General features: G+C 62.2%; 40 protein-coding genes, 2 pseudogenes and 2 riboswitches. Of the genes and pseudogenes, 14 read left to right on the forward strand and 28 right to left on the reverse strand.

Features of this window, described 5'->3' with window-relative positions:
• Window positions 1-178: 178 nt before the first annotated feature.
• The gene (locus VF436_RS20245; RefSeq protein WP_330905862.1) at window positions 179-1,249 is read left to right on the forward strand and encodes a glycosyltransferase family 32 protein; all 1,071 of its coding nucleotides are present in this window, start codon (window positions 179-181) and stop codon (window positions 1,247-1,249) included.
• A gap of 424 nt (window positions 1,250-1,673) precedes the next feature.
• On the opposite strand, the gene VF436_RS20250 is transcribed toward VF436_RS20245, so the two are convergent.
• Both VF436_RS20250 and VF436_RS20255 read right to left on the reverse strand, forming a co-directional pair.
• Entirely contained in the window at window positions 1,674-3,335 is a 1,662-nt protein-coding gene (locus VF436_RS20250; protein ID WP_330905863.1) for a methyl-accepting chemotaxis protein, read from the reverse strand.
• 505 nt (window positions 3,336-3,840) lie between these two features.
• A complete protein-coding gene (locus VF436_RS20255; RefSeq protein WP_330905864.1) occupies window positions 3,841-5,046 on the reverse strand; it encodes an MFS transporter in 1,206 nt (401 codons plus the stop codon).
• A gap of 146 nt (window positions 5,047-5,192) precedes the next feature.
• On the opposite strand from VF436_RS20255, the gene VF436_RS20260 reads away from it, so the two are divergent.
• From VF436_RS20260 to VF436_RS20285, 7 genes and pseudogenes are all read left to right on the forward strand, one after another.
• Window positions 5,193-6,104, forward strand: a complete 912-nt coding sequence (locus tag VF436_RS20260) for a LysR family transcriptional regulator (protein ID WP_330905900.1) — start codon at window positions 5,193-5,195, stop codon at window positions 6,102-6,104.
• A gap of 210 nt (window positions 6,105-6,314) precedes the next feature.
• Complete coding sequence (locus VF436_RS20265) at window positions 6,315-7,670, forward strand: Fic family protein (protein ID WP_330905865.1); 1,356 nt, start codon at window positions 6,315-6,317, stop codon at window positions 7,668-7,670.
• Between the two features lie 219 nt (window positions 7,671-7,889).
• Window positions 7,890-8,606, forward strand: a complete 717-nt coding sequence (locus tag VF436_RS20270; protein ID WP_330905866.1) for a TetR/AcrR family transcriptional regulator — start codon at window positions 7,890-7,892, stop codon at window positions 8,604-8,606.
• A complete protein-coding gene (locus tag VF436_RS20275; protein WP_330905867.1) occupies window positions 8,593-9,486 on the forward strand; it encodes an SDR family oxidoreductase in 894 nt (297 codons plus the stop codon). Before VF436_RS20270 ends, VF436_RS20275 begins: the two co-directional genes overlap by 14 nt.
• Before the next feature lie 189 nt (window positions 9,487-9,675).
• Window positions 9,676-9,894, forward strand: a pseudogene (locus VF436_RS21770) (winged helix-turn-helix transcriptional regulator); the annotation flags it as partial.
• A 70-nt stretch (window positions 9,895-9,964) separates the two neighbouring features.
• Window positions 9,965-10,249, forward strand: coding sequence for a LysR substrate-binding domain-containing protein (locus VF436_RS20280; RefSeq protein WP_330905868.1), 285 nt, complete (start codon window positions 9,965-9,967; stop codon window positions 10,247-10,249).
• Between the two features lie 183 nt (window positions 10,250-10,432).
• Window positions 10,433-11,260, forward strand: coding sequence for an Ivy family c-type lysozyme inhibitor (locus VF436_RS20285; RefSeq protein ID WP_330905869.1), 828 nt, complete (start codon window positions 10,433-10,435; stop codon window positions 11,258-11,260).
• A gap of 2 nt (window positions 11,261-11,262) precedes the next feature.
• Here VF436_RS20285 and VF436_RS20290 read toward each other — a convergent pair whose 3' ends face one another.
• From VF436_RS20290 to VF436_RS20300, 3 genes are all read right to left on the reverse strand, one after another.
• On the reverse strand, window positions 11,263-11,622 hold the full coding sequence (locus tag VF436_RS20290) for a hypothetical protein (protein ID WP_330905870.1): 360 nt from the start codon (window positions 11,620-11,622) through the stop codon (window positions 11,263-11,265).
• A 220-nt stretch (window positions 11,623-11,842) separates the two neighbouring features.
• The gene (locus VF436_RS20295) at window positions 11,843-12,922 is read right to left on the reverse strand and encodes a PA0069 family radical SAM protein (RefSeq protein ID WP_330905871.1); all 1,080 of its coding nucleotides are present in this window, start codon (window positions 12,920-12,922) and stop codon (window positions 11,843-11,845) included.
• A gap of 145 nt (window positions 12,923-13,067) precedes the next feature.
• The gene (locus VF436_RS20300) at window positions 13,068-14,234 is read right to left on the reverse strand and encodes an NADH:flavin oxidoreductase/NADH oxidase (RefSeq protein ID WP_414649888.1); all 1,167 of its coding nucleotides are present in this window, start codon (window positions 14,232-14,234) and stop codon (window positions 13,068-13,070) included.
• Window positions 14,235-14,432: 198 nt separating this feature from the next.
• Here VF436_RS20300 and VF436_RS20305 point away from each other — a divergent pair, with 198 nt between their 5' ends.
• Complete coding sequence (locus VF436_RS20305) at window positions 14,433-15,047, forward strand: LysE family translocator (RefSeq protein ID WP_330905873.1); 615 nt, start codon at window positions 14,433-14,435, stop codon at window positions 15,045-15,047.
• A 2-nt stretch (window positions 15,048-15,049) separates the two neighbouring features.
• Here VF436_RS20305 and VF436_RS20310 read toward each other — a convergent pair whose 3' ends face one another.
• The 4 genes from VF436_RS20310 to VF436_RS20325 all read right to left on the reverse strand — a co-directional run bounded on the left by VF436_RS20310 (window position 15,050) and on the right by VF436_RS20325 (window position 18,434).
• Window positions 15,050-15,571, reverse strand: a complete 522-nt coding sequence (locus VF436_RS20310; RefSeq protein ID WP_330905874.1) for a DUF4232 domain-containing protein — start codon at window positions 15,569-15,571, stop codon at window positions 15,050-15,052.
• A gap of 102 nt (window positions 15,572-15,673) precedes the next feature.
• Complete coding sequence (locus VF436_RS20315; protein WP_330905875.1) at window positions 15,674-17,161, reverse strand: hypothetical protein; 1,488 nt, start codon at window positions 17,159-17,161, stop codon at window positions 15,674-15,676.
• Window positions 17,158-18,048 (reverse strand): ABC transporter ATP-binding protein, encoded by an 891-nt coding sequence (locus VF436_RS20320; RefSeq protein WP_330905876.1) that lies wholly within the window; start codon window positions 18,046-18,048, stop codon window positions 17,158-17,160. The genes VF436_RS20315 and VF436_RS20320 overlap by 4 nt, the downstream gene beginning before the upstream one ends.
• Window positions 18,048-18,434 carry a GntR family transcriptional regulator gene (locus VF436_RS20325; protein ID WP_330905877.1) on the reverse strand — a complete coding sequence of 129 codons (387 nt, stop codon included), beginning with the start codon at window positions 18,432-18,434 and terminating at the stop codon, window positions 18,048-18,050. The genes VF436_RS20320 and VF436_RS20325 overlap by 1 nt, the downstream gene beginning before the upstream one ends.
• A 206-nt stretch (window positions 18,435-18,640) precedes the next feature.
• Here VF436_RS20325 and VF436_RS20330 point away from each other — a divergent pair.
• Window positions 18,641-18,997 (forward strand): annotated as a pseudogene (locus VF436_RS20330) (helix-turn-helix transcriptional regulator); the annotation flags it as partial.
• Window positions 18,990-19,223, forward strand: coding sequence for a nucleotidyl transferase AbiEii/AbiGii toxin family protein (locus VF436_RS20335; protein WP_330905878.1), 234 nt, complete (start codon window positions 18,990-18,992; stop codon window positions 19,221-19,223). The pseudogene VF436_RS20330 and the gene VF436_RS20335, both read left to right, overlap by 8 nt.
• 87 nt (window positions 19,224-19,310) lie before the next feature.
• On the opposite strand, the gene metE is transcribed toward VF436_RS20335, so the two are convergent.
• Both metE and btuB read right to left on the reverse strand, forming a co-directional pair.
• Window positions 19,311-21,602: a 5-methyltetrahydropteroyltriglutamate--homocysteine S-methyltransferase gene (gene metE, locus VF436_RS20340; protein WP_330905879.1), complete on the reverse strand. Its 2,292-nt coding sequence runs from the start codon at window positions 21,600-21,602 to the stop codon at window positions 19,311-19,313.
• Between the two features lie 214 nt (window positions 21,603-21,816).
• Window positions 21,817-22,054, reverse strand: a riboswitch (cobalamin riboswitch).
• A 108-nt stretch (window positions 22,055-22,162) separates the two neighbouring features.
• Window positions 22,163-24,073: a TonB-dependent vitamin B12 receptor gene (gene btuB, locus VF436_RS20345; protein WP_330905880.1), complete on the reverse strand. Its 1,911-nt coding sequence runs from the start codon at window positions 24,071-24,073 to the stop codon at window positions 22,163-22,165.
• A 136-nt stretch (window positions 24,074-24,209) separates the two neighbouring features.
• Window positions 24,210-24,437: riboswitch (cobalamin riboswitch) on the reverse strand.
• A 125-nt stretch (window positions 24,438-24,562) separates the two neighbouring features.
• Between btuB and VF436_RS20350 the strand changes: the two genes are divergently transcribed.
• Entirely contained in the window at window positions 24,563-26,437 is a 1,875-nt protein-coding gene (locus tag VF436_RS20350) for a M61 family peptidase (RefSeq protein ID WP_330905881.1), read from the forward strand.
• Window positions 26,438-26,585: 148 nt separating this feature from the next.
• On the opposite strand, the gene rffA is transcribed toward VF436_RS20350, so the two are convergent.
• The 3 genes from rffA to VF436_RS20365 all read right to left on the reverse strand — a co-directional run bounded on the left by rffA (window position 26,586) and on the right by VF436_RS20365 (window position 30,168).
• On the reverse strand, window positions 26,586-27,734 hold the full coding sequence (gene rffA / locus VF436_RS20355) for a dTDP-4-amino-4,6-dideoxygalactose transaminase (protein WP_330905882.1): 1,149 nt from the start codon (window positions 27,732-27,734) through the stop codon (window positions 26,586-26,588).
• Window positions 27,735-27,916: 182 nt separating this feature from the next.
• The gene (locus VF436_RS20360; protein ID WP_330905883.1) at window positions 27,917-29,011 is read right to left on the reverse strand and encodes an acyltransferase; all 1,095 of its coding nucleotides are present in this window, start codon (window positions 29,009-29,011) and stop codon (window positions 27,917-27,919) included.
• A 194-nt stretch (window positions 29,012-29,205) separates the two neighbouring features.
• Window positions 29,206-30,168 (reverse strand): AraC family transcriptional regulator, encoded by a 963-nt coding sequence (locus VF436_RS20365; protein WP_330905884.1) that lies wholly within the window; start codon window positions 30,166-30,168, stop codon window positions 29,206-29,208.
• A gap of 109 nt (window positions 30,169-30,277) precedes the next feature.
• Here VF436_RS20365 and VF436_RS20370 point away from each other — a divergent pair, with 109 nt between their 5' ends.
• On the forward strand, window positions 30,278-31,495 hold the full coding sequence (locus VF436_RS20370; protein WP_330905885.1) for an MFS transporter: 1,218 nt from the start codon (window positions 30,278-30,280) through the stop codon (window positions 31,493-31,495).
• 119 nt (window positions 31,496-31,614) lie between these two features.
• On the opposite strand, the gene VF436_RS20375 is transcribed toward VF436_RS20370, so the two are convergent.
• The 14 genes from VF436_RS20375 to VF436_RS20440 form a co-directional block, all read right to left on the reverse strand.
• Window positions 31,615-34,038: a response regulator gene (locus VF436_RS20375; RefSeq protein ID WP_330905886.1), complete on the reverse strand. Its 2,424-nt coding sequence runs from the start codon at window positions 34,036-34,038 to the stop codon at window positions 31,615-31,617.
• On the reverse strand, window positions 34,035-34,499 hold the full coding sequence (locus VF436_RS20380) for a response regulator (RefSeq protein ID WP_330905887.1): 465 nt from the start codon (window positions 34,497-34,499) through the stop codon (window positions 34,035-34,037). The genes VF436_RS20375 and VF436_RS20380 overlap by 4 nt, the downstream gene beginning before the upstream one ends.
• Window positions 34,496-36,739: an ATP-binding protein gene (locus VF436_RS20385; protein ID WP_330905888.1), complete on the reverse strand. Its 2,244-nt coding sequence runs from the start codon at window positions 36,737-36,739 to the stop codon at window positions 34,496-34,498. Before VF436_RS20385 ends, VF436_RS20380 begins: the two co-directional genes overlap by 4 nt.
• Window positions 36,736-37,326 (reverse strand): biliverdin-producing heme oxygenase, encoded by a 591-nt coding sequence (locus VF436_RS20390; RefSeq protein ID WP_330905889.1) that lies wholly within the window; start codon window positions 37,324-37,326, stop codon window positions 36,736-36,738. The genes VF436_RS20385 and VF436_RS20390 overlap by 4 nt, the downstream gene beginning before the upstream one ends.
• A 167-nt stretch (window positions 37,327-37,493) precedes the next feature.
• Complete coding sequence (locus VF436_RS20395) at window positions 37,494-38,684, reverse strand: aminotransferase class V-fold PLP-dependent enzyme (protein ID WP_330905890.1); 1,191 nt, start codon at window positions 38,682-38,684, stop codon at window positions 37,494-37,496.
• A gap of 158 nt (window positions 38,685-38,842) precedes the next feature.
• Complete coding sequence (locus VF436_RS20400) at window positions 38,843-39,760, reverse strand: serine aminopeptidase domain-containing protein (RefSeq protein ID WP_330905891.1); 918 nt, start codon at window positions 39,758-39,760, stop codon at window positions 38,843-38,845.
• Between the two features lie 124 nt (window positions 39,761-39,884).
• Window positions 39,885-42,200 (reverse strand): S53 family peptidase, encoded by a 2,316-nt coding sequence (locus VF436_RS20405; protein ID WP_330905892.1) that lies wholly within the window; start codon window positions 42,198-42,200, stop codon window positions 39,885-39,887.
• A gap of 480 nt (window positions 42,201-42,680) precedes the next feature.
• Entirely contained in the window at window positions 42,681-44,744 is a 2,064-nt protein-coding gene (locus tag VF436_RS20410) for a S9 family peptidase (protein WP_330905893.1), read from the reverse strand.
• A gap of 135 nt (window positions 44,745-44,879) precedes the next feature.
• The gene (locus VF436_RS20415; RefSeq protein ID WP_330905894.1) at window positions 44,880-45,815 is read right to left on the reverse strand and encodes a patatin-like phospholipase family protein; all 936 of its coding nucleotides are present in this window, start codon (window positions 45,813-45,815) and stop codon (window positions 44,880-44,882) included.
• A 199-nt stretch (window positions 45,816-46,014) separates the two neighbouring features.
• Window positions 46,015-46,710, reverse strand: coding sequence for a 2OG-Fe(II) oxygenase (locus tag VF436_RS20420; RefSeq protein WP_330905901.1), 696 nt, complete (start codon window positions 46,708-46,710; stop codon window positions 46,015-46,017).
• 11 nt (window positions 46,711-46,721) lie between these two features.
• Complete coding sequence (locus VF436_RS20425; RefSeq protein WP_330905895.1) at window positions 46,722-47,738, reverse strand: class 1 fructose-bisphosphatase; 1,017 nt, start codon at window positions 47,736-47,738, stop codon at window positions 46,722-46,724.
• 113 nt (window positions 47,739-47,851) lie between these two features.
• Window positions 47,852-49,432 (reverse strand): DHA2 family efflux MFS transporter permease subunit, encoded by a 1,581-nt coding sequence (locus VF436_RS20430; protein WP_330905896.1) that lies wholly within the window; start codon window positions 49,430-49,432, stop codon window positions 47,852-47,854.
• On the reverse strand, window positions 49,429-50,550 hold the full coding sequence (locus VF436_RS20435; protein WP_330905897.1) for an HlyD family secretion protein: 1,122 nt from the start codon (window positions 50,548-50,550) through the stop codon (window positions 49,429-49,431). The genes VF436_RS20430 and VF436_RS20435 overlap by 4 nt, the downstream gene beginning before the upstream one ends.
• A 5-nt stretch (window positions 50,551-50,555) precedes the next feature.
• Window positions 50,556-52,046 (reverse strand): TolC family protein, encoded by a 1,491-nt coding sequence (locus tag VF436_RS20440; RefSeq protein WP_330905898.1) that lies wholly within the window; start codon window positions 52,044-52,046, stop codon window positions 50,556-50,558.
• Window positions 52,047-52,131: 85 nt separating this feature from the next.
• Here VF436_RS20440 and VF436_RS20445 point away from each other — a divergent pair.
• A partial coding sequence (locus tag VF436_RS20445; protein WP_330905899.1) for an AraC family ligand binding domain-containing protein occupies window positions 52,132-52,425 on the forward strand: 294 nt, incomplete at its 3' end.

Genomic DNA, 52,425 nt, shown 5'->3' on the forward strand with positions numbered 1-52,425 from the left:
CACCCGTGGTAACGATCGGGTCTGGAGACCTATCTAACGCCCGCGACTTCTGGGTGGGGCACCAACGGCACTCAACAACCCTTTCCATACCCAAGGCTTAAGCGCGCGGCCTGCCCATGAAGTCCAGGTACCGATAGACGGCATTGTTCAGAGCTCGCAAGGCCCGAAGATCCGGACGTTGCAAAAGCCACGGCCAGTTCTCGCCAGTTATGACGTCCATGCCAACGTATGGAGGGAAACGGGAGGCGACACCGCATATTGGCGAGGCGCTGATAACAAGTGGCATAGTGGAACCATAGAGCAAGCGCGCAACGCACAAAAGCTGGTCAAGCCCACCTATCAAGCGGTAACACAGGCGCCATTACCCAGTCTACCGGCTGCAAGCGCCTTGAAGCCTATACCCAAGACCATCCATCAAATTTGGTTGGGCGGCGATATTCCAGAAAGCTACCGAAATGCGATCATTTCCAACGTTAAACGCACCAAGGGCTATCAACATATCTTGCATGTAGATGTCGATGATCCGGCCACTTTCAAGGAAATCAGCAAATCGCTTGGTAAGCACGGGATTAAGGTTAGAAAGCTCCAGGACGAGCCATTCTTTCAGAATTTTCGAGCTTCCGAACATGGGCGGATGTACGATTTTTTCAGAAAGACCAACCCCAAGACGCAAAACTACGCTGCAGCATCCGATGTGCTCCGATATCGTCTGCTTGAAGAGTACGGCGGCATTTATCTGGACGCTGATGACAAGATCATGGGTATCAAGGTTCGCGGTACATTACAGGCTGCCAACGGTGACGTCTTGCTCAACGATGCTGTTCATATGCCCGTGGGCGAACACACATATGGATTCAATACCAGCGTGATCGCCAGTCAGCCGCGCAATCCATTTTTCAAAAAGCTCCTGGACGAGTCGCTGATCCGATTCAAGCAACGCAAGCCTGGGCTACAGCAGCGGCCGCGTGATCAACCCAATCAGCTATCGCAGGCGGGTGAGCGCTACGCGAGTGATATTTTCTATGTGACCGGACCGACTGTCTTCAACGATATGCTTGAACGTTATTCACCAAATCTGGCGTACATGGGTAGACATCCCGATAAATATTTTCCGAGCAATGGCATACGTATCTACGACCGTGATTACAGGTTTCAATATAATGATGCAAGAACGTACTATCTTCCCTTCAGCGGCGGCGACTTTCAAATACGAGTCGGGAGCGAACATTCCTGGGCACATTCACGCTAAAACGCGCTCCAACCGCTCGCCGGCCTCACGACTTCATGCCTTGCATCGCTGATTGACTGCTTCTGGAAATCTCGCCCCCCATGAAGCAAGCAGCAACGCCGCAATGCATTTTTGTGTGCGCTTGCCTGTCTTGGCCTGCTGAAGCCATACGCCCTCACGGCCCGTCTCGTGGGAACTTCTAAAACCCTTCCTATGCCTCGTCTCGGCCTAGGTGCGAACGCAGGTGACTTGGCTTTGAGGGCGCAACAGGCGATAGATGCCGGTTCTTAGTTTCTCTCGGGGGATCCGCCGAGATACGACTTCGATGCAAGATTTTTCGAGATTCGCTGAAGCCGCGCCACATAGGCTTCCCCTCTGCTTGGCAGAGGGGAAGTAAGGGTAAGGCCGCTTTGCGCTAAACAATGCGGCCTTTGCTCTTATTGCTTCACAACGCCGCAGATGCAACCTCATAACCCGCACGGCGAGCGACCTCACTTGCAACAGTTTGTGCGGCCACGCGCGTCCCCACCTTGGCGGCCGGTGCGCTATCGATCGTGAAATAGGCCACCTGCTGACGCAACAGATCGGCTTGGTCCATCATCGATTTGGCTGCCGCAGCCGCCTCTTCCACCAGGGCTGCATTCTCCTGCGTGACTTGGTCGATCTGCGAGATGGCAATGTTGACCTGATCCACGCCAGCCGATTGCTCCTGGCTGGCCGCTGCAATCTCGGCGACGATATCCGTAACCCGCTTGACATCGCCAGTTATGGCACGCAACGACTCGGCCGATTGCGCCACCAGCATCTCGCCTACCTCCACACGCTCGGCACTCTCGCCGATCAATTGCTTGATATCGCGCGATGCCGAAGCACTGGATTGCGCGAGGCGGCGCACTTCCGCGGCCACTACTCCAAAGCCACGGCCATGCTCGCCGGCGCGCGCGGCTTCCACCGCGGCATTCAAGGCAAGCAGATTGGTCTGAAAGGCGATCTCATCGATCATGCTGATGATTTCGGCAATCTTGCGGCTGGATTCACCGATATTGGACATCGCCTGCATCACTTCCTCGGCCACCGCGCTACCGCGCTCGGACTGTGCACGCGCCGCACGCGTCAACTGGTCAGCGGCCCTCGCGTTTTCGGCATTCTGCTTGACCGTGGCAGTCATTTCTTCCATGGAAGCTGCGGTTTCTTCCAGACTGGAGGCTTGCTCCTGCGTGCGCTGGGACAGATCGTCATTACCCTGCGCCAGTTGCTGCGAAGTGAGCGTAACCATGGCGGCGCCACTCTGGACGTCAGCGACAATCGCCGATAAGCGATGACGCATACGCTCGATCATGTCCAGCAGACTACCTTCGGGGAACGACTCATCCGCGTGGCTGCACAGATCACCTTCGGCAATGCGCGTGGCGATGCGTACGGCGTGCCCCGGCTCACCGCCGATGGTTGCCTTGATGCTTCGCATCGACACCCAGATCAGCATGATCACCACGAAAGCCACACCCGCAGCACGCAGCAAGCTCTTTAAAAGCGCTGCATGGAATGCCGCATTGATGTGGTCGAAATATTCACCCGAGGCGAAGTGCATGTCCCAGGGTTTGTACCATTCCGAATAACTGATCTTGGGTTTGCTTTCACCCGTCTTGGGAATGCTTTGTACGTAGCGCGTCATTCCATGGCCCTGATCCAGGTCGGTGGTGACCATGGCCGCGTAGTGATGAAAGCCGCTGGGATCGGCCTCGTCGTGCAGATTGGCGCCAATGTCCTTGCGCAAGGGATGCATGAGCAGCACGGCCTTGGAGTCGAAGGCGAAGATGTAGCCGCCGCCGTCGTCCCAGCGCATCGTCTGGATGTCATGCAGGGCAGCCTTGCGCGCATCGGCGTCGCTCATCTCACCGTTGAGCGCCCGCTGGCGATAGCCGTCTGCGATGGCGATGGCGCTCTGCACCTGGTCGTGCAAGCCATCGGCGAGCGAATCCATCTGCACTTCGCGGCTTTCGATCTCACCCATTGTCGTGAGTGCACCCAGGCCTAGTGCGGCGGTCAACATCACCAGCCACACTCGCGTGTTGAGCGTCGTACGTCCGAACCACTGGAAAATTTTCATCAGCTTCCTCCCCCTATTGAATGAAGCCGACCCGTTTTTTCCACCCCTTAAGGGGGCAGTTTGTTGTTTTCAGGGCCGTCGCCTTGTTCTTCTTAACGACCAGTTCTCGTATTTCTTTACGATACTTTCGTTATAGGAAAGCTGAATTTCCTGTCTAGGCAATAATTTGTCAGGCAAACTTGATCGGCAGCTCACACGCACGCCCTTGCGGCGCCGTGCTTGGTCGTGGAGGTCCTGACGCGATGTCGCGGAGCTGCCTCTGAGGGCTTAAATAGCCCATGGTGTTTCGCGGTGATTCGGCCGGAGAACGATATCGGGCGCGGGATCAGGCAAGCCCAGACTAGGGTCGCGGCTGGGGCTTGTTTGACGGAACCTGCGAATAACGCGTCACCACATGCTCACTGGTAAGGGTCATCCGTGACCTGATCCCTCCATAGTCAAAGCCGGTGCTTCGAGAGCGATGACTTGCTCGCTCGTCGCCAAAGGATAAGGTTCACGGCCCGGGTTACATGCAATGTTCGACCACGGCGCGACTCCGCCGCCGCACGCCCAGCATCTTTAGCGCCACGAGCACCAGCGAGAGCAACGCCAGGACGGCGCCGCTCAACGGCACGACGGCGTAACCAAGCCCGGCATGCAGCACGGAGCCCCCGAGCGCCGCACCCAGTGCATTGCCGAGATTGAACGCACCGATGTTCACCGACGAAGCCAGTCCCGGGGCGCTGGTGGCCGCGCGCATCACCCAGGTCTGCAAGGGCGGCACGATTGCGAACGAGGCGGTGCCCCACACGGTCAGGCCGATGGCGGCACCCCAGCTGGATGTGGCCAGCCAGGGCAATGCCAGCATGCTTGCCGCCAGCAGAGTCAGCAAGGTCACCAGCGCCAAGTCGACGGAGCGATCGGCCAGCTTGCCGCCCAGGGCGTTGCCGATGGTGAAGCCCACGCCGATCAGCACGAGCATGGCGGTGATGAAGACAGGCGAAGCCCGGGTGAGGTTTTCCAGCAGCGGATTGACGTACGTATAGGTTGTGAACATGGCGCCCGCACCCAGGATCGTGGCCGCAATGCCCAGCAGCACCGTCGGACGCGTAAGCACGCCAAGCTCCGCCCGTACATCCGGTGCTTGCCCGACGCTGCCGATGGGTAGCGCGGCACGTAACGCGACGATCGCGACCACGCCGAGCAGCGAGATAGCGCCGAATGACTGCCGCCAGCCAAGGGTCTGGCCCAGCCATGTGGCGACCGGCACCCCGCCGATGTTGGCAATGGTCAGCCCCATGAACATCGCAGCGACCGCACTGGCCTGCTTTTCGCGCGGCACCAGACTGGCAGCCACCAGCGAGCCCAGGCCGAAGAACGCGCCGTGATTGAGGCTGGTGACCACGCGGGCACCCAACAGGCTGACATAGTTTGGCGCGATGGCCGACAGCAAGTTACCCAGTACGAACAGGCTCATCAGGGCCATCAAGGCCTTTCGCCGGGGCCAGCGCGCCAGCAGCAAGGTCATGATCGGCGCGCCGATCATCACGCCTATCGCATACGCAGATACCAGCATGCCCGCGGTCGGGATGGTGACATCCACGCCCTTGGCGATGGTGGGCAGCATACCCATGGGGCCGAACTCGGTGGTGCCGATACCGAAGGCCCCGATGGCAAGCGCCAGCAAAGGGATTCCGGCCCGACGGTCTGACGGGATGTGCGTGGTCGACACGGTGCTTGTTCCTGGATGAAAGCCACCGGGCGGATGCCGATGGCTGCATGAATACGTTGGACTGACGCTATTGTCGCGCCACCATCTTCGCGGATAAATGGGGTAAATATGGAAATACTCTTGCCAATTCTGCAACAAAAGCCATGATCGACATCACCCTCAACGAGCTGGAAGTCTTTGTTTCCGTGGTGGATACCGGGTCTCTCACCGGCGCCGCACAGCAGCTTGATCAGACGGTGTCCACCGTCAGCCGCCTGTTGGGCAAGCTCGAAGAAAAGCTCGGCACGACCCTGCTTCGACGCACGACGCGGCGATTGGACCTCACCGACGAAGGGTGTTCGTTCCTGACGGATGCCCGCGCCATCATTGCTGGTGCGATGACCGCTCAGGAACGCCTGTCGCTACGTCGCGGACAGCCTTCCGGCCCGTTGCGGGTGGATGCATCCACCCCATTCGCCCTGCATGTGTTGGCTCCGCTGGTCGACGGATATCGGCGGCAATATCCGCTGGTGGAGCTCACGCTTTGCAGCAACGAGGGCTATGTGGACCTGATCGAACGGCGGATCGATGTCGCCATTCGCAGCGGCAAGCTCAAAGATTCCTCGCTGCACAGCCGACTGCTGTGCCGCTACGCGCTGCGCATCGTGGCCAGCCCGGGTTACCTCCAGACACATGGGTTGCCTCAATCGGTGGAAGATCTCGGCCAGCATCGCCTGCTGGGTTTCAGCGAGCCGGAAAGCCTGAACTTGTGGCCGGTCCGGCAAGGCAACGGCACCCCGCTGCACATTCACCCTGACCTGGCTTCCGATAGCGGCGAAGTGCTGCGTCAATTGGCACTCAACGGCCAGGGGCTGGCCTGCCTGGGCGATTTTCATACGCACCGGGATCGCGCGTGTGGCGATCTGGTGGAAGTCCTCGCGCACGAGAACACCGGCACGACCCCGCCCTTGCATGCGGTGTACTACCGCAACACGGCCGAGTCGGCGCGTATTTCCTCATTCGTCGATTACCTGGTTTCAGCCCTGGCCGGGGAGCGCTGGGCGGTTCGGGGCCCTTGACCCTGGCATCCGGCGATGTATTCCCGCGAATCTCGTCATATTGAAGAGATTATGACGAGATACCAGGAAATCTCGTCAAACTGGCGACGCTTTGACGGGATTTCGAAATATCTCGTCAAAATGACGAGATATTAAGTAGAATCTCGTCAAAGTGACGAGATCAGACAGTATCCCGTCAATCAAGACAAGGCCACCCCGCGAGGATGCCTCATGACCCCCACGGACACTGTGCTGCGCGCAATAAGAGATCTTGCAGTAGCCGGCAATCAAGATGTTTCCGCGCAGGAAGTCGCCCTGGAAGCGGGTATTTCCGATTCAACGGCACTGCGCCGGCTCAAGCGCCTGGTGGCCGACGGCAAAGTCCTGGTGGAAGGCAAGGCACGCAATACACGCTACTCACTACCGGCTTTACAGCCAGCCGAACGGGTCGCCGCGACGAGCTCACCCGGGCAACCGACCGCTCCTGGCGGTATTAGCTGGTCGCGCTCCGGGCAAGCCCTGCTGCAAAAGCTCGCCATGCCGATGGCGGCGCGTGAACCGGTATCGTATCGGCGTGAGTTGCTCGACAACTACATCCCTGGTGAGAGCTCGTTGTTGCAGCAAAACTTGGCCGCCGACCTATTGGAAGAGGGCCGCCTGCCCGAGCAGCAGCCTGCCGGTACTTACGCGCGCAAGGTGATAGAGCAACTCCTGGTCGAGTTGTCCTGGTCCTCTTCTCGCCTGGAAGGCAACACGTACTCGTTGCTCGATACTGAACGACTCTTCCAGCAGGGCGCCGACGGCACCGATCAGGACGCCGTGATGCTGCTGAACCACAAGCGTGCCATCGAATTCCTGGTCGATGATGGCCCACTACGCGGGCTGACCCCTTCGACGGTACGCAACATCCATGCGCTGCTGATGGACGGTCTCGTTGCTGAGGAACAGCTGGGAAGAATCCGCACGACGCCCGTCTACATCACGGGTACGACGTTCATACCCTTGCAGACGCCACAGGTGCTCAACGAACTTTTCGACCTGATCGTCGGCAAGGCGCGCCTGATCACCAATCCCGTCGAGGCAGCTTATTTCCTGTGGGTGCACATCGCTTATCTACAGCCCTTTATTGACGGGAACAAACGCACGAGCCGGATCTGCGCGAACATTCCCCTGACCCTCTACAACTGCTCACCGCTGGCATTCATGGATGTCGATCGCAGCGACTATGCCCAGGCGATGATGGGCATCTACGAGTTCAACGACTTCAGCGCTGCAACGGACTTGTTCGCATGGACGTACCGCCGCTCCATCAAGCGCTATAAGGCAGTGATCCAGTCCGTGGGACTGCACGATCAACTGGCGGTACGATTTCGCGCGGCACTGACATCGGCGATCGGCAAGATCGTGGGCGAGGGCGCCACGCTGGACGCGGCCATCGAAGCACAACGCCTGGGAGCCAATGACATCGCCCCCTTCCAAGCACTTCTCAATGAGCGCCTGGACGCGATGCAGCCCTATAACAGCGCCAGATATCGCATCTCCGAAGAACAGACACACCGCTGGATCGACGCAGGACGTCCTCGCTAGTTCGAGCACATCGGACAACCGTGCGCGGGCTTCGCAAGACGCTGGTTTGATCGGATCGGTATGAAATGTGAGACCTCGGCAAGACTCATCCTGATCGAGAGGCGCTCACATCGCCATGCCAACAGGCCGTAGTCAGGGCTGGCGCCCGGCCGGTCATGGAAGCCCCGGTGTCTTGATAGTAAGTAAATATTTACTTACTATCGATTCCAAGGAGATCCCATGAACAAACGAGCTGGAAAACTGCCTGCCGCCGACCGCAAGGACGCCATCCTGGCGGCGGCCATCCCTGTCTTCGCGCGCCTGGGGCGAAGCGCCACGACCAAGGAAATCGCCAAGGCAGCAGGCGTGTCCGAAGCCCTCCTGTACAAGCACTTCCCCGGCAAGGAGGCGCTTTATGCCGAGCTGGAAAGCCATTGCGTCGAAGCCAATGCCATCGGCGGCCGCCTGCTCGAAGGTGCCACGCCATCCACCGCGACGCTGGTGACCGGCGTCGCGGTGCTGGTGCAGGCGGTGTTCCCAGGCGTGGGAGCCCAGCAATCCCACGAGAACACCAAGCGCCTGGTGACCCTGAGCCTGCTCAACGATGGCCGCTTCGCGAAGGCCTTTCTGGACCGGCACGTCAAACCCTGGATCGGCGTCTTCGATTTATCCCTGCGCGCCGCCGCCGCGGCCGGCGACATGCACGAGGGCGTGCCCGTGGGGGCGCCTGAAATATGGTTCGTCCACCACCTCGCCAACACACTTCACCTGATCAGCCTGCCCGGCGCGGGCGTGGTCGATTACGGCGTATCCCAGGACGAACTCGTCAGGATCACGGTCCGGTTCCTGCTCAGGGGGCTGGGCCTGAAACACGAAGCCATCGAGCGCCATTACGACCCCGACGCCATCGAGGCCATCTTCACCTCCACATCAGGCCCTGCTCATGCGACCCATTGAAAAAATAGCCGTCATCGGCGCCACCGGACGCCTGGGTGCGCCGGTGGTCGCGGCATTGGCCAAGACATTCCAGGTGCGCGCGCTGGTTCGGTCACCGGACAAGGCCAGAACCATGCTGCCGCCCGATGTCGAGATCGTGCAGGCTGACCTGCGCGACATCGCGAGCCTTCGTGCAGGCCTCGAAGGCATGGATGCGATCTACCTCAACCTCGCCACCGAAACGGCGGACCTGGACCTGCCCTTCTATGAGGAGCGCGAAGGCGTGCGAAACTTGATCGCCGCCACGCAAGGTCTGGACATCCAGTACATCGCCAAGATCGGAGCGCTCGGCGCCTACCCTCCGGCCGTCAAGGCCATCAGGCAGAACATGGTGCCCAACATCATTCGCATGCAAGGGCACGAGATCATCGCCGCTTCCGGCATCGCGCACACGTTCTTCGCGCCGACGCATTTTATGGAACTGCTGCCGAATATGATCAACAAGCACGCACTGCAATGGATCGGCAACACGCGTGTGAAGGTCTACTGGATCAGCGTCGCCGACTACGCGCGACAGGTGGTCAAGGCATTCCAGAATCCCCAGGCGATGCCGGTGCATTGCCCGGTGCAGGGCCCCGAGGCCATTGCGGTGAAACAGGCGATGCAACGATTCGTGCAGCACTACGATCCCACGCTGAAAATTCGCGCGGCCCCGCTATGGATCATCAAGGCAATAGGCCTGTTCAATCCTCATATGAAATTCGTCGCTCATCTGTTTGCCTATTTCGGCAACCATGAAGACCCCTTCTATGCCGAACAAACCTGGCGAGACCTGGGCACGCCGACCACGACCATCGACATATTTGCGCGAGGGCTTCGCGAACAACCAGCGGGCAGATAGAGTTCTCTTCCACGAAAAGTCCAGGGTTCGACCTCATAAGGTCGAACCCTGGATTATCCTGATTCCATTTCAGGATCGTGCCAAAGCCATCATCCCCGATGACGCTGCGATCGGACCTTGAAGCCAGGAACCCGTCATTCACCGGAACGGTGGAGCGGTTTACGGCCTGAGCAACCTCTTTAAACAGGCATGCCACCACGCCAGCGGACCTTGGCCGGTTGGATCCATGTTGTGCATGTGCTGCGCCGCCACCTGGAAGGCATCTGGCAGAAGATGTTCACCCGGAACTTGCGTGCCATGGAGTGCGATGGCATGTTGCTGCGCCAATGGCACGATGAGCACCCGGTTCGCGTGGAGTACGAACTGATCGAGCTTGGAGGTTCGTTGCTGCCTATCGTACTTGTCCTGAAGACCTCAGCCCGGACACGATTGCATCAACCTTCGCTGCCTCACTCACCGTGGCCTGTATGCATAGGAATTGGAAAAGGGAAGCCAGGCCCTGAACGTGCGTGCGGAAAGCCGGCTGATATCCAACAACCTGGAGCACATCCTGACCGCTTCATTGGCCGGGTTCGGTCTTGCCTACCTGCCCGAAGACGTGGTCCGACCGCATATCGAAATCGGCTGCTTGCGCCAGGTACTGGATGAATGGTGCCCGATGTTTCCGGGCTATCACCTGTATTACCCCAGCCGGCGACAGCCCTCGCCTGTGTTTGCCTTGCTGGTCGAAGCGTTTCGATATCACTCGGACGACTTGCGGTAGGATCGCTGGATATCATCCGGATAGGGGACGGAGTCGATGGCGTTGATTCAGTGCAAGGATTGCGGAGCCGATGTGTCCGATGTGGCACCGGCATGTCCAAAATGCGGTCGCCCCATCAACGCGGGGGCAATGCATTCTGGAGCCCACAAGAGCCGGCCAAGCGAGCGCAAGAACCGTTCGGCCATGACCACGCTGTTGTCGATCGTCGCGGTGCTGGTGGGCATTGCCTGCCTGGTCATCTTCGTACCCGCTTTTCAGATCGGGCAACATGTCCAGGCCAATTGTGAAGTAGCAGGCAGCCTGAGCAATAGTGCTGAAGGCAAATGCACCTTCACCAATACCGGATGGACACCCGGTTCCATGTGTGTGGTGGCCAAACTGGTCAATGGGTCCGGTGGAGAAGCCAGGAGCGGCCCGGTCTGCTCTGGGCGCGTATGGCCGAATGACTCCAGCGAACGCAATGTCTCCATCCTGATCGATCGGGTCTGCGGCTTCGCCGGATTGGCATGGCAGCACACATGCCGGCTTGAGATCGAGTCGCTGCGTGACACCGACAGTGACCGAGGCAGCGCCAACGAATCGGGTGTACCCGGTGTGGCGCAGGCCAGCCATGGCAAGTCAACGCAGGGCCACGCTTCGCCCGGGGCATCGGCAGGAATGCAGGCCGCGTCGGGCGCTTATCTCACTGACATGTGCAAAAAATCGCGCGAATTCAAAAATAAGTTCGCGCTCATCGGCGCTTCGAAGACGAAGCCCGACTGGATGACAAGCTGCGACGATGGTGTGCAATCGCTTTCACAACCGATCACGTTGGCTGGGCGAGCCTTTGTCATGTTCACGGCGTGCAAGCCCCACGACTGCGGCTCACAACAGATTATCGTGCTCTACGACGGGCAGGCCCTGTATGGCGCAGCCGTCACGACCGACGACCAGGGCAATCCCCGCCAGGACTGGATCACGCCCGTCGATCCTCAGATAAGGCCGCTACTATCGCAACTAGCCTCGCAGTGATATCAGGTCGCAATCCCTAAGAAACAAAGAGGCGGGAACACTTTTGACGTATGCCCATCCATCTGTGGGACATGGAAAAGCGTCCCGCTTCTTTTCTTGAGAAAAGCAAAAAGGTTTGCCATCCCACTCCACGATACCGACCCAGTCCGCCTGGCCTCCCCGTCGAAGTCGTCACTCACCGCCAGCAGGCGAGGCGTTGCCATGCCGAACATCGAGGTCATGAATGCCTTGGGGTGCTTCCAGGCAGAGCCGACGGGCGGCACGGGTGGCGCTGGAACATGGAAAGCCTGATAACCCACCTGCGCCTGACAGGCAAAGGGCAGCAGAAGAGAAAAAGCAACGCTATGCCATGATCTGTCCATGATTTCCCCTGTCATGAATAAAGTATCGCAGCTTCCTGGTGGTAAGCTCAGGCGCGAAGTAGGGCATTTTGCCGGCGATGATGGATAGGATCGCCAAGCTCGGCTGCCTGGCGTATCACTAGCGTGCTTGCTGGCGCAGCCTCACGTGAACGTGACACTCAGGCATCGACACAACTGAAACCATGAAAAAGCGGGCTTCCCAGTTACACCTGAAGGCTGGCTAGAAGAGCTCTCCTTGCGGCGACTGAGGTCGCGGCGCCACGAACTGCGACGTATCCAGCTCTTCGGTCCACGCGCGATGCAGGCCGGCCTTTCGCGATGCCACCTCCACACGCTTGCCGATGATGTCGGCAAAGATGCCCTGCCCACGCATGCGCGTAGCAAAGTTGCTGTCGTACTCCTTGCCGCCGTTCATCTGCTGGATCAGGCTCATGATGTGCGCGGCGCGATCGGGGTAATGCTGGTCGAGCCATTCACGGAACAACTGCTTCAATTCATGCGGCAGGCGAATGCAGGTATAGCCGATGGCGTTGGCGCCGTTGGCCGCGGCCCGCGCGATGATCTCTTCCAGGTCGCGCTCGTTCAGTGCGGGAATGATCGGGGCGACCAGCACCCCCACCGGCACGCCGGCATCGTGCAGGTTCTTTACCACCTGCAACCGGCGATGCGGCGCCGAGGCACGGGGTTCAAGGCGGGAAGCCAGCCGGTTATCCAACGAATTGATGGAAACGAACACCTGCACGAGTCGCCGCCTGGCCAAGTGCGCGAGGATATCCAGGTCGCGCTCGATCAGGGCATTCTTGGTGACGATGGTGCACGGATGATTGCACTCGTTGAGCAGCGTCAGCGCCGCGCGCGTCAACTTCCAGTGCTTTTCGATCGGCTGGTAGACATCGGTATTGCTACCGATATTGATCGGCGAACAGCGATAGCTGGGCCTGGCCAGTTCACCGCGCAATACATCGACCAGGTTGACCTTGGCCGATAATCTGGTTTCGAAATCCAGCCCGGGAGACAGGTTGAGATAGGCATGAGAAGGTCGGGCATAGCAATAGACGCAACCGTGCTCGCAACCGCGAAACGGATTGATGGCCTGGCTGAAGCCGACATCCGGGGAATCATTGCGGCTGATGACCGAACGCGCCGTCTCTTCGCGAACCTCGGTCCTTGGCCGGCTGGTCTCCTCTTCTTGGTACCAGCCATCGTCCTCGGCGATTGCCCGCGTCGATTCGAAGCGGCCCTCCGGATTACTGAGAGCGCCGCGTCCCTTGATGGCCACAGGTTCGTTCGAGCGAGGCATCAGGTCATGTTAGCCGGGCGCCGTCTCAGCCAACGCGACTCGCTCATGGACGAACCGGGTATCGCGCGACACCCGATCTTGATACCCGGCTTGGCCGGTCAACGATGCTTTATCGAGCATCGCTGGCACGACTGGCAAGGAGCAATTATTCGCCTTCCACCCACCACGGCTGCGGTTTCAACGTTCCGCTGACACCGAACAGCTCCTTGTAGCGCGATGGCTGGCTGCGCAGGTATTGCTTGGGCGCACGCACATGCGCGCCGAGCGCGGCAGCGGCATGCCAGGGCCAGCGTGGGTCGTACAATGCAGCGCGCGCAATGGCGATCAGATCCGCATCGCCGGTGGCGACGATCGCCTCGGCCTGCTCGGGCTCGGTGATGAGGCCCACAGCAACCACCGGGATCTTCACGGCCGCACGCACCGCGCGGGCCAGTGGCACCTGATAGCTTGGGCTCACCGGAATCTGCTGTGCCGGATGCAGACCGCCGCTGGATACATGCACCGCGTCGCAACCGTGTGCTTCCAGTGCCTTGGCAAAGACGACGATCTGTTCGACATCCAGGCCACCGTCCACCCAGTCGGTGGCCGACACACGCACCGTCACTGGCTTGTCGGCAGGAAACGCCTCGCGCACCGCATCGAAGACCTCCAGCGGAAAACGCATGCGGTTCTCCAGGGAACCGCCGTATTCGTCATCGCGGCGATTGGAAAGCGGCGACAGGAATTCGTGCAACAGATAACCGTGCGCGGCGTGAAGCTGCACCACGTCGATGCCCAGGCGCGCTGCACGTTTGGCCGCTGCTACGAAATCGTCGCGCACACGTGCAAGCCCGGATTGATCCAGCGCGACCGGCGTCTGGTAGCCCTCGGCAAACGGGATGGCCGACGGGCCTTCGATCTGCCATCCATGCGGATCGTCCGCTGCCAGCGGGCCACCGCCAGACCACGGCACTTCGGTCGAGGCCTTGCGGCCGGCATGGGCCAGCTGGATGGCGATTGACATGTTCGACCAGCGACGAACGGTATCGAGTACGCGGCGCATCGCCGCCTCGGTGGCGTCGTCGTACAAACCCACATCACCGTATGTAATGCGAGCCTGGGGCGACACCGCGGTGGCCTCGATAGTGAGCAACGATGCCCCAGACAGAGCAAGCTGGCCCAGGTGGATCTGGTGCCAATCGGTCATGCAGCCATCCACCGCCGAATACTGGCACATCGGCGCGATCACGATGCGATTGGCCAGTTCGAGGTTGCGTACGCGAAACGGCTGAAAGAGTGCCGGTCTGGCCATGGGTATCTCCTCAAGGGTCATTGCCTGGGTCGCACCCAAGCTGCGGCCAGTCTGCGCGAAAGCAAGTGATTGGGCCGGCATGCTTGGCGACGCCAGGCACAGGATGTGAAGGTCTTCATTCGCGCCTGAGGCCGGGGGCGACAGTGCTCCCGGTCCGCCGCCCCGATCCAGGGCTGTTTGGAATTATCCTTGAGGCCGTCGCAAGAGGCAGCCCGGACCATGCTTGACGTTCATGCCATCGCCGTCGTCTTCTCCGTCTACGCCATCGGCGTGATCAGCCCTGGCCCGAACTTCGTCGCCGTGGCGCACAAGGCCGCGTCCACCAACACGCGTGACGCGTTGGCGATGGTGGCAGGTATCGTGCTGGTGAACCTGTTCTGGGCGTCGTGTTCGATCCTCGGGGTCGGCATCGTGTTCGCGACGTTTCCGTGGATCGCCCTGATCGTAAAGGTAACCGGCGCCGGTTACCTGATCTGGTTCGGCGCTCGCCTGATCGCCAAGGCCGGGGCTGCACCGATCAAACGCGTGAGGGAAGGCGGCCCTACCGCCTGGCAATCGTTTCGCGCCGGCTTGGCAACCAATATCGCCAATCCCAAGTCGATGGCCTTCTATGCGGCCGTGTTTGCCGCTGCCGCACCCAGGCACGTAAACGCACCGACCTTCATCGGCATGGTGGCCATGGTCGCCCTTGTCGCCACGCTTTGGTATGGGCTGGTCGCCGTGCTATTCGCCACGCCGAGCGTGGCGGCGCGCTACCAGCGCGGCAAGGCCTGGATGGACCGCCTCTGCGGTGCTTTCATCGTGGCCCTGGGGATTCGGCAACTGGTGCGCTGAAATCAGGGCAAACGCCTGAACGCACCGGCCTGGTACGTGGGGCCCTGATCCTGAGGTCCACACATGCGCCCACCATGGAACGGCGCACGCAGTTCCTGGTTGTCCAATTGCAACGTGACGTAGGCAGGCGTGATGCATGCGCTGTGGTCATACACATCGCCGGACACCCATTGCACCTCACTGCTCACCGAACCATGCGCCAGCACCGTCAACGGCAGCATGACCGGGCCAGGATGCATGCCCGGTATGGCGCGTGAGGTGATTTTCAGCGTGCGATGCCGGGCATCCTCGAACACCAGGCGCGGCATCGCAGGCAACGAGCAGGCTGTACGGGAGTGATTGTCGAGTTTCAGCACGGTGCCGGCATGTGACATGCCGTTCATGCCTTCGCCATCGCTCGTCGAAAGCGTGACCTGGCGCGCGCCGCACACGGGTGTGCCCTGGGCATGGGCCATCGATGTGAAACCCAACAGGACTCCACCCATCAAGATCAGCGGCATGTGAAGCTTCTTGGCAAACGTCATGATGACCTCGATCATTCGCTTCTACAGATGAAACGCATCGCGGCGGCTTATCGTTTACCAGCTCCCGCAGATAACATCGTCATCAGGCAACGCCAATCAGGCTCAAGCGGCTGGATTAGCCAGGAACGCATGCGGACGCTGCTGCAATGCTCGCCATCCTGTGCGCGCCAGCGGCACGGTAGCAAGCAGCACCATCGACCAGATGGCGCCCACGACCATCGCGATCGTGTCGACGACCGTGTGCGCATGCCCTGCGATCATCGTCATGGGAAGTACGCAGTTGAAGTTGATCAACACAAAGATCACGATGCAGCCAGTATTAAGGAGCCACGTCGGCAACGGCCGTCCGCCGAAGATACGCAATATCATCATCGGGACAAGCGCGATGCAGGCAAGCTGGGACAGCACGATCGCGGTCAATACCGCCGGATCGGTGCCGCGATACAACACGACGGCGAGGATCAGCGCGGTCATCGCCAGCTGCACCCCCACCGGCAAGCGCAATGCCGTGCGCAGCAACCTGCGCTTGGTTTCTTCCGGCCCGCCAAATCCCGGCATCAACGCCATCAGCGGCAGCTCGGCGTTCACACGGCGCCAACGTAACGCCAGACGCGTCGTACAGACGACAGTGACCAGAGCGGTGCCATAGGCAGCGACCGATACCAGTCCAGGCATCCACAGGATCGACAGCAGGGCCGAGAAATTCTCGCCCGCCTTGAGCTTGCTCGACACGCCGATGACAAGAAACACCAGCAGCAGCATGCCTACCTGGGATATCGACACCAGGTATCCGCGCAAGGTGCGTGGTGCATACCAGCCACCCAGCATGATGCGCAGCGACCGTTGCGGGGCAGACGGACCGGTACCGCGGATATCGGCCGCAGCCTGCTGCCATTGCGGGCGCTGGCGGATCGCGGTGCTGCTATCGGCGTTGCCGAACCAGTCCGCGCCACCGCGCGTATCCAGGCGACGGAGGTAAAGTACCATCGGGCGGCTTCGACGCTCATTGAATTCGTCGCAGTCCCTGACGATGACGTGCCAGCGCCACAACGCCCAGGCCAACCCGACCCATGCGGCGGGTGCGGCCCAGCGTATGAAATCGGGCGAATCCACGCCGGGCAACAGCACATACTTCGAACCGATCAGCGTCATCGGCATCAGCGCGAGCAGTGTCGCCACGTACGACGGCGACCACGCGAAAACCAGGCCGCCCACAATGCACAGGAAGAACAGCAGGGCGTAAGGCAGCAGCGGCGCACCCATCGCCGCGAAAATCGCCGCCGGTACCAGCGAAAACAGGGCGGTATAAATGATCAAGCTCAGGGCGGCGGCACGCACCATGCCCGGCAGGCGCATGCGATGCGCATCAGCGGCCAGCACAAGGGTCTGCGCCAGCAGGAAGCCCCACAGATAGGCGGTACCAAAGCCCAGCGAAGCGGCTGCGTCGGACAGCTGGTCGTGAGTATGCTTGGTAAAAAAGCCGATCAGGAAGGCTGCAATGGCGCTGGCGCCGTAGAGCAGGCCCATCACCCAGCGAGCCGGCGCGCGCGTCGCGCGCCATGGCAACATCAACACGGTAGCGATGTTCATTCGGCGATCTCCACGAAGAGATCCTCCAGGCCCAGCGGATCGATACGCGCGCCTTGCAGGCGCGAGGCCTCCGGCCACTGGCCACGGCCATCGCGCTCGACCACGAGGCTCACGCTGCCATCGGCATGCTTGCGATGACTCAGTGCCGTCTCCGGCGCGGCGGCGGCCAGGCGCCCCGGCAGCCACAGGCGCATGAAGCGCTCCTTGGTCTCATCCACTGGGCAGTGCAGGATCATCCGTCCATCGTGCAAGAAGGCGATATCGGAAGCGACGCGTTCCAGGTCCGACACGATATGCGTGGAAAACAGCACCGTCGTGCCCGATTCACCGGCACGCAGCGCCACTTCGCGCAGCAACTCGCGTCGTGCGACCGGGTCCAGTGCCGCAGCTGGTTCGTCGAGCACCAGCAGGTCCGGTTGGGAGGCGAGCGCGCGAATCAACTCCACGCGCTGACGTTCACCGGGCGACAGCTTGGCCAGCAACCGCTTGGCGGGAATCTGCCAACGCTTGACCAGATCGTCGGCGAAGCGTGCGTCCCAGCGCGGGTAGAAGCGACCTACGTAATCGAGCATCTGAGTGGCGGTCAACCACGACAGTGCCTCGGGCTGCTGGGCAACATACGAAAGGCGTGCCTTGACGCGGTCGGGCATCCGCAGCGCTGGCTCGCCGAATACGAATGCCTTGCCCTCCGTGGGCTCCAACAGGCCGACCATGGCGCGGATCAGCGTAGATTTGCCTGCACCATTGCGGCCGATCAGGCCAAGCACGCTGCCCGGCTCCAACGCCAGGTCCACGCCGGACAACACATGCGCGCCCTCATAGGCATGGTGCAGGCCCTTGGCCGACAGCGGCGCAGCCGCCGGTTCGTCACGAAGCATTGCGTTCATCAGTTCCCCTCCAGCAGTTTTTCCAACCGTTGCAACACCGGCCCGGCTGGCAGTTCCAGTTCGTTGGCCTGGCGGGCCAAGGCTTGCAGCTGCGGTTCGAGCAGCTCCAGGCGTTGCGCCTGTGTCTGGGTCGACCGGTGCGCCTGTGCCACCGCCATCCCCTTGCCACGCAACCGTTCGAGCAACCCCTCACTCTCGGCCATGCCGTAGGCGCGCGACACCGTCATCGGGTTGATCGCGTGAAATCCAGCCACGTCGCGTACCGATGGCAGCAGCTCGCCCGGCACCAACTGGCCGCTGGCAATCAGCCGCCGCAGCTGCTCGACGATCTGCCGATAAATCGGCTCCGGCGAGGCGGGTTGTATGATCAGCAATGAGGCATCCATGTGTATTAATACAACAATACACTTGGGTCGCGGTCAAGTAGGACGTATGGCAGGGGGCACACATAAACCTCTTTATCCAGGTAACCCGCTCCCTGTAAGTCATGTAAACATGACATTTTCTCTAGATGTCGTATGTTCATGACACGGAAATGCTTAGCCATCCCGACCCTCTGCTCGAGCTCGGCGCCCGCTAGCGCACCGAGCGGGAGCGATTGGGTCTTACCCAGGCGGCCATGGCCGCGTTGGCAGGCATGACCCGTCAGAAACTGATTAAGGTCGAGCAAGGGCGGCCCAGCGTCGCCATGGGTACCTACGCCGCCCTGATGCGAGCACTGAATCTCGCTCCTACGGTCATGGAGCCCGTGGTGGCAATCGATCATTACGCACAGCTCAAACGGCTGGCGTGGAACCGGCCTGGAAAGCGGACGATCCCGGAGAAGGAGGCCCTGGCTCTCTATGAACGTCATGGGTCGCTAGTGGATCAGAGCGCGATGGATAACCAGGAACGCGCGCTCCTGGATGACCTGGTCAAGCGCTATGGCAACGGAGTTCTCCATGTTTGAACGCGCTCATCATCAACGCATCGCACATGTTCTGCAGGCACTCGATGGAGAGCTGTTGCGACGCTCGAAATGCTACTTCGCAGGCGGCACAGCCATCGCGCTGCAATGCGGGGAGTATCGCGAATCGGTCGACGTCGACTTCCTCTGCGCCGATCCAGGTGGATACCGTCTCGTGCGCGAAGCCATCGCTTTGCCCACACTCGGTGCGCTGGATCGCGCCAACTGACATAGATAACAGCGCTCAATCATGGGAGCAAGCCCGATCGCCATAGATGACCACCGCGCCTTTCCTCGCGGTGGTCATCTGCCCGGCTCAGGCAGCTGCCGATAGCTTGCTGCGCATCGCCTGCGCGGCCTGGACCAGGGACATCAGGGCGGCGCGTGTTTCGGGCCATCCGCGTGTCTTCAGGCCGCAGTCGGGATTGACCCATAGCTGCTCGGCCGACAGCACCGATTGCGCCTTCTCCAGCAACGCGATCATTTCCTCGGTGTCCGGCACACGCGGGGAATGAATGTCATAGACACCCGGACCGATCTGGTTGGGGTAGCGGAATTTCACGAAGGCATCGAGCAGTTCCATGCGCGAGCGCGAGGTTTCGATGGAGATGACATCGGCATCCATCGCGGCGACGGCATCGATGATGTCGTTGAATTCCGAATAGCACATGTGGGTGTGGATCTGCGTGGTATCTGCAACGCCCGATGCGGTGATGCGGAAGCATCGCACCGCCCAATCCAGGTAGGCATGCCAGTCGGTACGACGCAGTGGCAGGCCTTCGCGCAGCGCCGGTTCATCGATCTGGATGACGCCGATGCCGGCTGTTTCCAGATCCAGCACTTCGTCGCGCAAGGCGAGCGCGATCTGCAAACAGGTATCTGACCGGGGTTGGTCGTCACGCACGAACGACCACTGCAACACCGTGACCGGCCCGGTCAGCATGCCCTTCATGGGACGCTGCGTCAGCGACTGGGCATAGCGCGACCAGCGCACGGTCATCGGTGCCGGACGCTGCACGTCACCATAGATGATCGGCGGCTTGACGCAACGCGAGCCGTAACTCTGCACCCAGCCGTTCCTGGTGAATGCGAAGCCATCGAGCTGTTCGCCGAAGTATTCCACCATGTCGTTGCGCTCGAACTCGCCATGCACGAGCACGTCCAGGCCGATCTCTTCCTGGAAACGAATGCATTTGCCGGTTTCCGCTTCCAGGAAGGCTTCGTAGTCGGCTTCGGCTAACTTGCCGGATTTGTATCTGGCGCGTGCGTCGCGTACTTCGTGGGTTTGCGGGAACGAGCCGATCGTGGTGGTTGGATAAGGGGGGAGTGCCAGCTTCTGCTGCTGCAACGAGCGCCGCCGCTCATGCGGCGAGGCGCGTCGCGCGGCGGCCGGATCCAAGCCACGGATGCGCCTCGCCACCGCCGCGCGATGCACGCTGGTCGAATGGCGGCGGCTGGCCTGGCGTTCGCGCGCCTCTTGCAGCGCGTGCTGTGCCGAAGGTTTTTCCGCGAGCGCATCAGCCAGCGTACGCAGCTCGCCGATTTTTTCCCTGGCAAAGGCGAGCCATGCGTGCAGTTCATCGGGAAGTGCCTTTTCGGTCGATGCATCGAACGGTACATGCAACAACGAGCAGGATGGTGCGATCTGCAAGCGCGCATCACCCATGCGTTGCTGCGCGTGCTTTGCCAGGGACAGTGCCCGATCCAGGTCGGTTCGCCAGATGTTGCGGCCATCGACCAGACCCAGCGACAGCACGAACGAGGACGGCAGGACGTCGAGCACGGCGTCAAGTTGTTCGGGCGCGCGCACCAGGTCGATGTGCAGGCCGGCGATAGGCAGTTTCTTCACCAGCGCGAGATTCTCGCCTAATGCGCCGAAGTACGTGGCCAGCAACAAGCGTGGACCATCGACGTCGGCGAACGCGGCATAAGCTTGCTGGTACGCGGCGAGGTCGGCGGCGTCCTGGTCCAGCACCAGGCAGGGCTCGTCGACCTGCACCCATTCAGCACCGGCTTCATCCAGTTGCTGCAACAGGCTCACATACGCCGGGATCAACGCTTCGAGCAGGGCAAGGCGATCGCTTCCGTCGACGGTTTTCGATAGCAGCAAGAAGCTCACCGGGCCCAGGATGACCGGACGCGCGTTGAAGCCCAACGCCCTGGCTTCGAGAAATTCGGCAACAGGTTTGTCGCCACGCAGCCGGAAACGTTGGTCCTTTGTCAGCTCCGGCACCAGGTAGTGATAGTTGGTGTCGAACCATTTGGTCATTTCCAGGGCGTGCAGGTCATGACCGTCGCCCTGCGCGCCACGCGCCAGCGCGAAGTAGCCAGCCAGCGGATCGGCGTCGGCCAGGGCGCGGTAGCGTTCGGGAATCGCGTCGAACAGAAATGCCGTGTCCAGCACCTGGTCGTAGAGCGAGAAGTCGTTGCACGGCACCACGTCGGCACCTGCATCGCGTTGCAGTTGCCAGTGCCGGTGCCGAAGCCGTGCGGCGGTGTCCAGCAGCGCCTGAGACGACGCGTCGCCGCGCCAGAAGGCCTCCAGGGCCTGCTTGAGTTCGCGCTTCGCACCGATGCGGGGGAAGCCGAGATTGGTCAATGTAGCCATGTGCAGTGTGTCCTCGATTCATGACGAATGAGGAACGAAGGAATCGTGCGCGACCACGCCACGACCGGATCGCGACGCAAGGCACACGAGCGACCTTCGCCCCCTCGGGCGAACCGGATTCCACGAAAGGCAGGCACGCGCGCCATGGACACGCCGCAGGCGGTACCCATAGCTCCGGCCAACCTCCCCGCGGAGGTTCCAGGTCAAGCAGGGAATGAACTCCCTGGCCGGGGCAGGTCTTCGGGCTCGTGGACATGAGGCATGGGACGCCTCGCCTAATGTTCGCCGCTTCCCAGCCCCGGGAAGGGGCCAGTGCTCATGGCGAAGGTCGTTTCCACACACCGCTGCGGGGCAGCGCCGGAATTGGCCTGGATGGGCCGCACCGGCTTCCCTTTTAATTTCATCTCTTCATGCAGATGAAAAGATAAAAACCGTCGACGCGGGAAAATTACGCGCGACCGAGGCCGCCGTCAAGCGGATTGACGAAGGAGGTTGGAGATAGCCGGGATGAGAGTAACCGCCAGCAGCCGGCTGCCTTCCCTGGCGGCGGCTGGGTCGATTCAGCGAATCGTGGGGGTGTAGCGCAGCGTGAGATACCAGGTGCGGCCGAGCTGGTTGTAGTAGTAGGCCGTCTCGTAGTTGTGGTCGAACACGTTCGCCACCCGCGCTTCCACGCGCCAGTCGGGGGCAAAGGTGTAGCTGGCACGCAGGTCGGTGGTGGCATAGCCACCCATCCGGTTGACGTTACCGGCCTGGTCGTAGCGCTTGCCGGAGGCGAAGAAGGTGCCACCCACGGCGAAGTTGCCGAAGCTGCGGTCCACGTCGACGCGACCGGTTTGCTTGGCGCGACGGGGAAGCTGACTGCCGTCGTTGGGACCGCCGTCATCGTTCTTCGGTTGCATCAGGGTCAACGAGGTCTGCACGCGCCAATCATCCATGTTGAAGCCGAGCTGGCCTTCGATGCCACGGATCTGTGCGCGACTGATGTTCTGCGGAATGAAATTGCTATCGAGCGTGATCAGGTCGTTGATGCGGGTCTGGTATGCATTGACGCCCCAGTTCCAGCCTTCCAGTTGCTGGCTCAGGCCGATTTCGGCACTGCGCGAGGTTTCCGGCTTCAAGTCGGGGTTGGCGGTGGGAAAGCCACCGAACGCCGGGAAGAACAGGTCATCGAAGGTGGGCGCATGGAAGGCGGTGCCGTAGCTGGCCGACAGCAGCAGACCCTGGTCGAAGTGATAGCCCCACGCGACCGCACCGGTGTTGTGGTTGCCGTACTGGTTGCTGTGATCGTGGCGACCGGACAATTGCAGCTCGTTCTGGCCAAACGTGCCCTGGTACTGCCCGAACACACCGGTGTTGTGACGCTGCGTCTGCTGGAAGGCGGTATCGCTGTCGATGTGCTCCTGCTGGTAATCCACGCCCGCGGTCAGCAACTGGCCGGGTGCAAGCGTGAAATCGTTCTGCCAGGAAGCCTGGTTACGACGCGAATCGAAGAAACCGGTGGGCGTACGCGGGTAGTAATCGCCGAAATACGTGCCCTGGTAGGAAGTGCTGTTGTTATCGCGACTCTGGCCCGCATTGAGCGTGACCTTCCAGATATCCACCGGCGTAAAGCTCAGGCGGGCACCCACCAGGCGCTGCTCTTCGATGCCGTCATTGCCGGCGAACGGCGAACCGCCGTATTCGGCATTGCTCTTGCTGCGCAGCCAGTTGAACGCGAGCTCGGTACCGTTATCCCAGCGATAACCGAGGTTGGCCAGGCCATTCCAGTTTCGATAGGCATCATTGCGCGGATCGTCGACGAAGCAAGCCACGCCACGCTCGGCGGCACCATCACGGCACGAACGGATGCCGCTGGTGTATTGACCACCGAGGCTGGCGTTGTACCAGAAGTGCGAATCGCCGCCGGAGATACCGGCCTGTCCGTTGATGTAGCCATGACTACCGCCCGTGACGCTGACCGAGGGCGCAATGCCTCCATCGGGTTGGCCATGGCGCGTGAATATCTGGATCACGCCACCGATTGCATCCGAGCCATAGAGGCTGGCGCGCGGACCGCGCACGATTTCGATGCGATCGATCGCCTCGACCGGAATCTGCTCCAGTGCAGGCAACCCGACGCTCACCGAACCGATGCGAATACCATCGATCAATACCAACGTATGCGTCGCGTTGGTACCGCGCAGGAATAGCGAGGTCTGGCTACCGATGCCGCCAGTCTGTGCCAGCGACACGCCGGGCAATCCGACCAGCAGATCGACGGTGGACGTGGGTTGCAGGCGCTCGATGTCATCGCGAGTAATCAGCGTGACCGATGCAAGCGTCTGGTCAGCGGCGACGGCGGTGCGCGTAGCGGTCACCACCACCGGTTCGAGCGTCGTATTGCGGTCGTTGCTCGCCGCCTCATCGGCGAAAGCGCCGTGGACGAAAAGCAGGCCAAGCAGCGCGGCTGCCAATGGAGTGTGTTTCATGTGCCGATCCCCTGCCGCACGACCCCGCACGGCGTGAATGAATAAGCCGGCATATCGAAGGCTTGGTGAGAGACGGGCAGCGGGCAGGCGACGCTAAGCGCCAACGCGCGTTCCGAATCTCGCCCGCCGCGAGTTGCCAGAACCGATGCTTGGGGCCGGTCTCCGGACTCGCGGCTGGCATGCACACACGCATGCCTTCGAACGATGCCTTCCCATGCCAGGGCACAGTGGCGTGGAATCGCTCGACAGGCTCGCTTACCGTTGCGGGGGCAGTGCCGGCCTTGCTCCATGGAAAGAGCGCACCGGCTTCCCGTTTCATCCCGTGGGCGCAGGCCCTTGGGACACCTCAAAGCGCGAGCACTGTAGCCGCTGGCGGGTTACCGGGCAATGGCGAGACACGGCCTGACGCATGCTCGTGACCTCTGGCATATACGCCCCAGCGTCGCACGGTTCCACCATCGGGGCTTCCCCCGCAGCCCGGACCTGCTCATGCGCCCTGCCTTCCGCCGTGCCTCGCTCGCCACCGCCATTGCGCTGGCCACCCTCGCTCCCACCGCCTTCGCGCAGGATCTTCCCGCCCCGGTCGATCAACCTTACAAGGGAAATCTCGCGCTGAACGTGGACCTGACCGACCAGGCACGGCATCTGATCCATGTGCGCGAGAGCATCCCCGTGTCGTCGGGTCACGTGGTGCTGTATTACCCGAAATGGATTCCCGGCGAACACCAGCCGAGCGGCCCGTTGTCGAACGTGGCCAGCCTCATCATCACTGCCAACGGCAAGAAGATCCCGTGGCGCCGCGACCTGAAGGACATGTTCGCCTTTCACGTGGACGCGCCCGAGGGCGTGGACAAGCTCGACCTGAGTTTCGACTACCTCGATGCCGATACGCCGCATTACATTCCGCTGGAATTCAACGAAGTGTCGTTCTATCCGGCCGGCTATTACACCAGCCGCATCATGATCGAACCGACCGTCAAGCTGCCGGCGGGCTGGAAGTTTGCCACCGCGCTGGAAACCGCCTCGCAATCGGGCGACACCGTCACCTTCAAGCCCGTCAGCTACGAAAATTTCGTCGACTCGCCGCTGCTGACCGGCAAGTATTTCAACCGTGTGGACCTGGCGCCTGATCAATCGGTACCCGTGCACCTGGACATCGTGGGCGAGGATGCCGACAGCATCAAGATCTCCGACAAGCAGATCGCCCCGCAGCGCAGTCTCGTGGTGCAGGCGAACAAGCTGTTCGGCGCGCATCATTACGGTCACTACGACTTCCTGCTGGTGGTGTCCGACCATACTGGTCATTTCGGCCTGGAGCATCATCAGTCCAGCGACGATCGCCTGTTCGCCAATTTCCTGTCGGATGCCAAGGTGCATTCAGCCGCCGGCACACTGTTGCCGCACGAGTACATCCATTCGTGGAATGGCAAGTTCCGTCGCCCGGCCGATCTATGGACGCCGACGTTCGCCGAACCGATGCAAGACGACCTGCTCTGGGTCTACGAAGGCCTTACCGACTACTGGGCAGGCGTGCTCACGACACGCTCGGGTATCTGGACCACCGACCAATGGCACGATTCGTTGGCAGGCATCGCCGCCGACATGAGCGCACGCACCGGCCGCCAATGGCGTTCATTGCAAGACACCGCCGACGGCATTCCGCTGGCTACGCATGGCATGAGCAGTTGGGTAAACCTTCGTCGCAGCTCCGACTATTACCCGGAAGGCCAAATGCTGTGGCTGGACGTAGACACGAAGATTCGCGAGCTCTCCGGCGGCAAGCACACGCTGGATGAATTCGCCAAGGCATTCTATGGCATGGACAGCGGCAGCTACGTGCCCAAGACCTATACGTTCGAAGACGTAGTCAAGACCCTCAACGATGTTCAGCCATACGATTGGAAGCGCTTCCTGCGCGAGCGCCTCGACTACACCGGCGATACATTACCGGAAAAGGGCATCGAAGACGGCGGCTGGAAACTGGTTTACGACGACAAGCCGACCGAGTTCGCCAAGACGCAGGAAACGTTGCGCAAGTCGATCAATCTGGCTTATTCGCTCGGCATCCAGGTAACCAACAGTGGCGAAGTTCGCGATGCGCAATGGGAGGGCGCAGCAGCAAAAGCCGGCTTGGTACCTGGTGTGACCATCGTGGCGGTCAATGGCAAGGAATTCTCGCCCGAGGTGCTCAAGGACGCGGTGACCGCCGCCAAGAGCACCACCACACCGATCGAATTCCTGATCAAGGATGTCAACGACTTTCAGACCGTGAAGGTGGATTACCACGGTGGCCTGAAGTATCCGCATCTGGTGCGCGGCGAAGGCAAGGATCTGATTGGCGCGATTGCGATGCCAAGGAAATGAGGCCGCGCCTGAGGCGCCGTGACGGGTAAAAAGCGACGTTGCAGGAGCGATTTCAATCGCGATGCCATCTGCGATCCAGTCGCAGATGGGGGCTCTGGACCTCCAAGCCGCGACCTCGTCGCGTCTTGCATCGCGAATGAATTGGCTCCTACGATGCCGTCCACCGCGCGATCACATCCACCACTTTGGCCTGCTGGGATTCTTCCAGCCCTACCCACATTGGCAGGCGGATGAGCTGCTCGGAAAGACGCTCGGTTCGCTCGAGCGAACCGTGTGTCTTGCCAAAGCGTCGGCCTGCCGGTGATGCATGCAGCGGAACGTAATGGAAAACGGCGTGGACGTCGTGACGCTTGAGTTCGGCCAGCAACGCCTGGCGATCAAACTGCTCCGATAGCAGGATGTAATACATATGCGCGTTATGCGTGCACGTCGCCGGAATGATCGGGCGACGCAATACGCCCCTGGCTTCGAGCGGTTCGAGCAGGTGGTGGTAGCGATCCCAGCTGGCCAGGCGTTCGTGGGTGATGCGCTCGGCTTCTTCCAATTGCGCCCAGAGGAAGGCCGCCGTGAGTTCGCCGGGCAGGAATGATGAGCCCGGCTCCTGCCAGCTGTACTTGTCCACTTCACCACGAAAGAAGCGGCTGCGATCGGTACCTTTTTCGCGCACGATTTCCGCACGCGATGCCAGCGCGGGATCGTTGGCCAGCAAGGCGCCACCTTCACCGGAAATGACGTTCTTGGTCTCGTGGAAACTATAGGCGCCCAGGTCGCCGATACTGCCCAACGCGCGACCGCGGTAGCTGGACATGACACCCTGCGCGGCATCCTCGACCACCTTCAAGCCGTGTCGCCCGGCGATGGCCATGATGGTATCCATCTCGCAGGCCACACCAGCGTAATGCACGGGGACGATGGCACGCGTGCGTGAGGTGATCGCCGATTCGATCTGTGCCTCGTCCAGGTTCAGCGTATCGGGGCGAATGTCCACGAACACGGGCGTACCACCGCGCAAGACAAAGGCATTGGCCGTGGACACGAACGTGTACGAGGGCATGATGATTTCGTCGCCCGGCTTGATGTCCAACAGGATCGCGGCCATTTCCAGCGCAGCCGTGCATGAATGCGTGAGCAACACGCGCGGCGAGTTGGCATAGTTTTCCAGCCACTGGTGACAGCGCTTGGTGTACGGGCCATCCCCGGCTAGCGCACCGTTATGGTGTGCCTCGGCAATGTAGTAAAGCTCCTTGCCGGTCATGTATGGCCAGTTGAAGGGAATGCTGTCGCCTGCCCTGCTCATGCTTGCTCCAAACGATCTGCCATGGGTTGCCTCGTCGCGAAAAGGCCACCATGCCCGCCCGGTTGATCCGGGAGGCATACGGCCTCACGCAATGGGCGATTATGACGCAACCGGCACGCATACCCGATAGCGCCAATGCCACGCGCTGGCCGTCGATTCATGCCAGGCCCGGACGCCTGCGCTCAAGAACTCACGGAAAGACGCCGGCGCATGGCCAGCAAGACAGGCTTTTCGAGATATCGGTGAACCATGACCGCGATACCGATTGCCAGCAGCGGGCGTATCGCCAGCAACATGATCGCTGCTGGACTGTTTTCCAGCGACCATGCCTGGATGCTGTCCCCCACCAGGATGAATACGGGAACGTGCACGAGATACAGCGCATAGGACAGGTCGCCCAACCCGATGGCGAATGCGGGCCACGCCCCATGAGCGTGGCGATCAAGCATGCACACGGCAAGAAAGATAATCGCCATGGGTAAGCCCCAGCCTGCCGGACCATGGAAATCGATCAGGCCCAGCGCACGCCAATGCAACGCCAGCCACACCAGCACGACCAGGACACCGAGCAGCACCGTGGCCGCGTGCGGCCGCCACGTCATCGAATACAACGCGCCCGCCAGCATGCCAAGCATGAAATCCCACACGATCGGGTTGTTCACCAGGGCAAGATAGCGAACATCGCCCATGAATGCGGCGCGCGGGTCCAGCGTGAAATGACCCACCCATAACGGCCACAGCACCAGCGTCGAGGCAAACCATGCCATCAAGGCGGCATAGCGAAAGCGCCCCAACCCCATCGATGCGGCAAACATTACGTAGAAGTAGCTTTCAAAGCACAACGTCCAGGACACGCCCATCGCCATGTGGAAATACAGCGGCGACGCCTGGGGGTCATGCGGCATGAAGAGTAAACCTTCCAGGTAAACGCCGACGATCGAAGGTTGTCCCAGCGCCCGCCATCCGTGTTCGACCAAAAGATCGAGCACGCTCATGATGGCGAACAGCGGCCCTATGCGGGCAAAGCGCCGCGCCAGGAAATCGCGCGCGCCCCGTATGCCCAACATCGCCTCGCGCGTGGTCAGCACCATGAGGAAACCGCTGATCAGAAAGAACAGATCCACACCCATGGCCAGCGGCAGCATGGCGTTGGCGATTGATGCGCCGCCCGGGCCGAGTGCCATCCAGGTATCCCGGCTGTGCACGAGCACGATCATCAAGGCCGCCAGCCCTCGCAGAGCTTGCAGCCAGTGCAATGGAGGGCGGGTCTGGGGCACGTAAGAGATCTGGCATTGGGGCGGCGTGCTGTGGATGACGTATGCGCTGCGCCCGGTTCATTGCCCGTCTTATCAGCGTTGCCACATGGAAGGACATGGACAGCGCCACCGTGGGAGCGACCTCAGTCGCGATACAGGTTGCGGCCCGATCGCGGCCTGGAGGTTTACAGCCCCATCTGCGGCTGAAGTCGCGCCTACGAGATGGCGCGCAGGGCACCGGGAGGCACGCCGACGGTGCGCTTGAATGCGCGGCTGAACGCCGCCAGCGAACCGTAGCCCAGGCGATACGCGACGGCCTCGATGGCCTGGCGGTCGCGGGTGATCCATTGAGTTGCCAGGCGCATGCGCAGTTCGGTCAGATAGCGCAGCGGCGTCATGCCTGTGACCGCCAGAAAGCGCTCGGCGAATACCGATCGCGAACTGCCCATCTCGGCCGCCAGCTCCGCCACGGTCCATGCGCGTCCTGGGTCGCGATGCATGGCCAGCATGGCCTTGCCCAGGCGCGGATCGCGCAGGGCTTCCACCCAGCCGGTGGCATCGCCGCAACCGCATTCCACCCAGCCACGCACGATCAGCGCCGCGATCAGGTCTGCCATGCGCGCAAGAATGCCGGCAAAACCCGCGCGCCTGGATTGCGATTCGCGCTCCATCGCATCGAGCATGGCGCGCAATTCGGGATAGCGGTCGAGCAAGGTGCTCACTCGCATGACCTCCGGCATCGCGGTAACCAGCATCTGCATGCCGCCCAGGTCCAGTTCCATGCAAGCACTGAAGATCAGCGAATTTGCATCGGCGCAGGGGTTGCCGTGGACCTGCTCGCGGGGCCGGATAGCGCAGACGTTGGCGCACAGGTCGGTGCTCTGGAAATCGGCGATGTCCTGCGGCGACACCTCGGGTGACGACAGCAACGCATGCGCGCTCCCCAGTGGCAGCAGCACCGCATCACCCTTGTCCAGAACATGGAGCTGCCCACCCGACGTGCGCAGATACAACGGCCCGCGACCGACGAAATGGAACTGCGCGCGGCCCTGTCCATAACGCAGGCCGAACGGCACCGGCAACTCGATGCGCCGGTAATGCACTCCGGTCAGGCGCATACCGAGCAGTAGCTCGCTGACTAGGTCGTGGCCGTCGAGGGGGGCTATCAGGGCGCTCATACCTTTCGGACGAATGATCAAGAATGTCAGATTTCATATCATAGACCGTCCGAGCGATCCCCTCTAGGCTGCGCAGCCATCTGATGCAAAGGCCACGGAGCCGAACCTGATGCATGCCGACCTGGAAACTGTATCCGCCGAACCGGCGCCGATCGCGCCCGCCTGGGGCGCGGTGTTGTCGCTGGCGCTGGGCGTATTCGGCCTGGTGACTGCCGAATTCCTGCCCGCCAGCCTGTTGACTCCGATGGCCGCCAGCCTGGGGGTAAGCGAGGGCTTGGCCGGCCAGGCCGTAACGGCCACCTCGGCGGTGGCCATGGTGACCAGCCTGCTGATTTCCTCCGCCACCCGGCGCGTTGATCGACGTTGGGTGCTGATCGCCTTTTCCGTGCTGCTGATCGTGTCCAATCTGACCGTGGCCCATGCACCCGGTTTGACAGCGGTACTGGTGGGCCGCGTCCTGCTCGGCATGGCGCTTGGCGGTTTCTGGAGCATGGCCGCCGCGATCGCCATGCGACTGGTGCCGGAAGCTCTGATACCACGCGCGCTGTCGATCATGTTCAGCGGCGTGTCGCTGGCCACCATCGCCGCCGCGCCTCTTGGCAGCTATTTCGGCCATCTGCTCGGCTGGCGACAGGTATTCATGCTGGCCACTTGGCTTAGCGTGGCCGTGCTGGTCTGGCAGTGGGTGGCACTGCCCAGGATGCCGCCCCGCAGTTCGGCCAGCCTGGGTAGCCTGCTGGGCGTCATGCGCCGGCCCGGCATGGCCGGCGGCATGATCGCCTGCCTGCTGGTATTCACCGGGCACTTCGCGTTCTTCACCTACTTGCGTCCGTTCCTGGAAAACGTGACGGGCGTGGGCGTGAACGCGCTATCGGGGATCCTGCTGGCATTCGGTGTGGCAAATTTCGTCGGCACGTCGCTGGCTGGCCTCGCACTGGAGCGCAACCTGCGCGCAACCTTGCTGGCGATGCCCTTGCTGATGGCCCTGATCGGTATCGGCCTGCTGCTGGGCCATGCGTCGATCACCCACACCGTGCTGGTGGCGCTATGGGGCATGGCGTTTGGCGCTGTGCCCGTGGCCTGGACCACCTGGATTACCCGCACCGTGCCTGATGAAGCGGAAAGCGGCGGCGGGCTGATCGTGGCCGCAGTGCAGCTGGCCATCACGCTGGGCGCAGCCGCCGGCGGAGCTGTCTATGATCGCGGCGGTGCTCCTGCCGTCGTCGCGGCCAGCGCCGCTGCGCTGGTCGCGGCCGTTTTCATCATCGTGACCGGAGTAAGGTTGCGCCCGGCTTCCGATGTGGCGATAGAAACCAGGCGAGAGTAGCGAGAGCCGGACGGTTGTCGCGATCCGCGAGGGCGCCCATTGATTGCCTGCCGGGGATACTCATGGCCTGCAGATCGGCAACCTCGCTGCTCGTTCGTAATCCTTACAGGTGTTTTCGCTCAAGTCGCGCGTGAGCCGCGCGCATCGCGATCCAGCGCCTCACGCACCATGGTGGCCAGCGTGGCCTGGCTGAAAGGCTTGGCCACGATGGTGATGTCCGGGTCCAGGCGATCGCTTTGCGCGATAACGTCGCGCGTGTAGCCAGAGGCATAGAGCACGCGCAGCGATGCATGACGTTCGCGGGCACGCACCGCCAGTTCGCGACCGGACATGCCCGGCATCACGACATCGGTGAAAAGCAGCCTGACCTCGGCTCCGTCGCGCTCGAGCAGGGCCAATGCGCTGGGACCATCGGCCGCCTCAAGCACCCTGTAACCGAGGCTGCGCAGGTATTCGACCGAGTACGTGCGCACGTCTTCGTCGTCCTCGACGACCAGGATGGTTTCGCCGCCGGAGCCCGATGGCGGCGCTACGTTGACGGGTTCGTCGTCATCGGCGGCGGTTTCCCGCAACAGTCGCGGCAGGAACAGCTTCACCGTCGTGCCGCGATCGGGCTCGGATTCGATCTGCATGTGACCATTGGATTGGCGGATGAAGCCATAGACCATCGACAGGCCCAGGCCCGTACCGCGACCGACTTCCTTGGTCGTGAAAAACGGCTCGTACGCGCGCGCCAGCGTCTCGGCGCTCATGCCGCTACCGGTATCGGTCACGGCAATGCAGACATAAGGACCGATCAGCACGTCTGGTTGCTGGGCAAGATAGTCGCGATCGAGCAGTACGTTGGCGGTCTCGATGACCAGCCGGCCACCATCGGGCATGGCATCACGGGCATTGACCGCCAGGTTGAGGATAGCCGCTTCGAGCTGGTTGGGATCAGCTTCGGCCCGCCACAGGCCATGACCGGCGTTAACGACCAGCTCCACGGTTTCACCCAGCGACCGACGCATCAGCTCGGACATGCCTACGACAAGCCGATTGAGATCGAGCGCCCGGGGTTGCAAGGGTTGGCGACGCGAGAACGCAAGCAGTCGCTGGGTCAAGGCCGCGGCACGCTCGGTGCCACGCAAGGCGTTGTCCAGCGCGCGCAAAGGCAGCGTGTCGCTACCAGCCTGACGTTCTACACGCCCGCGTACCATCTCGATGTTGCCGCGGATCACCGTCAGCAGGTTATTGAAGTCGTGCGCGATGCCGCCGGTGAGCTGGCCGACGGCTTCCATTTTCTGCGACTGGCGCAAGGCTTCCTCGGCGGCACGTCGTTCGGTAGTTTCCACGGCCTCGGACACGATAGCCACGATGTTGCCTGCCACGTTGCGCAACGGCCGCATGGAAAAATCGAAGGAGCGTCGCCCCGTAGGCAGCTCGATCGCGATTTCCTGCCGTACTTCGCCGCCCTGCGTGGCCGTCGTGACCATCTGGCGTACCTGGGCGGGCATGTCCTGAGTCTGCGCGAACCAGGGCGTGGCCCAGAACGGCTTGCCGATCACCTCATCGCGCGTGGCCAGGATGCTGTCGAGTGAGGCGCTGTTGGCGTCCAACACAGTGCCATCGACGCTGAGCAGGGCCTGGTGCTGGAAGCTGGTCTCGAACATCGCATGCAGGGTTGCCTCGCTCTGGCGCAAGGCCAGCGTACGCTCCTGCACCTGCGTTTCAAGGGATTCGTTGAGCGACTTCAAGGCTGCCTCGGCGGCCTTGCGCGCACTGATGTCCTGGATCAGCGCGTAATAGCCACTGGGCGAACCATCAGGCAGGTGCGCGGGAATGTAGTCGATATGGACCGGCCGCGACGATCCGTCGCGATGCGGCAGCACACTTTCGAAGCTCATGCGTTCGCCGGCCAGGGCGCGCTCGATCAGCGGTTGCAGGTAGGTATAGGCGCTCCCGGCAAGCACACTCAGGTGCATGCCGAGAAGCTCCTGGGTGCTTACACCGAACCAGTCCTCGTAGGCCTTGTTATTGAAACCGTAGTGCTGTCCGTTATCGACATGGGCAATCAGCACGGGCAGTGCATCTGCAATGTGCTGCAAGCGTTCGCGGCTTTCCTGCAAGGCCGATTCGGCCCGCATCAGCATCTTGCGCTCGCTCGCCTCGGCGACCGCGCGCAGCACGGCGTCCGGCAGGCGTTGCAGGCGCTGCTTGACGACGTAGTCGGTGGCACCTCGCTTGAGCGCCTTGACGGCCAATTCTTCGGTCAGCGTGCCCGAAACGAAGATGAAGGGCACCTCGGGCGCGACGACGCGTGCCACTTCCAGTGCGCTGTCGCCATCGAACTGCGGCAGCACATGATCGGCCAGGATGATGTCGCAACGATCGGCTTCCAGGGCCTGGATGAACGGCTCACGCGTCCATACGCGATGGATATCGAAGCGAAGACCGGCCTGGGTCAACTGGTTGCCGATCAGCTCGGCATCCAGGGCGCTATCCTCCAACAAGAGGATGCGCACCGTACCGATCGATGCGCGGGTGTTCGCGCCTGGCTTCATCCCACCTTCTCGTTACGGCCGGCACGCGGCGGCGGTGGCTCGTTGGTGATGCCCCAGAACATACCCAGTCCCTGGATGGCCTCGAAGAATTCCTTGAAGTCCACTGGCTTGACCACGAAGGCGTTGACGCCCAGTTCGTAGCTGCGCACGAGGTCTTTTTCCTCGCGCGAGGAAGTCAGCATGACGATGGGGGTGCTGCTCAGAGCCGGGTCCTTGCGGATTTCCTCAAGCACCTCCAGGCCATTGAGCTTGGGCAGCTTCAGATCCAGCAGCATCACGACCGGAGGCAGATGCTCGGAGTTGGCGTAGTTACCTTCACAACGTAGGTAATCCAGTGCCTCGGCGCCGTCCCGGACCAGGACGACGTCGTTGAGCAGTTGGCAACGCTCCAGGGCGGCGAGTGTGAGCTCGGCGTCCTTGGGGCTGTCCTCGACCAGCAAGATAGGCCGCAGATCATTCATGGGTGTTGCCTTTGTGTCATGGGCAGGGAGAAGTAGAGTGTCGCTCCCTTGCCAGGTTCGCCCTCGGCCCAGGTGCGGCCGCCATGTCGTTCGATAATGCGCCGTACATTGGCCAGCCCGATACCCGTGCCCTCGAATTCGTCGACATGGTGCAGACGCTGGAACACGCCGAACAGCTTGTTGACGTAGCGCATGTCGAAGCCACAACCATTGTCGGCCACGCGAAAGACGTAGCTGTCCATCTGGGTCTCGCACTCGATCGCGATACGCGCGTGCTCGACGCCGCGGGTAAATTTGATCGCGTTGGAAAACAGGTTCTGCAAGACCAGGCGCATCATTACCGGGTCGGCGTATACGGACGGCAATTGACCGATGTGCCAGTCAATGTCACGTCCCTGCATGTCCAGTTCCAGTTGCTGTATTGCCTCACGCGCCAGCCGCGTCATGTCGATGCGCGCCTTTCCCAGTGTCGAACGCCCCATCTGCGAGAAATTAAGCAGGCTGTCGACCAAAGAACCGGCGGACTTGGCCGACTCGACAATGGTCGCCACGAAGCGGCGTTCCTTGTCGTCCAGCTTGTCGTCGGCCGACTGCAACAACAATTCCGAATAGCCGACGATATGCCGGAACGGTGCGCGCAGGTCATGGCTGACCGAATAGGAAAAGGCTTCCAGCTCCTTGTTGCTGCGCACGAGCTGTTCGTTGAGCTCGGCCAGCTCCTCGGCTCTGCGCAGCACGATGTCGACAATGCCGGTACGAAGCTCCAGCGCCGCCTCGACATCGGCCCGACCCCAGGCGATGGCACGCATGTGTACCGTTTCCTTCCAGGCCTCGAATGACCTGCGTGGCGTGAGTTTCTCACCGTCGACCGGCTTGCGGGGATCGCCGCCCCAGCGCACCGTCTGGATCACCTCGGGCCGGAACCACAATACATAGCTTGCATGCACCTGGGAGATGGACACGGCCAGCAGACCGCTGGCCCGGGTGGCATAGTCGGCTGCGGCAGGCCAATGGTCGATGAGGCACTCGGTATGGAACTCATCGGTCTGGCTGGATTCGTGCAGCCAACGCACCAGACCTTGCACCTGGGCCAGGTCAGGCGTGTCACCAAGCAGAATACAACGGCCCTCGTGCACGATTGCCACACCGCCGGCCTGGGTCAGTGAGAGCAGCAGTTCCGGCGCGCGCTCCAGGCCGTTGAGGAAGTCATCCTCATTGGCCATCAGAGTCAGCAAGGTCGACTGGATCGCACGCCGCGCCACGCGCTGCTCCACCTCGGAGGCGCGCTCCTTGGCCGATATCTGCAGGGAGACGATCTGACCCAGGAAATCGCAGGCGGTGCGCACGTGATACGGCACGCGCTTGGCCGTCTGGTTGTGGCAGGAGATCAGGCCCCAGAGCCGGCCCTCGCGCAGGATCGAGATGGACATCGACGCGCCGGTACCCATGTTGCGCATGTATTGCAGGTGCACGGGCGAAACGCTGCGCAACGCAGCGAAGCTGAGATCGGCCGGGCGCCCGGTACGCGGATTGCTCACCGGCTCGAATGGCACCGGCGTGTAGTTGCAATCGGCGATCAGGCGCAGGCGGCTTAGGCGATACAGTTCGCGTGCTTGCGCGGGAATATCGGAAGCAGGAAAGCGTAGATCCAGATAGGAAGGCAGCACGTCGTTGCGCGATTCGGCAATCACCGTGCCGTTCCACGCTTCATCGAAGCGATAGACCAGCACACGATCCAGGCCCGTGATACGGCGGATCTCCAGCGCGACCAATTCGCACAGTTCGGCAGTATCGGAGGCACGTTCCAGTTCACCCATGAAGGCGCGGATCAGCGGATAAAGATCTTCCAGCGAGCCTGGCTCTCCGGAGATGGCTTCTTCCAGTTCCAACTGGATCATGCCTTCGGCCCGATGGGCCACGGCGTGGTGATCTCCCAGGCCCGGCACATGGACCTGGCCCAGGTAAGAAGTGCCCTGGTCTTGCAAGCGATTGAGCGGGTCTGCCAGATGGCCTAGCGCGCCACCGAGCAACTGATCGATGGATTGCCCCAGCGGCTCGGCGAATGCCTCGAGCATTGCCGGGCGCGCAATGGCGCGCTGAAGCACAGTCAGGCGCTCGCTGTCGAGCACGAACAGCATGCCATACGGCTGGATGCCGCCGGGAATCTGAATGGGTTCACGTGCGCAGGCATCGAGGTCGAGCTCGCCTTCCGGCGCATGGCGATGGGCGTTTGGCGTCATAATCGCGTCCGTAACAAGCTTCGCTCAATGCCATCGAAAGCATGCAGCGCGCCCTCGACCACGGCGTCGCGTGTCCTGTTTTCCCGGCCGTAATACTCAATGCTCTCGCACACGGCACGCCATCGCAAGGCATGATCGGGAGCGGCCTGGAAGAAACGTCGACCGGCACGCTGTTGTTGCGTGAACAGGCTATCGAGCGAGCGATCAATTAGGATGGCTCCCAGGGCCGAGCCTTCACTTACCCAGACCCAGCCCACCGCGCCTGCCGTCGTGAACATCGGAGGCGTCTCGTCAACCGGAACGAGAGGTTCTCCCAGCGCGTGAAGATCATCCTCGATCAGCCCCAAGGGGGCATGAGCAGGCGCATGCAGCCCCATACCGGCCAATTCGGCATAGCCCGCGGCCAGCGGAAATCGGGCACGTGCATAGTATTGGCGGTACGCATGCAGCATGCGTCCGTACGATGACAACGAGGCTTCACCCCGCAAGATGGCCTGTACCAGCGGGATGCGTTCCAGACGCGCATGGACTTGCGCGGTGCGGGAGCGCAGCTCGCTACGAACGCTGGGACGTGAATCGGCAATCATTGGCGGTTCGGGATGGACTCGGGGAAGAGGCTCGACTTGTTGGGGACCGTTCTTTGGCATGGGGATGCAGCAGGCACTTTCACGCATTGATCACAAAATTGCGTGAAAGCCGAGCTTAAGACCGTGAAGCATACTGGGCCGCGACTCAAGTCGGTGTCAGCATCGTGTCATGCCTGGTCGACAAGCCAGTCAATACAACGCGTCACATCCCGCGAACCGTGCCAGCCATGCAGCGCCACACGCAGGTAACCATCACGGGTGCTGGCGTAGATGCCCAGGGCCAGGCCACGTTTGAGCAGCGCGTCGATGCGCGCCTGGTCGAGCGCGAAGGAAAGCGTCGATCCAAGCCGGCCATCGTCGAGCAGCGCGGTAAGGCGCCCCGATTCCGCCAGCCATGCGGGGTGTCTGGCCAATTCACGCAGCAAAAACCCCTGAAGACGGGCAATATGGTTTTGCAGAGCCGCGCTACCACCCACCGACAGCAGCAACTCGATGGATGCCGCCAGGATGCCGCAGTTGAGGATCGAGGGGCTGCCGGCTTCCAGTCGACGACCATCGCTTGCCCACAGGTCGCCACCCACCGTCTGCACACCGCCCTGCGAAAAGCTCGCCGGTGCCGACAGCCACGTCCCCAATGGCAGCAATCGCCGGCGAAACACCGGGTCGGTCCATAGCACGCCCTGTCCCTGCGCCCCGAGCAGTCCCTTGTGTCCACCGGACACGAACGCACTCACGCCGGTCAGGTCCGGCACCGCCGTGCCAGCGCCCTGAATGCCATCCACCACCAGATGCACGCCACGGGCGCGGCACACTTCACCCAGGTCTGCGAGATCCAGGCGAATCCCGTCCTGGAAGCGTATCCAGGACACCGCAACCATGCGGGTGCGTGGCGTGATGGCATCGAGCAAACGTTGTTCGGGAGCGATGTCCGCGTCGGGCAGCGTCTTGTCCGGCCACAGGGGAACTTCCGTACAGATGACGCCGCGCTCGCGCAACGCCAGCCATGGAAGACGGTTGCTGGGAAACTCCTCGGCGGCGATGACCACCTCGTCGCCCGCCTGCCAGGGATAGCCGAACGCGATGGCTTCAAGTCCGGTGGATGTGCACGTCACCAGGCTGATGTCATGGGCGGCGACATCGAGCAACCGGGCCGCCGCTTCACGCAAGCGCTGCTGCACGTCCAGGAAGTCGTCCTGCCAGCGCAGCTCCCAGGGACGCGACTCGGTACGCAACAACATCTGCATCGTCTGCACCGAAACGCGCGGCAGCGGACCGTCCTTGCAATGGGACAGCCACAATACGCCTTCGGAGAAATCGAAGCAGTCAGGCGAAATCAGCGGCGCAAGTTCGGCAGACACATTCGACTCCAATGGCGAGTGGTTACAAGCGCAATGACCGTGACCCGGCCTGGATGGAGCAACAGGCGATGGCTCCCGGCTCTTCGCCGGAATGACGGCTTCACAGGGATGTTTTCGGGACTGGCCATTGTCGCACGAGCACCCGGCGCACAACCGGGTTACGACGCCGTGGGCTCGAATGGATGATTCGACCAGGGATTCTCGCCATCCCGCAACCAACGCAAGGTGGCGCGCCAGAACCCATCGGCATGACGGGCGTGGAACAACCCGAAGTGCCCGACGGTATTGAAACCCAGGTCACCCGGCGTCAGCAGCACACCGGTACGTGGCGCATTGACGTAGTAACGCAGCGTACGCCGTAGTGCAGCGACCGTGCCCAGTTCGTCGTCGCTCATGGCCACGGCCAGGATCGGTGCGCGGCACGCTGCAAAGCTTGCCAGCACCGTGTCACGGATCGCCGATGGATAGCTGTCTTCGGTACGCGCCCGCTTGAAGCTCCATTCATTGGCCACGCCAGCGGGCAGATCTTCCAGCCAACCGAAGCGCCGACCGGGAAAGTACCCGAACGTGGCGGTGGCCAACGGCATGAGCACATGCCACTTGAGGAACAGCCGCAGCCGGCGATCGGCCGCGTAGTCGCGCCAATAGGCATATTGCGCGCCCATCGTCAGCATGCGTTGCACCAGGTGGCTATGCTCTGCCAGTCCAGGCAGGAAGCCACCCACGCTATGGCCGACCACTTGCAACAGACCGGCGCGACGATGCACGTTGGCCCAGCCAATCACCGCGTCGAAATCCAGCCGCCCCCAATCGCGCCATCGATAGCCACAGCCACGCAATCGCGCAGGACGTGACAGGCCGATGCCACGATAGTCATAGGTCAGGACATCGAATCCCTCGGCCGCGAGAAAACGCGCGTAATAGTGGTAGTAACGCGCCAACACGCCCGTGGCGGGATTGATCACCACCATGCCGGCCGGATGGTCGCCGGCACTGCGCCACAAATGACCACCAAGCAGGACGCCGTCATTGCACACGATGGAGACAGCAGTCGCGGCGTCGTGCAAGGCGGGCATCGATCAACGAATGGGTGTGATGGTCTGACAAGACTAAGCGGCAGACCTTCGCCCGGCAATGCCGCCGATAAGCAAAAGGCCCCGGCGGACATCGCCGGGGCCGCCCTGCTGCGAAACCCTGGCCTTACTTCACGCCCACGAACTTCTTCCATGCACCCAACAAGTTATTGGCATCGACCGAACCCAGGCCGGTGGCGAAACTCCAGCCCGGCTGCGCGGCAAATGCCTCTGTCTTGCTGCTGAACTTCTTGGACGGATCGGTGGACATCAGCCCCAACTGCGCGGCTCCGAGGAGGAACTGCGGGTTGTGTGCATAGAAAGCACAGTCCGGCGACGGCGTGGTCGCGCTGTCGAGCTGATAACACTGAGTGGAGATACCGCCGCGCACCACGTTGTGGAACACGCACTTGGCCGTGCCCTTGGTGCCGTTGTCTGCGCTGCAGCCATCGAGCGTGGCCGGTGCGGTGCCGGTAGGGCCGCCATATTCCTGCGCTGCGAGCGCGTAGAGGGTCGGTGCCGCATTACCCTGATTCGCAGGCAGACCAGATGCGGACAGCCCCTGGTCGACGAGTGCCTGAATGCCGGCGAACATAGGAGCGGACAGCGACGTCCCTCCTTCGAGCACTGTCGGGCCCGTGAAGTTGGGCAGGCATGGATCGGCTGCGGTACACAAGATCACCGCCGAGTGCGCACCGTAGGAACCGGCAAACAGGGAGACATCCGGCACGTCGCGCGACTGGTCTTTGGCAGCGCCACGCACCAGGCGTTGCCATGCTGGCTTGGCATCCACCGACGAGGGACCTCCGCTACCACCTTCGGAAGTAATGTAGATGCTCAGCGGATCGAAGATGATCGCCTCCTTGCAGAACGACACCGAGTCGGCAAAGCCGAGCGACTTGGCGGCCACGTCGTTGCCGCAGGACTGGTTCCACGGAATTTCCGGCACATAGGAAAGTGCCGAACCATAGACAGCATTGAGCGTGCTGCCGAAATACTTCTTGGTGGTGCCGTCGAGCACGTCTGCCGTATCCGTGCCGCCTACGGTGGTGACGTTGGGCGACGTACCTAGCGAATTGGCATCGATGCCCTGCCCGTTGATCACTGCGTTGTTGAAGCTGGGATTGGCACCCGAATCGCCGCTGGATACAAACACCGAAATACCCTCGGCATCGGCCTGGGCCCACATCATGTCGATGGCGCTTTTGCTGGCCGCGTCGACATTCTGCTCGCCGAAGCCGTAGCTGGCGCTGATGATGTTGGGACGGCTGTCGCCATTGATCAGGTTGGTCGCCGCCGTGACCACACCACCAAAGAAATTAGTGCTGTTGCTGCCATCACAGGTCGCCACGACGAGGTTCGCGCCCGGAGCCATCGCGGTGGCCCATTCGGCATCGAGTACGGTTTCGAGAAAATCCGTATTGGGCGCGGCAATGTTGGGATCGATGCAATTGGTAAAGCCGGTCGCCTGCGGCTGCACTTGCGAGAAGGTGCCGCCATAACTACCGAGATTGAATTGCTGGACGAAATTGGTCCAGTCAGCCGGCACCATCGACTCGACATCGACAACGGCAATCGTGATGCCTTTGCCAGTGACACCGGCACTCTGCAATTTATCCACGCCGTACATCTTCACCAGGTCATACGGCGCGAAACCGCGCGTGCCATTGGTGAATGGCACGGCATCGGGTCCCAGGCCGGCCAGCGAGGCCTTGGTGAAGCTGGCCTTGGCGGCCGACTGCTGCGGCAACGCGAACGTGTGGGAAGCCGCATCGAACTGCGCGGTCTGCGGCGCTATATGCTGCGGCTGCGGATGAAAATCGTTGAGTCCGGCGACACCTGTGACGACATCCTGCAAGGCCACCGGAACGCTGATGTCGCCCGTGTTGGCGATATGCGTTTCCTTGCCCAGCGCGTACCGGCTTTCCTGCGTATGGAAGGCCTGCCTGACCATGCCGGCCGTGCCGCTGAAGTCTATCTGCATCTTGTTGGGGTAGACGCCGTTGACGGTGAATCCCTGCGACTTGAGCCAGGACGAGACCGCTGCGATATCCGCGTCATCGGCACCGAAGGCCTGGCCGAACTGCGCGGGTGTCAGCCACTGGTGGAATTTCTTCGACGAGGGCTCGTGCTGGTCGGCGATCAGCTTGTCCAGCGCTTTCTGCCGCAATGCGCTGCGCTTGAGCACCAACTGCATGTGATTCATTGGCAGCGAATCTTCCACGTTGCCGGTAGCCGGGGTCCGGGCGACCAGCGCCAGGTGCGTGTTGGCCAAGGCCGTCACCGCGCGGCTATCGACCGTGGCGGTCACGCGCGGGGCCTCGGCGGTATGCACATCGGCCAGTACAGCATTCGTCGTCGCCGTACCTGCGGCAAGCGCAAAGCCCGGCAATACCGCCAGCGCCGCGAGCATGGCGGCACTGATCACAAGTTCATTCTTCATGACTCTCTCTCCAAATACATGCAAAAAGGAAAATCAGCGAGCCCCTGTGATACCGCGTCGATCAATGTGCTTCGTGTTGCTCCTTGCGATGCAAGTGATGGTGTTATTCCACACGCAATACACCGCGGCCCTCTTATTGGGACCTGGATTAGTTGCGTTGGAAACCCTTTTGCCCAAGGCTTTACCCGGAGGGCACGGGATCATGCTCGCGCGCCGCGGAAGGCGTCCAGTGCTTTGCGCACCCGCTGCGGCCTGCTTTGCGGGAAACGATGCGAAACGGTGAACCTGCGCGTGAATTTGGACGTCCAAATGATGGACGGCTATATGTAATCGATTGTAAGGAACGCATACGCATGCGTTCGCAATCTATAACGCCATCGATGTGCGAAAGGGTGGCGATGGCAGCGCTTCATCGATTGCCGGTGAAGCTTGCCAGCGGGATGACGCCAGCGCTCCTGGCGACATCCCGTCGATCGAAGATCAGTTAGTTGGCGGCAGATACTTGCCGAACCAGTTCAACGCGCGTTGCAGCACATCGCGCTGGTTCTGCGGATTGACGAAGCCATGGCCTTCACCCGGATACACCACTAGCGACGTCGGTACGTTCTGCGCACGCAGTGCGTGCCAGAATTCGAACGATTGCGGCGCGGGGCATTCGGCATCGCGTTCGCCGACCACCACCAAGGTGGGTGTCTTGACCTGCTTGATGTAATTGATCGCCGAACTCTTGGCGTACACCTGCGGATCGTCATACACCGATGCGCCGAAGAAAGGCGTCATCCATTGGTCGATGAGGTTCTGACCGTAATAGCTCTGCCAATTGGAAATGCCGGCGCCGGCCACCGCGGCGCGGAAGCGCTGGGTCTGGGTCACCGAGAACATCGTCATGAAGCCGCCATAACTCCAGCCGGTGAGGCCCAGGCGCTTATCATCGACCGGCAGGCGCTTTTCGATCGCATCGACGCCCGCGAGGATGTCACGCAGGTCGCCATAGCCAAAATCCTTGCGGTTGGCCTGGGTAAACGCCTGGCCCTGGCCAAAGCTCCCCCGCGGATTGGGCATGAACACGAAATAGCCCATGGCTGAAAGTGGCGCGGCACCAAAACCTACGCCGGGCCAGCGCGGGATGACCGCGCTCGACGGGCCGCCATGCACAGCCACGATCATCGGATATGACTTGGACGGATCATATTGCGCCGGGTACAGCAGCCAGCCTTGGACATGCAAGCCTTCGTGGTCCCACTCCACTGACTCGGCCTTGCCCCAGGAGGGCTGCAAGGATGCGTTGAACGTGGTGATCGCCGCGGGTACCTGCGCATCGAGCGCCCCGGCGTGCACTTCCGGCGCATGGGCAAAATCGCTCTGCACGAAGGCAACCTGCTTGCCGTCGCGACTGAGCGACAAGGACATTTCCAGGTCTCCACTGCCGATCGTTGCCGGGACGGTGAAATACGTACGGGTCGGCTTGGCCGACTGCGCACTCACGCCATATTCGACGACTTCACTCTGACCATTGCCAATCTGCGAGACCACCATGCGTCGGTCATCGAGCCAACTGAACCAGGCAGGCGTGACGTGCGTGCCCGGAGTCAGGTCAACCGGCTCGCCCCCGCTGGTCGAAACACTGTAGATGTCGCCCCCCGTGGCGCCCTGGTCGCTCATCAGGCCGCCGATGAAAGCCACTTGGCGACCGTCGGGCGAAAAGCGCGGCACCGCCATCTGCAAGCCGTGCAACGAACCCTTGACCGTTGCCGGGTCTACCAGTGCCGTGTTGGCGGTGCCAGGCAACGCGTTTTGTATGTAGAGCTTGGAAATCCACCAGTTGTTGTCGCCAGGCGGCGGGGCGGCGGTATAAGCCAGGCGTTTGGCATCCGGCGACCAGGCGTATTCGTAGACATGCAAGGTATCGGGCGTGACCTGCTCGATGCTACCGCCGGCGGCCGGCAAGGTAGCAATGCGCTGCTCGACGATATTGTCCACGCCAATCTCGCCTACCAGCGGGTCGGTGGCTGCCGTGGCACTGGCGCGACGCTCGGAGCCTTCGACATACAGGAAGGCCAGCTTCTTGCCGTCCGGCGACCAGTTCAGCGCATGCGCGTAACCGTGCAATGCCGCCAGCCGACGCGGCGCGCTGCTGGCCTTGCTTATGTCGACGACGTAAATGCCCTTGTCATGCACGGCCGGCCCTTTGGCCGGTTTGCTGGTGCAATCGGCGATGAAGGCGAGCTGGCGTGTATCCGGTGACCAGGCGATCGCGCTGCTATTGCAGTCGGCTCCCGCGCCGATCTGCTGCACACCCGAGCCGTTGACAGAGGCCAGTTCCAGTTGAGCGTGCCGGTCATGACGGCGCAGCCAGGCCACCATGCGTCCATCGGGAGAGATCTCGGCAGCCTCGATGCGCTGCGACTTGCCCAGGTCTGCCAGCAACGTCGTGATGCGCGGATCGGAACTGGCGCTCTCGGCGGGGACGTCAGGGGTGGCGGCCAGGGCTTGGCCGACGCTCAGAGCCAGTAGCGCGGGCAGCAGGCGGACGATTCGGGACATGGGCGTATCTCGCTGAGCGGGTTTCAAGGTGAGCCACGCTAGCAGCTTGGTTTACCTCGATCCAAGCACGCAAGATCATGCTGTTGCGGCGGCGCAACGCGATAGCGGCACCCCGGATAGGAAAAACCTTGTGCGTCAGTGCTTGCCGGGGGCTGCCGCCGCGTTGCGCTGCGCCGCCTCACGCTCGGCGATGCGCGCGCGTATGGCCGGAATCGCCGCCAAAGCCGCGCGCTCGCCTTCCAAAATGGCCTTGTCTTTCTGTTCGAAAGCCGCCGGGCCGATGCCGTTGACCTTGGGGCGAATCACTACATCGGCGCGCGCCAGCTCCTGCGCGCCAAGCTTCTCGCCCATGATATTGATCGACTGCCCGATGGTGCCCAGCATGCCGTCGGGCTTGCTATCGGAAGCCTTACTGGAAATATCCACGGCGATGACGATGTCGGCACCGAGCTGGCGAGCCGCATCGACCGGAACGGGGCTGGTCACACCACCATCGACATAACGTTTTCCGTTGATCACCGTCGGTTCGAACACCCCCGGGATACTGCTGGATGCGCGCACAGCCTGCCCGGTGTTGCCTCGGACGAAGACCACACGTGCACCGGTATCCAGTTCCGTGGAAACGGCGGCAAAGGGCAGCTTCAACTGCTCCATGGGTCGATTGCCGACCAGTTGGTTGACGTAGTCCTGCAGCTTCTGGCCCTGCACGAGGCCACCACTGAACAGCCGAACGTCGCGAATCCTGGTCTCGTCCAGCGAGAAGGCCTGTTCCTGCATCTGGAACGGATCCATGCCGCTGGCGTACAAAGCCCCCACGACGCTGCCGGCACTCGTGCCCGCCACCACATCGGGGTGGATACCACTGGCTTCGAGCATCTTGATCACGCCGATATGCGCAAAGCCCTTCGCCGCGCCGCCGCCCAACGCCAGACCGATGCGCAACTTCACCGGCGTCACCACGGCAGCCGGTTGCGGCGACGGTGGCCCCTTATGCCCAAGCAGGCCGCAGCCACCGACGAAGCTAACCGCAAGCAGGGAAAGGACACGACGTGCACGGACCGCGAAGCGCATGGATGATCCAAAGAGGGAAGGTCTAGGGCGGGCGCATTGTAAAGGCCACGCGCCTGCGCACCGATGGCAAAAGCATGGCGAGGATACGGCGGTTGCCGGCGGTTAATGGCGAAAAGCCGGAAGCGAGATAAGAGACGTGAGTAGTGAGGTCGTTGCGCGCGGCCCTGGGGATCACGGCAAGCTCTCGGGCTCGCCCCCATTAGCCGTACAACTGCTCGGCGCGCTTGAACAACACCCAGCTGGTAGCGATGTATTTGTCGCCACCGTGGGGGCGGTTGCCGCGATGGGTGTGAGTAAAAGCGGCGGGGGCGATCAGCAGGCTGCCGGTGCGCGGGGGCACCTTGCGCGCCTGATATAGGAATTCGGTCTCGCCCTGGGCAAAACCGTCATTGAGGTAGATCGTCCATAGCAGGTGCCGGTGCAACGTGCCGGCGTCGGGATGGCGTGGAAACAGTTCGCAGTGCCAGTACGGATAACCGCCGACGCCGGCGCGATAACGTTGCAGATTGATATCGCCGGGCATGAACACCTGGCGCACGAGAGCCCCGAGCTCCGCGTCGGCCATCGTGGCGATGTCTTCCGCGCGCAGGCGACGCAAGGCACCATCATCGCCAGGTATCTGCAACATCAGGGGCGCGATCAGCGTGTACGGATACCGCCGCACATAGGCCGTCAGCCCGGCCAGCATAGCCAGGTTGAGTGCCACCTCGGCATCGCGCCACGCCGGCTTGCCACTGAGGGTGATATCGCTGGAATGCTTCAATTCGCGATAGACGCCGCCACCGACCTGGCCGTCAGTGGCCTGATCGCTGGTTTCGAAGCGCTCGATCAGCGCGGCGCAATGCGCCGCGTCGATCGCGTTGTCGTAGACCTCGATGAAATCGTCCCTGGTCATCGGAGTGGAACTCAAGCGTTGGCGCCGTCGGCCAGCTGGTGATAGTGCGTGGCCACTTCGACCTCCTTGCGCGACCCCAGGAATACCGGCACACGCTGGTGCAGGCCGGTGGGTTGAAGATCCATGATGCGTTCGCGACCGGTCGTGGCTGCGCCGCCGGCCTGTTCGATGATGAAGGCCATCGGATTGGCTTCGTACATCAGGCGCAACTTGCCACCCTTGGCCTTGATCTTGGCGTCGAGCGGATAAAAGAACACACCACCGCGCGTGACGATGCGATGCACGTCGGCCACCATGGAGGCGACCCAGCGCATGTTGAAATCCTTGCCGCGCGGGCCGTCCTTGCCCGCCAGCAGTTCGCCGATATAGCGCTGCATGGGTGCTTCCCAATGGCGCTGGTTGGACATGTTGATGGCGAATTCGCCGGTTTCCTCCGGAATGCGGATGTCGCGGCGGCTGAGGATGAAGCTGCCCACTTCGCGGTCCAGCGTGAACTCGTGCGCGCCATGACCAAAGGTCAGCACCAGCACGGTCGCCGGACCATACACCACGTATCCGGCCGCCAACTGAGTGGTGCCCGGTTGCAGGAAGTGCTCCATCTTCGGTTCGCTGACACCATCGGGGCAACGCAGCACGGAGAAGATGGTGCCGACGGAAATGTTCACGTCGATGTTGGACGAGCCGTCCAGCGGATCGAACAGCAACAGGTGATTGCCCTTCGGATACATATCGGGGATCGGCTGCGGATCTTCCATCTCCTCCGAAGCACAAGCCGCCAGGTGTCCACCCCAGGCATTGGCTTCGAGCAGGATTTCGTTGGAGATCACGTCGAGCTTCTTCTGTGCCTCGCCCTGTACGTTATCGCTGCCGGCATTGCCCAGCACGCCGCCGAGCGCGCCCTTGTTCGTCGCCACCGCGATGCGCTTGCAGGCACGGGCCACCACCTCGATCAACAGGGACAGCTCGCCATTGATGCGCCCGGCGCGCCGTTCTTCGATCAGGAACTGGATCAGGGAGATGGGTTTCATGCGCGAGGCCACTGGAAAGGTCGCGATATTCTGGCGGTTGAAAGGTGAACGGGAAAGGTAGGCAAACGCCTCCTTCGGCCCGTGCCAGCATCGACGCAGGCTATATCGACCGCTCAGATCCGCCGCTTTCTGAGGAACAGGCCAAACAACGCACAAGCGAGCATCGCATCGCCCGCAACCAGGAACGCGTCGCTATAGGACATCAACAGCGCCTGGTGATGCACCTGTCGGTCCAACAGGGCCATCGCCTGCTCGCGCACGATGGCCGCGCCCTTGCCCTGGAGCAGGGCGTGCGCGTCCGCGTAGCGGTGGCCCAGGTCGTGCACCCATGCCAGCCATTGAATACGGAATGCCGGCGAGTAGGGTGTGATCGCCTCTCCGATGCGGCTTGCATGGAAGGTCTCCCGGTCGACCACGAACTGGCCGGCCACCGCGATGCCGATGGCGCCGCCGACATTGCGAACGGTGGAGAACAGCCCCGAAGCCGAGCCCAATTCGGATTTTTCCAGGCCATCGACCGCCATCACCCCCAGTGCCACCACGATGAAGGACTGGCCGATTCCGCGTACCACCAGCGACGGCACGATGACGTTGGCTGCGGCATCGCCGTTGAGGTGAACGTTCATCAGGCAGCCGGCAGCCATGATGACGAAACCCAGGATGATGACCACCCGCACGTTCGTCCAAACCATCAACCGGGGTGTGGCGAAGGACATGACCAGTTGAACCAGGCCATAAGGAATCATCGTCAGGCCAATCTGCTCGGCGTTGTAGCCCTGGCCCTCGGCAAAGTAATTGGGCACCAGGAACACCACGCCGAACACCACCGCGCCGAAGGTGAACTGCATGGCGCTGGCGATGCCGAAGTTGTAGCGGGCCAGCAGGCGCAGGTTGATCAATGGGTTGCGGCGACGAAGCTCGATGATGACGAAGGTCGCCAGGCACAAGGCCGCCACGACTGCCGCGCCCACGATGAATGCCGATGCGAACCAGTCCTTGCGGCCGCCTTCTTCCAGCATCACTTGCAGTGCCGACAGCCCGAGCGCCATCGCAAGGATGCCGCCCCAGTCACCGCCGCGTAGCCTTTCCAGGTTCGGCGTTTCGCGTGGCATCGCCCATCCGATCGCGCCGAGCAACAACAGGCCGGGAGGTACTTGCAGGTAGAAGATCCAGCGCCAGTCGTGCACCTCGGTCAGCCAACCGCCCAGCGATGGGCCCGCTGCCTGGGCGACGTTGTTGGCCACGGCAAACAGCGCCATGCCAAACGGATGCCGCGAGCGCGGCAGTTCGCTGAGGATGATCTGGAACGAAAGCGGAATAAGCACACCGCCGAACGCCCCCTGCCATGCCCGCGCCACGATCATGGTGTTGATGTCCGGCGCCAGCGAACACACGACCGAGAACACGACGAAGCCCCCCGTACCGACCATCAGGACACGTCGCATGGTGAACACCGATACCAGCCAGCCGGTCATCGGAATGATGATGATCTCGGCCACCAGATAGGCCGTGGTAATCCAGGAGCCTTCCTCGAACGAGGCGCCGAGCGATCCGCGCACGTTGGGCAGCGAGGCATTCGTGACATGGACATTCATGCCAGCCATGAAGCAGCCCACGACTCCGCCCAACACAGCCACCCAGGCGCGCAACGAGACATGGTCGGTGTCCGGGACCGATGCCGCGACATCGCTCATGGCGTCGTGCCCCGGGTATCGACCACGGTTTCCACCGACATGCCTGGTTGCAGGTCGGCCGCGCGCGCCTGGCCTGGTTCAATGCGGATGCGCAGCGGCATGCGCTGAACGATCTTGGTGAAGTTGCCGGTCGCGTTGTCTGGCGGAAGCAGGGCGAACTGCGCCCCCGAGCCTGGAGCGAAACTGTCCACCCGTCCCCTGAGTACGCTGCCGCCAAACGCATCGACGGCGATGCTGACCGGCTGGTTTGGACGGATGCGGCTGGTCTGCGTTTCCTTGTAGTTGGCTACGACATAGGTCTGCGCCGGAACGAGCGCCATCAATGGCGTGCCGACATCAGCGTACTGCCCGACGCGCACACTGCGCTGGCCGACCTGCCCATCGATGGGCGCGCGCACCACGGTACGTTCGAGGTCGTAACGCGCCATCTCCAGCGCGGCGCTTGCCTGCCTGAACCGACCGCGGGCCTCGTCCAGGCTGGCGACCGCCGCCTCGCGACGGGCTGCAAGGACCGCCCACTGCGCGCGCGCGGCAGACAGCCCCGCGCGCGCCTGGGCCAGTTCGGCATCGGCTTTAAGATGATCGGCGCGAGCAGCCTCGAAACGCTGCTCGCTGGTGACATGCTGCGCCTGAAGGCCACATTGGCGCATCCATTCCAGGCTCGCCTGGTGGGCAGACGCCATGCGTGCCTGCAAGGTGGCATCGGCCTGTGCGACCAGGCTTTGTTGTTGCGTGGACAGGGCATCGAGATGCGCGATACCTGCTGATTGCGCATTGATGCGGGCCCGGGCGGCCGCCAGCATGCCTTCGGCCTGTTCGGTCTTGAGGCGATAGTCCTTGTCATCGAGCCGGACCAGGACATCGCCTGCCCGCACGTGCTGGTTGTCGGCCACCGGCACCTGGCTGACATTGCCGGCCACGCGGGGCGCGATGGTCACCACGTCTGCCCTGACGTAGGCATCGTCGGTATCGACCTGGAAGCGGCCATCGGTCCACCAATGCAGGCCGTACAGGGTGATGACGACGACGGCGACGGCGCTACCGCAGGCCACGACCGTACGGCGAGGGACGCGCGCGCGCATGCCGGGAGAGGACGCATTGGCGTGTGCATGAGTCATGGAAGTCACTTCGTTACGGGGGATGGGATGACTGGCGATGTGACGTGTTGCCGGTCAGGAAGCGTGATGTCAGGCGCGTCCTCCCATCCGCCGCCCAGTGCCTTGAACAGGAAGACCTGCGCCCTGGCCGCCTCGGTCTGGATGGCCGCCAGGTCGGCGCGCGCATCGATCTCGGCGGACTCGGCATCCAGTACCTGCAAGACGGTCGCCGCACCCTGCTCGCGCTGGCGTTGCACGACCTGGCGCGCGGCCGCTCGACGTTCGGCCACGCGTTCGAGCGCGCCCTGCCGGCGCAGCACGGCGTCATAGTCTTCGCTGGCCTGGTTGACCTCCTTGAACGCCCTGAGCATCGTGGCATCCAGGTTCGCCAGCGCAGCGGCTTCCCCCGCCCGGCTCTGTGCAATACGGGCACGCGCTGCACTGCGGTTGGGGAAACTCCAGCTCAACAGCGGGCCGATCCGCCAGACCGCGTTGTTGCGCGCAGACAGGCCTGACGCGGTCGGCGACGAATCGGCCCAGCCCGCGCCCAGCGACACACGGGGATAAAGGCTGGCTACTGCGATGCCGATACGCGCCGTACTTGCCTCCAGCTGCTTTTCGGCCACCCGGATGTCTGGACGCCTGCGCAGCAACGCCAGACCGTCACCCAGAGGTACCGTGGCGTCCATCGCGGGCAAGTGCCGGCAGGCGATTGCCGCCGGGGGAATGTCGTCCGGCCCGCGTCCGGCGAGCACGGCCAGCTCGACGAGCGCATCATGGCGCGCTGCTTCGAGCGTCGGCAGCACCGCCTCGCCCTGCGCGACCATCGCCTCGGCCCGCGGTACATCCACTGGCTCACCCGCACCCGCTCGCCACACACGCTGGACCAGTTCGCGGCGACGTTGCCGCAAGCCCAGGGATTGGCGCGCAACATCCATGCGCTGGGCATCGCCACATGCCCTGAGCCAGGCATCGGTCACCCCTGCGGCTACCGCGATGCGCACGCCGTCTTCGAGCGCCAGGGAAGCCTGAACGTCAGCCTTGGCGGCGAGCACGTTGGAACGCAGCCGCCCGAACAGGTCCCATTCCCAGGAAACCTCGGTGTCCAAGTCGTAGCGCAAGCCGGAGCGAACACGATCGCTGCTACGCGACGCGGCATCGATCTGGTCCTGCAAGGTACTGCCGGCCCCGACCCCGCCGGCGACCTCCGTATCAGGCAGGCGTTCGGCCTGTGCGCCCCCAAGCATGGCGCGCGCCTGGAGCAGGTGCGCCGAGGCAACCCGCAGGTCGCGGTTGTTAGCCAGGGCTTCATCGACCAGGGCATCGAGCGCGGGCTCGCGATAGCGCGCCCACCACGACAAACCGAGCGCGCCCCTTGCCGGTGGGCTGTCCGCCAGCGTCTCGGGCACCGTCACCGTCGGTGCGGGCGATGCGGGTGGAACCCCCGCGCACGCGGCGAGCATGGATGCACAAAGCGCCAGGGCCATCGCACCCGGCTGATATGGACGAGGTTTCACGACACGGCGCCCTTTGACCAGGAGCGTGAATGTAGATAACCGCGCCTTGTCCTTCTCTCTCGGAACTGACATTGTTCGTCGCGAAATGGACAAGCTCTATGCGTATCAGGATTGGGAACAATCACCCCGGCCCGTAGCGGGCCTGGCGACCGATCACGTTGATGGCCAGTACATCGCCCCGCATCGGCATCCACGCGCGCAGCTGATCCACACCCTGACCGGCGTGGTCACGGTGCATAGCGGCTACGGTAGCTGGGTGGTACCAACCGGCCGTGCGGTATGGATGCCACCAGCGCAGGAGCATGCCATCCGGATCGCCGGCAAGGTCGCCATGCGCACCGTCTTCGTGCGCGAGGATGCGCGGCCTGACCTGCCGCGC

The organism is Dyella sp., from assembly GCF_036384435.1.
Taxonomy (GTDB): Bacteria; Pseudomonadota; Gammaproteobacteria; order Xanthomonadales; family Rhodanobacteraceae; genus GSA-30.

Coding starts and splice junctions, on each gene's coding strand:
- VF436_RS20380 (WP_330905887.1), bottom strand. CDS start 34,499: ATGAATGATCTGCGGCCTATCTTGCTGGTCGAGGACAGCCCCAAGGAC.
- VF436_RS20400 (WP_330905891.1), bottom strand. CDS start 39,760: ATGCCCGCCTTGCACGACGCCGCGACTGCTGTCTCCATCGTGTGCAAT.
- VF436_RS20415 (WP_330905894.1), bottom strand. CDS start 45,815: ATGCGCTTCGCGGTCCGTGCACGTCGTGTCCTTTCCCTGCTTGCGGTT.
- VF436_RS20405 (WP_330905892.1), bottom strand. CDS start 42,200: ATGAAGAATGAACTTGTGATCAGTGCCGCCATGCTCGCGGCGCTGGCG.
- VF436_RS20315 (WP_330905875.1), bottom strand. CDS start 17,161: ATGAACATCGCTACCGTGTTGATGTTGCCATGGCGCGCGACGCGCGCG.
- VF436_RS20320 (WP_330905876.1), bottom strand. CDS start 18,048: ATGAACGCAATGCTTCGTGACGAACCGGCGGCTGCGCCGCTGTCGGCC.
- VF436_RS20310 (WP_330905874.1), bottom strand. CDS start 15,571: ATGACGTTTGCCAAGAAGCTTCACATGCCGCTGATCTTGATGGGTGGA.
- VF436_RS20365 (WP_330905884.1), bottom strand. CDS start 30,168: ATGAGCGCCCTGATAGCCCCCCTCGACGGCCACGACCTAGTCAGCGAG.
- VF436_RS20370 (WP_330905885.1), top strand. CDS start 30,278: ATGCATGCCGACCTGGAAACTGTATCCGCCGAACCGGCGCCGATCGCG.
- VF436_RS20270 (WP_330905866.1), top strand. CDS start 7,890: ATGAACAAACGAGCTGGAAAACTGCCTGCCGCCGACCGCAAGGACGCC.
- VF436_RS20250 (WP_330905863.1), bottom strand. CDS start 3,335: ATGAAAATTTTCCAGTGGTTCGGACGTACGACGCTCAACACGCGAGTG.
- VF436_RS20295 (WP_330905871.1), bottom strand. CDS start 12,922: ATGCCTCGCTCGAACGAACCTGTGGCCATCAAGGGACGCGGCGCTCTC.
- VF436_RS20290 (WP_330905870.1), bottom strand. CDS start 11,622: ATGGACAGATCATGGCATAGCGTTGCTTTTTCTCTTCTGCTGCCCTTT.
- VF436_RS20335 (WP_330905878.1), top strand. CDS start 18,990: ATGTTTGAACGCGCTCATCATCAACGCATCGCACATGTTCTGCAGGCA.
- VF436_RS20410 (WP_330905893.1), bottom strand. CDS start 44,744: ATGTCCCGAATCGTCCGCCTGCTGCCCGCGCTACTGGCTCTGAGCGTC.
- VF436_RS20425 (WP_330905895.1), bottom strand. CDS start 47,738: ATGAAACCCATCTCCCTGATCCAGTTCCTGATCGAAGAACGGCGCGCC.
- VF436_RS20325 (WP_330905877.1), bottom strand. CDS start 18,434: ATGGATGCCTCATTGCTGATCATACAACCCGCCTCGCCGGAGCCGATT.
- VF436_RS20385 (WP_330905888.1), bottom strand. CDS start 36,739: ATGACGCCAAACGCCCATCGCCATGCGCCGGAAGGCGAGCTCGACCTC.
- VF436_RS20375 (WP_330905886.1), bottom strand. CDS start 34,038: ATGAAGCCAGGCGCGAACACCCGCGCATCGATCGGTACGGTGCGCATC.
- VF436_RS20305 (WP_330905873.1), top strand. CDS start 14,433: ATGCTTGACGTTCATGCCATCGCCGTCGTCTTCTCCGTCTACGCCATC.
- btuB (WP_330905880.1), bottom strand. CDS start 24,073: ATGAAACACACTCCATTGGCAGCCGCGCTGCTTGGCCTGCTTTTCGTC.
- VF436_RS20275 (WP_330905867.1), top strand. CDS start 8,593: ATGCGACCCATTGAAAAAATAGCCGTCATCGGCGCCACCGGACGCCTG.
- metE (WP_330905879.1), bottom strand. CDS start 21,602: ATGGCTACATTGACCAATCTCGGCTTCCCCCGCATCGGTGCGAAGCGC.
- VF436_RS20300 (WP_414649888.1), bottom strand. CDS start 14,234: ATGACCCTTGAGGAGATACCCATGGCCAGACCGGCACTCTTTCAGCCG.
- VF436_RS20420 (WP_330905901.1), bottom strand. CDS start 46,710: ATGACCAGGGACGATTTCATCGAGGTCTACGACAACGCGATCGACGCG.
- rffA (WP_330905882.1), bottom strand. CDS start 27,734: ATGAGCAGGGCAGGCGACAGCATTCCCTTCAACTGGCCATACATGACC.
- VF436_RS20265 (WP_330905865.1), top strand. CDS start 6,315: ATGACCCCCACGGACACTGTGCTGCGCGCAATAAGAGATCTTGCAGTA.
- VF436_RS20430 (WP_330905896.1), bottom strand. CDS start 49,432: ATGAGCGATGTCGCGGCATCGGTCCCGGACACCGACCATGTCTCGTTG.
- VF436_RS20285 (WP_330905869.1), top strand. CDS start 10,433: ATGACCACGCTGTTGTCGATCGTCGCGGTGCTGGTGGGCATTGCCTGC.
- VF436_RS20435 (WP_330905897.1), bottom strand. CDS start 50,550: ATGACTCATGCACACGCCAATGCGTCCTCTCCCGGCATGCGCGCGCGC.
- VF436_RS20390 (WP_330905889.1), bottom strand. CDS start 37,326: ATGATTGCCGATTCACGTCCCAGCGTTCGTAGCGAGCTGCGCTCCCGC.
- VF436_RS20350 (WP_330905881.1), top strand. CDS start 24,563: ATGCGCCCTGCCTTCCGCCGTGCCTCGCTCGCCACCGCCATTGCGCTG.